The following is a 57,671-nucleotide window of genomic DNA, read 5'->3' as shown; positions in this document are numbered from 1 at the left end:
TTTTATATTATTTTTTATTTTTTATAGAAAATGGTTGGTCTAAAAGTGGGCAAACTGGTTCACAGATGAACCTAAATACAGAATTGATTAATTCGACGACTATTTTATTACCACCAACAACACAAGAACAGCAAGCAATAGCCAAAATCCTATCAGATATGGACAACGAAATAGAATCTTTAAAAGCAAAACTTTCAAAAACAAAAGCTATCAAAGATGGCATGATGAGTGAACTGCTCACTGGAAAAACTAGATTAGAGGTAAAAGATGAGTAATGTAGGTGACATAGAGAGAATCACACAAAACAGAGTCATAAAACTTTTTGATAAAAATACACAAGGCTTTAATCTAGGCTATACCTATCTCGGTAACTTTGAAAAAAGAGATGATAATACAAACATCATTGAACCAATTTTAAAAAAATGGTTACAAAACAAAGGTGTCAGTAACACACTTATTGCTAAAACATTTCGTGAGATAGACCAAGCAATCGCTATCGGTGGCGGCAGAAAGCTCTATGAAGCTAACAAAGCTTTTTATCATCTTCTTCGCTACGGTGTAAAAGTAAAAGAAGATGTTGGAAGTCTTACAGAGACTGTTTGGCTAATTGATTGGAACGATATAGATGAAAATGAGTTTTATATAGCTGAAGAAGTAAGTGTAAAGGGTGAGCATAAAAAACGCCCAGATATAGTGCTGTATATCAACGGTATAGCTATAGCAGTATTAGAGCTAAAGCGTTCTAGTGTGAGTGTATCTGAAGGTATCCAGCAAAATATCGCTAACCAAGAAAAGGAATTTATCAGAGACTTTTTTACCACTATACAACTAGTGCTAGCTGGTAACGATACTCAAGGATTACGCTATGGTACTACAGGTACTAGTGAAAAATACTACCTAGAGTGGAAAGAGGAAAATCTAAGCTTTAACCCAAAGACAGATTCAAAAGAGAAAAAGTTTTTATCAAATACTATTTGTAATGGTGGCACTAGCCGACTTGATTGTGACATTATACGCCTTTTAAACAAACAAAGAATTTTTGAGTTACTTCATGATTTTATACTTTTTGATAGTGGTATCAAAAAAGCTTGTAGACAAAACCAATATTTCGGTGTTAAAGCAGCACAAAAGCACATTGCTAGGCGTGAGGGTGGTATTATTTGGCATACCCAAGGAAGTGGTAAATCTCTAACTATGGTATGGCTAGCTAAGTGGATAAGAGAAAATATCACAAATTCACGAGTATTAGTCATCACAGATAGAACAGAGCTTGATGAGCAAATTGAGAAAGTTTTTAACGGTGTAGAAGAACAAATCTATAGAACAAAAAACGGTAAAGATCTTATAGCAGAGCTTAACAAAGATACAGAATGGCTACTTTGCTCACTAGTGCATAAGTTTGGTAGCCATGAGAAAAAAGCAAAAGTCGGAACTGATGAGTTTATCAGAGAACTACAGAACTCTTTACCAAGAGACTTTAAAGCTAAAGGTGAGTTGTTTGTATTTGTCGATGAGTGCCATAGAACCCAGTCAGGTGATTTGCATGAAGCTATGAAAAAGATATTACCAAATGCTATGTTTATAGGTTTTACAGGGACACCACTATTAAAATCAGACAAACAAAAGAGTATAGAGGTATTTGGATCATATATTCATACCTATAAATTTGATGAAGCCATAGAAGATGGTGTAGTACTAGATTTACAATATGAACCAAGAGATATAGAGCAAAATATCGGCAATCAAAAAAAGATAGATGAATGGTTTGAGCTTAAAACCAAAAATCTAACAGATATTGGCAAAACTCAACTCAAACAAAGATGGGGAACTCTCCAAAAAGTACTCTCTTCAAAGTCAAGGCTAGAGATGATTGCTCAAGATATTATGATTGATATGGATAAAAAAGAAAGACTTGTCAATGGCAGAGGTAATGCTATGCTTGTGTGTGCATCTGTATACGAAGCTTGTAAGACTTACGAGATATTTTCAAGAACCTATTTAAAAGATAAAGTCGCGATAGTTACTAGCTATATGCCTTCAATTGTAGATATAAAAAGTGCTTATACTGGCGAGGGGCAAAACGAAGAGCTTCTAAAATACGATGTGTATAAAAAGATGCTTTCAAACTATTTTGAAGAGGATGAGAAAGATGCTATCAAAAAAGTAGAAGAGTTTGAAACTCAAGTAAAGAAAAAATTTGTCAAAGAACCAGGGCAGATGAAACTTTTAATAGTAGTTGATAAGCTTTTAACAGGATTTGATGCTCCAAGTGCTACTTATCTTTATATTGATAAAAAACTAAGAGATCATGGGCTATTTCAAGCTATTTGTAGAGTAAATAGACTTGATGGTGAAGATAAAGAGTATGGTTATATTATCGATTACCAGGATCTTTTTAATAATATGGAAGGTGCAGTTGATGACTATACAAGTGGAGCTTTCGATGGCTTTGATAGCGAAGATGTGCAAGGGCTTTTGACAAATAGACTAGAAAAATCAAAGAAAAGACTCGATGATGCTCTTGAAACTTTAAAAGCACTCTGTGAGCCTGTAGAAGAGACAAAAACTCAAATTGATTATATCCATTACTTTTGTGCAAAAAATACAAGCGACAAAGATGCACTAAAAGAAAATGAACCAAAAAGGTTAGCACTTTACAAGGCTGTTGTAGCACTTATCAGAAGTTATGCAAATATAGCTCCTGAGTATGACCAAGCAGGGTATAGCGTAGCTGAAATCACAGCTATAAAAAAAGAGGTTGAACACTACGAGAAGCTAAGACAAGAGATAAAACTTGCTAGTGGAGATTATGTCGATATGAAGCTTTTTGACCCAGCTATGAGACAGCTTATAGATATGTATATCAAAGCAGAAGATAGTGAGCGTCTAACAGATTTTGATAATATGAGTTTGGTTGATTTGATTATAAATAATGACAGTGATAACTTTGTAGAGTCGATGCCTAAATCTATGCAAAATAATGAATCTATGAGTGAAGCAATAGAGAATAATCTTAGAAAACTTATAATCGATGAAAATCCAGTCAATCCAAAATACTATGACAAAATGTCTGAACTCCTTGATGAGATCATCCAGCTAAGAAAAGAGGAAATGATAGACTACAAAGATTATCTTAAAAAGATAAAAGACCTAGCCATAAAAGTAAAAGACCCAAGTGGTAAAAAAGAACCAAACTCAACTACACCCAAGAGTATCAATACAAGTGGTAAAAAAGCACTTTTTGATAATTTAGAGCAAAATGAAGAGCTAGTGACAAGAGTCGATACTGCTATAAGATACACCAAAAAAGATAACTGGATTGGTAATCTTATGAAAGAAAGAAAAGTTAAAAGGGCTGTGGAAGCTGAACTTAGTGGCGAAGTTTACAACATAGATGAGATTATGGATATCATAAAAAGACAATATGAATATAAGTAGTCAAAATATTATCACGGTAAGCGAACTATCTATTTTCATAGAAAGAAAGGATATAAAAAACCTCCATATAGGAGTGTATCCTCCAAATGGTAAGATAAGAGTTGCTGCTCCTTTGCATATAGATAACGAAGCTGTAAGACTTGCTGTTATATCAAAACTATCTTGGATAAAAAAGCAAAAAGAAGCTTTTGAAAATCAGCCAAGACAAACAAAAAGAGAAATGGTATCTGGTGAGAGCCATTATTTCTTAGGGAAGAGATATTTGTTGAGTGTTGTACATACAGCAGGAAAACATCAAATTATAAAAAATCATTTAAAACTAGAATTATATGTAAATCGAAATACAACGGTAGAAAATCGCCAAAAAGTACTTGATGAATTTTATCGCCAGCATTTGAAAGTTAAGATAAATAAGCTTATAGATAAGTGGCAAAATATCATAGGTGTAAATATTCGCTCTTGGAAAATACAAAGGATGAAAACAAAATGGGGTAGCTGTAATATCGAGGATAAACGATTATTGTTTAACCTTGAGCTTGCAAAAAAGCCTATAGAAACTATAGAGTCTGTAGTTGTTCACGAAATGGTTCATTTATTAGAAAGGCACCACAATGAAAACTTTAAAATCCTAATGGATAGGTTTATTCCAAAATGGAGAGAGTTAAGAAGAAGACTTAATGAGGATGTTTTAAGTAATATTGATACATTAGTGAGAATTTAACAAAAATTCTATAGCTTAAAACAAGCTCAAACAAATTTATCTATTGTACTTAATTATTTGCATTTATATTGATTTGCTAGTTTGAAAATATTTTTATAAATATTTAGATATAGTAATATTAAGCAATAATAGACGTTTGTATGTCAAAAATTTTACCAATAGCCTAATAGTAGTATATCAAATAATCTAGTAACTGAAATTATTTTAGGCTGACTACCTAAAACACTATTAACCTCTAAATAAAAAGTATCAATAACTACCTTAATTATTCCAAAAGCTTGTCTATTTATCTTTATATAACTAAAATGTTTTAAATACTATTTAGATATGTTTTTTATGAAAAAAATAAGTTTTGATTTAGTGATAATAGCCATAATTATAATCATGGCTATAGTTAATCCGATAGTTATTTGACAATAATGTTATAATATTTAGAAAAAATGTCATCATATAGCCAAGATTTCAGAGATATCGTAATAACTAAATATAAAGAAGGCCTAACAGACAAAGAGCTAAGTAATTTTTTTAATATAGATATCCGTACTACTAGATCTTGGATAAACTTATACGAGACAACTGGTGATTATAAATCTAAGCAAGGCTTGGGTTGCGGTAGAGTAGCAACCTTTACAGATAAGGAAGCGATAGAAAGCTACTTAAGAACATATCCAGATGCAATGGCTTTAGATATTAGAGAAGCATTAGCTCCTGAAATACCTAGAAGCACATTTTATGATTGTCTTACCAGACTTGGTTTTAGTTTTAAAAAAAGACACCTAAATATAAGCAAAGAAAAGAACAAGATAGGCAAAGTTTTATAGAGGTTGTTGAGACTATTGAACCTAACAAACTTGTATATTTAGATGAAATGGGTATGGATAATAAACAGTCTGTACTAAGAGGATGGTCTCTTGTTGGTAAACCTAGCTATGGTGAAGTTATTGCTTATCAAACTCAGAGAAAAAGTATAGTTGCTGGTTATAACTATTTAGAAAAGAAGATTATAGCACCGCTAGAGTATACTGGATATACAGATACTCAAATTCTTAATCAGTGGTTTGAAGAGCATTTATGTCCTGAGTTAATTCCAAAGACTACTGTTGTTATGGATAATGCTAGTTTTCATAAGTCTCCTAAATTGGCTAAAATAGCAGAGAAGTTTGATATACAGATACTATACCTTCCTGCTTATTCTCCTGATTTAAATCCTATAGAAAAAATTTGGGCCAATTTTAAAAGAATTTTAAGAAAAGTAAATAATTCTTTTGATAATTTATCTGATGCTATTACTCACGTCTTTAGCACAATATTATCAGATTAACTATATATCGATAGTTTTTGATATTTATTATAGCTATTTTACATTTTGTGTTATGGCTATGCTTTATGGTTTTGTTTTGGGAATGTACCAAACTTCAACAAATGCAGTTATGTTTTCGGTGATAGATTCAGCAAAGCTTGATAGTGTTAATACAATCAAAAATGCTGGAAATTTAATATCTTCATCATTTGCATTGACTTTATTTACGTTAACTTATGATTTTTACTATTTGTATGCTACGGACCATCATTGGAGAAAGATATTTGAACAAGCATATTTCGGTGTGGTAGTTACAACTGCAGTTATCCAAATTATTATGATTTTATGGATCTCATTTAAGATGCGTAGTATTAAAGAAGGTTTGTAGGTTTTTTATAAAATTTAATTGATAAAAATAGCGATTATCGTTGGTAGTTTTGTTTGTTATAATTTTAGTATAATAAATCTTTTGTTAGAAAATATGATTATAGATTCGCATTGCCACCTTAATTATTTAAAGCTTGAAGATATAAATCTAGAGCAAGTGATCAAAAATTCAAAAAATGCTGGTGTAGATAAAATTGTATCTATTGCTGTAGCTTGGGATGAGGTTGAGGAGATTCAAAAAATTGCTGAGCAATTTGAAGATGTATATTTTTCTGTGGGAGTACATCCAAGCGAGCTTGATACTTATCAACCAAGTGTGGATGAACTAATAACTAGATCTAAACATAGTAAATGTGTTGCTATTGGTGAAACTGGGTTAGATTATTATTATAATGCTAAAGAGAGTAAAAAAGCTCAGACAAATAAGTTTATAAATCACATGCAAGCAGCAGTTGAGGTGAATAAGCCAGTTATTATCCATACACGAGCAGCTAAGCAAGATACTTTAGATATTCTAAAATCAGAAAAAGTTGATAGCTGTGGTGGTATTTTGCATTGTTTTACAGAAGATTATGATATGGCTAAGCAAGCTATTGATATGGGCATGTATATATCTTTTTCTGGAATCCTAACATTTAAAAATGCTAAAGATATTCAACAAACAGCCAAAAAACTACCATTAGAGAGGATATTAATTGAAACTGATGCCCCATATTTAACACCTATGCCTTTGCGAGGTAAACCAAATTACCCTGAGTATGTGAAGTATACAGCAGAGTTTTTAGCCCAGTTGCGAGGAGAAAGTTTAGAGAAGGTTGCTAAGCAGACATATAAAAATACATGTGATGTTTTTAGATTATGAAATTAAGACAACAAATATCATTTCAGAAAATCTGAAAATGGTGATTTATTAGTCTGGGATGTAAAAAACTACTCTATAAGACCCAAAAGATAGTCCTTATGAAATTAATCTAAAGATCAGATTTAAATTTTCCTATTATTATCTGCTATAAAAGCTGTCTAATGGATGATGTGTATAGCGTGTGTAAAGTAAGTCTGTTGAGGATTAAAGAAATTTTAGCTTTTAAGTTTACAGATTATATAAAGCTAGGTTTTATTAATATTAGTTATCAGAATTTGACTTATAATTGAGATAAATACTTAAACCAGGCTATTAAAATATACATGAAAAGTTGATTTCAGACTCGAGAGTGTTAACTAATAGAAGTATTTTGTGCTAGTATTTTTATAGGCATATAATTTTTATTGATATGAGATATGTTCAAAAAAACAGATTATTTATACTTTAATGCACTCAGGAAAGTTTTATTAACTGTTGTACTATTGTTTTTTACCTTAGGATTATCTTATTCATATATTTCCGAAGATTCAAAGCAACTAGGAAATGAGATAAATCAAATAGATAGTTTCTTAACTTTTGTAGATAAAGAAAAATCAGATAATGAAAAGTTATTAGAATATGAGAGAAAAAAGTTACTTGAGTATAAAGATTATGTTGATGAACAAATGGCTGAGCATAAAAGTAAACTCAAACATATTGATACAGTACTAGAATTTATTGATAAGAAATATAAAACTGACAAATTTTCGACTTTTGTAAATAAGCGTGTCGAGGATAATAAGGCTTTTAATGTTAAGTTAAAAGAATATACGAGGTTAAGGTCAATTATATTAAATGATCTGGTGATACTGAAAGAGGCTGAGATCAATATTCGTGATACTCTAAATCATGTGTCTAATCAGAGAATCTATATAAGGAATGAATTTAGATTTGAGCAGAGCAATGTATTATGGCAAGTAAAAAGTTGGAAGCATTTATTTAATGATATTACTTTTAATGAAACACTTATTTTTAAAGAAATAGCTTATTTTTTTGGTACACTTTTATTTTATTTTTTGCTAAAAAAACCTTTTACAAATAGAAGTTTTATAGATACCAATAGATTAAAAAATAAAGCTATTGTAGGTAGAGCAGTTTATAAATTAAATGGTTTTTGTGAACTTATTTTTAGTACTATTTTGTATCCTATAATTGCTCTTTTTATAGTTTGTATTTTGTATGTTTATGGTGTTGTTGTTGAGAGTTATATCTATACGGTATCTGTATGTTTGCAAGTAATAGTTATATATTCATTTTTGATTTATATATTAGAGTATTTAGCTGAGGTGGTTTTATCAAAAGTTACAAAATTAATGTTTATATTTAATTATTGTTTGTTTGGTTTAACAATTCATTTATTTGGATCTAATCTATATGAAATTACTTCAACTATTAAAGCAGTTTTTATGCCGTTGTCAGATTCGATAGTGTTGGGTTTTATAACAATGCTATTAATGCTAGTTCCTGCTATATGTTTATTTATAAATCTTAAGAAATATCTGGGTTATGCAAAAACTGGTACTAAAAAAATTATCCAAGTTGCTAGATATTTTACAGTTTTTTCATTGATGATAAGTATATTTATGATGACCTTAGGAGGGTATCCTAATTTAGGTATGTCATCTTCATTTGATTTATATCAATCTTTCTTCTGGGGAGTGTATATTTATATAGGATATAAACTTGTATGTTTACTTATAGGAATAATTTTAAGTAAAAAAACTAAACTTATTCTGATTAGAAATTTTGCTGAAACTATTATAGGTGGAGTGAAAAGAAGTGGAATTAAATACTGGTTAAAGAGCTTAGCTATTATAATAGCTTATATTGTGTTTTTTATTTTTTTACTTTTATCATTTAATATTCAGTCCGAAAGGATTGAAGATATGTGGGATTCTTTCTTTTATGAAGGAGTGAATATATTTGGTATAAACCTAATTCCATTATCAGATTTTCTAGAATCATTATCAATTTTGGTAGTTATATATTTTGTAGCTAAATTTATTCTTTTATTTGTTAGTAAAAGAATATTTCCATATACAAAGTTAGATATGGGGACCAAAGAAGCTATATCTTCAATAATAAAATATATATTTATTATCATTGCTGTTGTTTTATTTATAAAATCATTAGGAATAAGTAATACTGCGATCACATTTATAGCATCAGGTTTATCAGTTGGACTTGGTTTTGCGATGCAAGATTTGGTCAAAAACTTTTTTGCAGGACTTGTAATGCTAATTGAGAGACCAGTTAAAATAGGTGATTGGGTTAATATCGAGAATCAAATAGGTGTGGTAAAGAGGATTAGCATTAGGGCAACTGAAGTATTAACCTTTGACAATAATTCATTGATAGTGCCCAATCATCTTATGATCACAAATATAGTCTCTAATGAGACCTTGGACCCAACTTCTAGGCTTGTTTTACCAATAAGAGTATCTTATGATGAGGATTTTGAGAAGGTATTATCTATATGTAAAAATGCAATAGAATCAGATTGTAGAATTTTTTCATCACCAGAACCTGAGTATCTCCTAAATGACTATGGTGAATCTTCATTTATATTATCAGTAAGGGCATATTGTCCAAGATTAGTAAAAATATATATTTTAAGTGATTTGAGGATAAAGATATTACAAGAATTAAAAGCAAATAATATTGATATACCATTTTCAAAAATGGATATATATGTTAACAATCTTGATGATAAAGGTCGATTAATTGAAGAAAAGTATTAAACTGTAAGATAGCACAAAACTTTACTGTTAGCCTTATTTATAAATGGTCACTATAATATAATATGGATACTACTGAGAATATTTATACTATAAGTCCAGAATCATCTCAAGATGAGATTTTCATGGATTTATTAAAGAGAGATAATATTCACATAGAAAAGATTATTTCTTACGGTCAGACGACACCTTTAGATAACCCTTATGTTCAAAATTATAATGAGTGGGTTTTGGTGCTAATTGGTACTGCTAAAATAAAGTTAGCGAATAAAGAGTATATGCTAAATCAAGGCGAGTATTTATTTCTTCCTAAGAATATCGAACACTGGGTCACTTATACATCTGATCCTACAGTATGGCTAGCAATATATTTTAAGGAATAATTATGTATAGTTAATCTGATAATATTGTGCTAAAGACGTGAGTAATAGCATCAGATAAATTATCAAAAGAATTATTTACTTTTCTTAAAATTCTTTTAAAATTGGCCCAAATTTTTTCTATAGGATTTAAATCAGGAGAATAAGCAGGAAGGTATAGTATCTGTATATCAAACTTCTCTGCTATTTTAGCCAATTTAGGAGACTTATGAAAACTAGCATTATCCATAACAACAGTAGTCTTTGGAATTAACTCAGGACATAAATGCTCTTCAAACCACTGATTAAAAATTTGAGTATCTGTATATCCAGTATACTCTAGCGGTGCTATAATCTTCTTTTCTAAATAGTTATAACCAGCAACTATACTTTTTCTCTGAGTTTGATAAGCAATAACTTCACCATAGCTAGGTTTACCAACAAGAGACCATCCTCTTAGTACAGACTGTTTATTATCCATACCCATTTCATCTAAATATACAAGTTTGTTAGGTTCAATAGTCTCAACAACCTCTATAAAACTTTGCCTATCTTGTTCTTTTCTTTGCTTATATTTAGGTGTCTTTTTTTAAAACTAAAACCAAGTCTGGTAAGACAATCATAAAATGTGCTTCTAGGTATTTCAGGAGCTAATGCTTCTCTAATATCTAAAGCCATTGCATCTGGATATGTTCTTAAGTAGCTTTCTATCGCTTCCTTATCTGTAAAGGTTGCTACTCTACCGCAACCCAAGCCTTGCTTAGATTTATAATCACCAGTTGTCTCGTATAAGTTTATCCAAGATCTAGTAGTACGGATATCTATATTAAAAAAATTACTTAGCTCTTTGTCTGTTAGGCCTTCTTTATATTTAGTTATTACGATATCTCTGAAATCTTGGCTATATGATGACATTTTTTCTAAATATTATAACATTATTGTCAAATAACTATCGGATTAACTATATTATTTTTTTGCCCAGCATTTTTTTGTTTTGTGTGGTTTTATTATTTTGATGGGTTTTTTAGCAAGCTTTATCGACGCTATAGCTGGCGGTGGCGGATTAATCAGTATACCAGCTCTTAGTATGACAGGTTTACCTATAGTTATCGTACTAGGTACAAATAAATTTCAAGCTAGTATTGGTACAGCTATGGCAGTTTTAAAATATTATAAGAATGGTCTAATAAATTTTAAAACTGTTGTACGTGGACTAGCTGCTGGGTTTGTGGGTGCTTCTGTTGGTACTCTATTAGCGATAACTATTCATAATGATTTTATGAGATATATAGTTCCAGTGTTGCTGGTAATAGTATTTATTTTTAGTCTTGTGAATAAAAACCTTGGTGTAAATGAGGGTAAAAAAAGATTATCAGAAGCAGTGTTTTTTATGATATTTGGTTTTTTACTTGGTGCATATGATGGTTTTTTTGGTCCTGGAACAGGTAATTTTTGGATCATTGCTATAGTCTATTTCCTTGGTTATACATTTTTGCAAGCATCAGGCTATGCCAAGGTACTCAATTTAAAAAGTAATCTTTTTTCATTGGTGATATTTGCCTTGTCGGGGCATGTGAATATTTTTTATGGATTAATGATGGCTATCGGGAGCTTTTTTGGTGGTATAGTAGGTTCAAAAATGGTTATTTTAAAGGGATCAAAACTAGTGAGGCCAATATTTATTATTGTAGTGGGAGTAACTATTTTTTCTTTTATACTCTCATTATTAATTTCATGATTTTTGTAGTTTAGTAAATAGGTATGCACCTTTGGTGATTTTCCCAAGTTTATCATCTTTGTTATATAAGGGGCATACTTCTAGAGATAAACAACCACAACCTATACAGCTAGAGAGATTGTCTCGAAGAGTGGTTAAGTAATTTATTTTTTCATTAAGTTCATCTTTCCAAATATTTGATAATTGCTGCCAGTCCTGAGCATTAGGTGTTCTATTGTTAGGTAAACTCAATAGAGCTTTTTTAATATCATTTAAACTAATACCAATTTTTTGAGCCGCTTTAATAATAGATATTCTACGTAAGACATCTTTACTGTATCTTCTTTGATTGGCTGTATTACGTTGGCTATGGATTAATCCTTTTTCTTCATAAAAATGGATAGTAGATATTTTAATACCACATCTATCAGCGACTTGTCCGACACTTAATATTTTATTATTCATATAATTTTTTCCTTTTTATTAAAAAAACTCTTGACCTCAAGTTAACTTGAGGTATTAAAATGATAACTGAATTGATTATGTATAACAATAAAGGAGAAGTTAATATGATTAGATTAGAACATCCAAACTTAGTAGTAAAAGAAATTAAACCAATGCTAAAGTTTTATCAGGCGGCATTCCCTCACTGGTATATCAGAGCGCAAGGGATATCTAATTGGTATGGTGTAGAGAGGAACTGGCTTCATTTTGGAGATGATTTTCAATATTTAACATTTAATGATAATGGTAAAGAGCAAAATCGTGAACTAAAAGATCATCAAGTTGGAATGTCTCATTTTGCTTATACAGTATGTAATCTTAAGGCATTAATAGCTAGATTAGCTAAGGTAGGGTTTAAATCAAAATCAGATACGGAGAGTAAGTATAGAAAAAATATTTATTTTATAGATCCTAGTGGTTATGAGGTTGAGTTTGTTGAATATTTCTCTGATTTACCTACAGAAAGAAATTGTGATGAATAGCCCTAATATTATCAGGATGTCAATATTATTATGTAATAAAAATGTTATAATCCTATCAAAATTTAATAATTTGGTTTATTTATATGACTAAAAAAGCACTAGAGCTAGTAAATGTAGACAAAATCTATAAAAGCGGTCTAAAGGCGGTTGATGATATTAGCTTTGTTGTAAATAAAGGTGACTTTTTTGCACTTTTAGGACCTAATGGAGCAGGTAAATCAACTACTTTAGGAATGATTTCTTCACTTGTAAATAAAACATCAGGTCAAATAAAAATATTTGGTTATGATATTGATAAAGATTTTAATCAAGCACGCAGATATCTTGGTGTAATGCCTCAAGAGATAAATCTAAATATTTTTGAAACTCCAATGAGTATTCTAATAACTCAAGCAGGTTTTTTTGGTATAACTAAAAAAGAAGTTGAATCATATGCTGAAGAGTTGCTTAAGAAAGTCGATTTATTTGATAAAAAAAATACTCAAGTAAGATTTTTATCTGGGGGGATGAAAAGAAGGTTGATGGTTATAAGAGCTTTAATCCATAAACCTAAACTTCTCATCCTTGATGAGCCAACAGCTGGAGTAGATGTTGAGCTTAGAAATTCAATGTGGGACATGATCTCACAATTCCATAAAGATGGTTTGACAGTTATTTTGACTACACACTATTTAGAAGAAGCTGAATCAATGTGTAATCGCATTGCATTGATTCACAAAGGTAAAGTACATGTAAATACTGACATGAAATCTTTTTTGAAGTCAGCTGATAAACAAACTTATGTTTTTGACTTAAAAGATGATTGTACAAATCAAGTAATTCTTGAGACTGGTAGGGCTACATTAGTAGATGCCCATACACTTGAAGTAGAGGTTGATAAAGGGGTTGTACTTAATGATATATTTGCAGAATTAAGTTCCAAATATAATCTGCAGGTATTAGATGTAAGATCAAAAGCTGCTAAATTAGAAAAGCTATTTATAGATATAGCTAAAAATAAATAGGTGATAGTATGAGTTTGCGTGATAATTGGATAATGTTTATAACGATTTTTAATCGTGAAAGTAAAAGAATTTTTAGGATTTGGCCACAGACACTTTTACCGTCTGTAATAACGATAGTTTTATATTTTTTAATATTTGGTAAAGTAGTTGGGTCGCGTATTGGCAATATTCATGAGGGAATTAGCTATATGCAATATATAACACCTGGTTTGATAATCATGGCTGTTATCCAAAATTCATATGGAAATGTTGTAAGCTCATTCTTTGGAATAAGATTTAGTAAAGCCATAGAAGAACTTTTAGTTTCACCTGTAAATAATCATATTATAGTTTTAGGTTATATTTCTGGTGGTATATTTAGAGGTTTTATCGTTGGAATATTTGTTAGTATTGCAGCATTTATATTAGGTGGTTTTACAACAGTTCATAGTGTATTTTTAGTTTTATCAGGATTTATATTTTGTGGAGCATTATTTTCACTTGGTGGGTTGATAAATGCAATATTTTCACAGAAGTTTGATGATACAACGATATTCCCAACCTTTGTACTTACACCACTTATATACCTTGGTGGGGTATTTTATAATATTGATAACTTATCTGGAGTTTGGCATTTTATCTCAGCATGTAATCCATTATTTTATATAGTTGATTTTGTTCGATATGGTTTTATCGGTATTTCGACTGTAGATCCTTATATTGCTTTTGGTGCAATAGTAATATTTACGTTTGTACTATATTATTTTGCTTGGTACTTATTAAGCAGAGGAATTCGTCTAAAACCTTAGAAGAAAGTTATTTATTAGATTTATGAATATTTCTTACAATATATAATGGACGTTGTTTAGTCTCAATAAAAATTCTACCAATATAGCTACCTAACATACCTATTCCAATCATTTGTAAGCCACTAAAAAATAGAATAAAAGTTACTAATGATGGGTAACCAGGGACATCGACTCCAAAGACTAGAGATTTTAGTATTATAACAGAACCATAAACAAAGCTAATTAAAGCAATAAAAACGCCTATATATGACCAAATTTCTAAGGGAGCGCGACTAAAGCTTGTTATTCCATCTATTGAGAATCTAAATAACTTCCAATAATTCCATTTTGTTTGCCCAGCTACTCTTTCTTCTCTAGCATGATAGACAACTTTTTCCTTGAAACCTATCCAGGTTAAGAGTCCTTTATTAAAGCGAACTTTTTCTTTAAGCTCTAAAAAAGCATTTATTGCAGCTCTATTTAGTAGTCTATAATCACCTGCATTAGGCGTTAATTTAGTCTCGCTAATACTGTTCATTACTTTATAAAAAAGGCCGGCAGAATGTTTCTTTGTAGAAGTATCTGTATCACGATTTTCTCTTACAGCTGTAACAACTTCATAACCGTTTAGCCAGTGATTAACCATCTCTAGAATAAGTTCAGGAGGATCTTGTAAATCAGCATCTATTGATATTGCAGCATCACCATTGCAATTATCAAATCCAGCAAAAAGAGCTGATTCTTTACCAAAATTACGTGATAAATCTACAATAGCAATTTCAGGAATCTCTTTTTGTTTTTCTAAAAGTAGATCTAGAGTATTATCACCACTACCATCATTAACAAAAACTAACTCATATTTAGTCGGAAGCTTACCTAAAATTGGCATTAGTCTATCAAATAGGTGATTTAATCCTTCTGCTTCATCTTTTACAGGAATTATTATACTTGTCAGTTTATTTTGATTGTTCATGTTAAAAGCATTCATATGATTTTAGTATTTATTCTAAAGGTATTAGTAGTTCTCAGCAACTTTATTTTTTAAAAATTTAATACAATTATTTTGTTTGAATATTACCAATAAATATAAATTTCTTTTGTTATACTATTTTTTAGTAATATAAAGTTGATTAGAAATTATAGGAATGTTTGTATATAAAAAAATAGCTATTGTAGGTAAGCATTATAATCAAGAAGTAGCTGAAGGCGTTACTCAAGTATATAAGCTAGTGTCAAAATATAATGCAGAAGTTTTTGTCGAAGTGGAATCTGCTGAAGATTTAGCTATTAAAAATATTAAAACTAAGTCGTTGCAAGAAATAGCACAAGATTGCGATATTGCGATAATAATAGGTGGAGATGGTAATTTTCTTAAAGCGGCTAGACTTTTGGCGCTTTATAGTGATATTCATATTATAGGGGTTAATAAAGGTAAGCTTGGATTTTTGACTACAATAAAACCTGATAAAAGAACTTTAAAAAAGTCTCTTTTTGAGATTCTTCAAGGCAAGAATAGATTGTCAAATATGTCGATGCTTAAGTGCAAAATTGATGATAAGACCCGCTACCCTCTAGAAACTTCTATAGCTCTTAATGAGATAGCAATTACATCATCGCGTGGTTTGATGTTTGGTCTAAAGGTTTTTATTGATGGGCGTTATGCGTTTGATCAACGTGGAGATGGCCTTATAGTATCAACTCCTACAGGCTCTACGGCTCATGCTATGTCTGCAGGAGGTCCAATCTTATGCCATAATCAAAATAGTATTGTGCTAGTAGCTATATGTTCTCATTCTTTAAACAGTCGCCCTTTAGTGATTTCTGATAATAGTGTCATTGATATTTATATTACAGAATATAATGATCCAGAACCAGTATTAAGTATTGATGGGCGCCATGATACTATCCTAAGACCACAACAAAAAATCAATATTCAAAAAGCGAAAAAAAATGTAAAAGTTCTCCATCTTGAAGACTATAATTATTATGATACTTTGAGAGAGAAGTTGGGCTGGAGTAAAGTTTTATTTTAAAAAAGTTCGACCAATATCACTAATATAAAAATAGTGATAAATACAGCAGATACAAATTCAATTTTTTTAATATTTCTAAAAAATAGTTGTCTTAGTTTATTATTGCCAAAAAAGATAGCAACAATACAGAACCAAAGTAAGGTTGTTAAGGCTATGCATAACCATACTGCGAATTTACCAAAGCTGGATAACTGTTCAACTAAGCTTAGCATTGAGCTAAAAAATACAAGAACTTTTGCATTAGCAAGGTTAGTAAAAGCACCATTTAAAAATAATTTTAAGTTTGATGGTCTAACGAAAGTATCTAAATTTTTGATATGTTGATTCGCATTTTGATTTAGAGGCTCTTTTACAAAGACGCTTTTATATAAATTAAAAGCCATATATGCTAAATATATAGCCCCAAACATAATTAAGGCTTTAAATAAAACCGGTTCTTTATATAAAAGAAATGATCCAAACCAGTATACAATAAAAGTGTTAAGTAGTATTCCTGAAGCAACACCAGTGGCAGTATAAATACCATGTTTTTGTCCAAATTTTATAGAATTACTTATGGTTATAAAAAAATCAGGGCCCGGTAATATTAGGCAACTAATTTGTAAAGCGAGGATTGTTAGAAAGATTAACACAGATATACTCTTATTTTTGTTTTAGTTGATATAAAATAGTATTAATAAAATTGAAATAAATCCATAAAAATGTGTGATAAACCTAAAGAAAATTTACGTCAAGTCAAAAGTTATGTACAAAGAGCAGGTAGAGTAACTAAAAAACAGCATCAAGCTCTTGAAAGTTATGCTCAGAAATATGTCATAAATTATGATAAAAATAGACAGGTAGATTTTGTTGAAGTGTTTGGTAATGATAATCCAGTAATTTTAGAGATAGGTTTTGGGATGGGAGGATCACTAGTTCAAATGGCATTAGAAAATCCTAAACAGAACTATCTAGGCATAGAAGTTCATAAAGCAGGAGTTGGAAATATCTTGTATGAAATAGAACAGCGTAAGATTTCTAATCTTCTTATAATGAGTCATGATGCTGTGGAAATACTTGAGAATATGCTAGTTGATGAGTCTTTGTCTGGAGTACAAGTATACTTTCCTGATCCATGGCATAAGAAAAAACATAATAAACGTAGGTTAGTTAATCAATCTAATATAAGTCTTTTTGCGAAGAAACTTAAAGTAGCTGGAACTTTGCATTTTGCTAGTGACTGGTTACCTTATGCAGAAGATGTATTAGGGCTTTTAGAAAAAAGTAATAATTATCAAAATTTATACTCTGGTTTTGCACCTCGGCCTAAATGGAGGCCTTTGACTAAATTTGAAAAAAGAGGACAAAACCTTGATCATAAAATATCAGATATTCTTTTTAAAAAATTGAGGAAATATAGTGAAAATAGCTAGATATAAAAAAGGATTTATAAAATCTACAGAATATAATAGTAAGCTACATCTTGGGAATATATATTGTCCAGACTGTGGCAAAGCTAAACTAAAATTAATTCGAAAAGCTAACCAAGAGTCTTATTTTGAATTTATAAAAGATGGTAACGAGCATGACGAGCTTTGCCCAAGGGTAGCAAAACCAATTAGTAATGATAAATTGAAAGAATTAATTATAAGCGATTCAAAAAAAGATATGAGTAAGCTTAACTTTTTGGTTAATAAAAATTTAGAAAAATGCATAAATATTTTAACTAGGTTTGAGAATGATGGACAACTTAGGCAAAGTGATGAGCTTGAATTAATGCCTCGAAAGAAGCAGCAATTAGTAGAAGGACGCATTAGAGAATATTCAAAGCAAGATATTTATACAATAAATGCTCTAGAGCTAACGGATTTAAATATAAATGAAGTGAATGGTAAGTATTGTATTGTGTACGGTGTGGCAGGTATTACTATATCAGATATAGATAATAGTAAAAAATTACTTTTTAAGGCAGACCAAGATTCAAGGTTTTCAATATTCATTGTACCAAATCAAGTTAAATATCTTGATTTTGATAAAAGTAAACGAGCAAAGTTTGCAGCATTTGGTAGGTTTAAAAAAGCTGGCAAGTTCTTAAATATGGAGATTCGTTCGACAAGAGACCTTGTTATAGGGGATTAAATTATGAGTGTAAATATTCGCCACGAGAGATTACAGGATCAAGAATCAGTATATAAGGTGATTTCAGAGTCATTTCCGACAGGTGATGAAGAAAAATTGGTTAGATTATTGCATACAGATCACCAAAGTTTAATATCACTAATTGCACAAGATAGTCAAAAGATCGTTGGTCAGATTATTTTATCTAAAATGACCACTGAAATTAATAGCAAGCTGAATATATATGGTCTAGCACCTATGTGTGTTACTCCAAAATATCAAAACAAAAAAATAGGAACAGAACTTGTTAACGCTATAATCGTAGAAGCCAAAAAGAATAATGTTGATGCTATTTTTGTTTTAGGTCATCCTAATTATTATCCTCGATTTGGTTTTAAACCAGCTAAAGAGTATGATATAAAGAGTGAGTATGATGTGCCAGCTGAAATGTTTATGGTTTTAGATTTAACAGAGAAATTAGGCTTATTAAAAGAGCAGACAGTTTATTATGCTGAAGAGTTTAGAAAAGTTTTTTAAAAGTTTAGACTCTTTATAATCTGTTTTATCAACTTGATGAAGTAAGTGTTAGTAAGAGGTGACTATGAAAGTAATATATCGTGCGAGTGTTTTTACTTTTAATAAAAGTGCTACTCTTCAGTCAATATCTGAGTATAAGGTTGATAGTCTATTTGTTAATTCCAATGATTTTTTATTTCTCAGAGATGGTGCTATTGTTGTTGAAAATGGCATTATACTTGATGTCGATGATTTCTATAAAATAGAAGCTAATATTACTCAAGATGATAGGTTAGTTGACTATTCAGGTAAAATAATAATGCCAGGTTTTATAGATACTCATATACATACGACTCAGACAAAAGCAGTTGGGGCCTATGGTGAAAAGCTCTTAGGTTGGCTAGATAATTATATTTTTCCAAGTGAGGCTAGTTTTAATAGCAGCACTTTAGCTTATAAAGAGCTTAACTTTTTATTTAAAGAGCTATTTAAGAATGGAACTACCACTATTTGTGGTTATGCTCCAAGTGCATATGATGGTGCTGATATAGTGTTTGAATTAGCAAATAAGTATAAGATGAGAGTTATACTTGGCAATACTATTATGACAAAAGGTAATAAAGATATAATTACAGATCCTGAGACAAATATGAAAATTTCAGAGAAACTTTATGATAAATGGGATAAGAAAGAGCGCTTAAATTATGCTTTAACTCCAAGATTTGCTTTAAGTTGTGATGATAAAACACTCAATTTATGTAAAGAATTTTTGCAGTCGCATGCTGATGTATATGTGCAGACTCATTTAAGTGAAAACCTAAAAGAGACTAAAGCTACCTTATTAGCATATCCTATGGCTAAAGATTATCTGAATGTATATGAGAAATATTCATTGGTAACTGACAAGACTATATTTGGCCACTGTATTTATTTATCCAATAATGAGTGGGATCGGATAAAAGCATATAAAGCTATAGTAGCTAATTGTCCAACCAGTAATAACTATCTTGGAAGTGGATCTTTTGATTATAAAAAAGCTATCTCAAAAGATATTAAGCTTACATTGGCTAGTGATTGGGCTGCAGGAAATACTTTAAGCCTTTTACGGATAATGGATGATGCTTATAAAACTGCTTTAATAAGATCATACAAGTTTGAAACTCTGACTCGACTTTTTTGTAGTACATTAGGAAGTGCTAAATCCCTAGGTTTAGAAGATAAAATAGGTAGTCTTGAGAAAAATAAAGAAGCTGATTTTATTGTTGTAAATCCAAGTAGAAGTTCTATATTAAAATATAAATTGGAATATACGCAAAATCTTCAAGATTATTTGTTTGCTATTATTTCACTAGGAGATGATCGTTTAATTGATGCCGTTTATATCTATGGAAACCAGGTTTATGAACAGGTTTAGATAATCTTTGTTAATGAGATTTAATTATTTTTGATTAACAATTATTTGCTTTGACTGTAATAAAATTATAGTACTTCGCAAAAGCCTGATTATTTGGGTTTTTTGTATCACATGAAATGCCCTCAAATGTTATTCCATAAGGCTCACTTTCGCCATTATAGTTAAAGGTTGGTATAGAAATATTTTTTATATTTTGACTATGATACTTACTTAATAGTAACTGTCTATTAGCATTGAATTTATCTAAAGAATAATATGCTGATGCAATCATAAACATTATAATTACTAACCCTATCCCAAATAGTAAATATAGTCTTTTAAAAGTGCTATATATTTTTTTTAGAATAATACTTTCATTATCATAGAACTGTTGGATAGCTGCAATAAAAAAAATTATATAATAAATCAACATAAGTCTAATAAGTAAGCCATAACTATAAACAACAGGTGTCATGACTAGTAGACTTATTAGTAGGCAAATGGTATACATAAAAATACTTTTTTTAGAATTTTTGAAGTTGGTTATCCCTAAAATAAAAAATAACAAAAGTAGCCATATAACAATATTGGTTTTGGGCCATACGCTATATTTGAAAGTATAATATAGATGGACTAATTGGTCTAGAATAGAATGGTTCTGGCCATTTGACATTTCAGCCATCCTAATATAGTTACCAGGAGCTGCAAATAAAATGGCCCCGCCGATAGAGCACCCAATGGTAAAAAGAATAATACCTTTATTTATAGTTCGATTATTTAGATAAGATTCTATAAAGTATGTGAAACTTAAGAGTAATAAAACAGCAACAAATTGTTCATTGTATAGCCCAATGAAAAGCCCTATTAAAAAACTAGTCTTTAATAGTTTTTTATTTTTAATTATAAGGTAATAATATAGCACTAGAGTTAGAACAAACCCCCAAAAATATTGTATAGCTACGGTTTTCCATATTAAATGAGTTATAAATCCAGTCCAAGTAAACATAATTGCAAAAAAGAAGCAATAAATTAAAAAATCTTTAGAGCATATTTTATATTTACCTCGAGTAACTATCTTAAAGCTAAAGATTGTAAATAGATAGAAAGCAAAAGAATTTATGATATTTATAACTACTAAGGATTCAAAAATATATTTTTTTGAGAAAAAAATGTAAATAAGGGCTTGTGCCGAAAGTCTACCTGTCCAGGTTAAATAATCATGTTTTAGATTGCTCCAAAATGTATGATTTATCAATGTATCTGCCATGATTCTCCAAAAATCATCCATAGTTATGGGTTCGCAGTAATTTAAAAATAAAAAGTAAAAAATAATAGTAGAACTTATAAATATTGAATAGATAGTTTTTTTGTCCATAGCAATGATTAATATTGTAGTGATATATCTGAAATATGATTATACAGATATAAATTCTGAATAGAAAATATTGTATAGTTAATCCGATAGTTATTTGACAATAATGTTATAATATTTAGAAAAAATGTCATCATATAGCCAAGATTTCAGAGATATCGTAATAACTAAATATAAAGAAGGCCTAACAGACAAAGAGCTAAGTAATTTTTTTAATATAGATATCCGTACTACTAGATCTTGGATAAACTTATACGAGACAACTGGTGATTATAAATCTAAGCAAGGCTTGGGTTGCGGTAGAGTAGCAACCTTTACAGATAAGGAAGCGATAGAAAGCTACTTAAGAACATATCCAGATGCAATGGCTTTAGATATTAGAGAAGCATTAGCTCCTGAAATACCTAGAAGCACATTTTATGATTGTCTTAACAGACTTGGTTTTAGTTTTAAAAAAAGACACCTAAATATAAGCAAAGAAAAGAACAAGATAGGCAAAGTTTTATAGAGGTTGTTGAGACTATTGAACCTAACAAACTTGTATATTTAGATGAAATGGGTATGGATAATAAACAGTCTGTACTAATAGGATGGTCTCTTGTTGGTAAACCTAGCTATGGTGAAGTTATTGCTTATCAAACTCAGAGAAAAAGTATAGTTGCTGGTTATAACTATTTAGAAAAGAAGATTATAGCACCGCTAGAGTATACTGGATATACAGATACTCAAATTTTTAATCAGTGGTTTGAAGAGCATTTATGTCCTGAGTTAATTCCAAAGACTACTGTTGTTATGGATAATGCTAGTTTTCATAAGTCTCCTAAATTGGCTAAAATAGCAGAGAAGTTTGATATACAGATACTATACCTTCCTGCTTATTCTCCTGATTTAAATCCTATAGAAAAAATTTGGGCCAATTTTAAAAGAATTTTAAGAAAAGTAAATAATTCTTTTGATAATTTATCTGATGCTATTACTCACGTCTTTAGCATAATATTATCAGATTAACTATAAGTCATATATATTATTGAAATCTAATTTAGATTTTGCTAATATATAACTTATCGGAGTCAAATAGGAGTATTGATATGGACTTGATGCAAATCAAAAATAATGCAACTAAAGCCTCAGCTTTACTTAAAGCAATATCTCATGAATCTAGATTGTTAATACTTTGTTTGCTGTTAAGAAAAGAAATGACTGTTGGTGAACTTGCTCAGTACTCTAATCTTAGTCAATCAGCATTTTCTCAGCATTTAGCAGTGTTGAAAAAAAATGGATTGATTAAGTTTAGAAAAGAGTCTTTAAATGTTTTTTACAGTATTAAAGACCCAGCAGTAAAAAAGATACTAGAAGCTTTATATAATATATATTGTGATGAGAATGAATAAAAAATTTAAGCACTATATTAGTAAAATCTAAATTAGAAAATATAAATACAAGGGAGCAAAGATGAAGAATATACAAAAAATTTCAGTGAAACAATTTCTTGATTTACAACAGAAGGAAAAAGTTAGATTGATTGATATTAGAACGCCTCATGAGCATAGGAGAGAGTTTATTGATTGTGCTGAAAATATTATAGTAGAAGATATTTATGATGCAGAGATTAAACCTGAAGAAGTAGTAGTATTTCATTGTCAATCTGGGAATAGGACAAATCAAGCGATAGATAAAGTTATAGGGTTAAATGTTAAAAAAATTTATTTATTAGATGGAGGCATTAATGCTTGGAAAAGGCATAAACAACCAACTAAAAAAAATATAAAAGAACCTTTACCAATAATGCGTCAAGTACAAATTATTGTAGGTTTTATAGTGTTGCTAGGAGCTATTCTTTCATATATAGTCTCGCAGTATTTTATTATCCTCAGTGGTTTTTTTGGAGCAGGCTTATTATTTGCTGGATTATCTGGTACTTGTGGTTTAGCAAAAGTGTTAGAATTTTTACCGTATAATAGAAAAAATTATAAATAATAAAAACATACTTGGAGATTGGTAATGATTTTTAGACAATTATTTGATAGGGAAAGCTATACGTATACCTATATATTAGGCTGTGAACAGACAAGAGAAGCTATAATAATTGATTCTGTAAGGTTTAATGCAGAGCAATATGTAAAACTCCTTAAAGAATTGGATCTAAATCTAATCTATGCTATAGATACTCATGTGCATGCCGATCATGTAACAGCTGCGGGTATTTTGAGTAATAAAATGGGTTGCTACATTGGTATAGGTGTTGAGAGTGAAGCAGATTGTGCAACAAAGAAGTTCTCTGATGGTGAAATTATTAAGTTTGGTAATTATGAAATTAAGGCTATATACACTCCTGGACATACATCAGATTCTTATTGTTTTATTATGGGCGATAGGGTTTTTACTGGCGATACTTTATTAATAAGAGGATCAGGAAGAACAGATTTTCAAAATGGTGACTCATATGCTGCATACGATAGTATTATGAATAAACTTATGAAACTGCCAAGCGCAACCTTAGTTTATCCAGGTCATGATTATAATGGTTTAACGTGTAGCACAATAGCAGAAGAGAGACAAAACAATCCTAGGTTGCAAGTTCAAACAGCTGAAGAATATGCTAAGCTAATGAGTGATTTAAGGCTTCCTCCACCAAATTATATGAATATTGCAGTTCCAGCTAATTTGAAGTGTGGTTTAGTAAAATAGCATGATTTTAATTATTTTTGGTTTTATTTGTGGAATTGCATTAGGACTTACTGGTGGAGGAGGTTCTGTATTAGCTGTTCCTTTGCTGACTTATGGAGTTGGATTAGATTTCCATGGTGCGGTTACTATATCTTTACTTGTCGTTGGGGCAACAGCAGGTTTTGGTCTAATTATGAATTATAAAAGCCTTGATATTGATTACATTGCAGCAGCTGTAATGGTATTTACGGGTGTTATTTTTGCACCAGTAGGCAGCTATATTTCCCAAATATTATCAGATGAAACTTTAATGTTAAGTTTTTCCGTGCTTATGATTATAATAGGTCTTTGGAGCTTAGTAAAAGCTAGAGTAATATCAGATTTAAATAACTCAATCTGTAATAGTATTAGGCTGAAATGTATTGTAGTTTTGCTTATAAGTGGTGCAGTTGTTGGCACTTTAACAGGTTTTTTTGGCGTTGGCGGAGGTTTTTTAATAGTTCCAGCATTAGTGTTTATAACGGCTATGCCAATAACAAGAGCAATTAACACATCTTTGTTAGTAATATTTGTAGTATCAATTTCAGGATTTTTCTCTCATTTTAATATGACTAGTATGAATTGGTATGTGGCGAGTATGTTTATAGTTGGCGGAGCAATAGGTATGTTATTGGCCAATAAGCTGAAGAAAAAACTTAATAAAAAAGTTTTACAAATTATATTTGCTATGATGCTTATTACCTTGGGTGTAGCAATCTATTTTCTTAGTTAAAGTTTAGTATAAATATTACAATATTTATTGGGTTAGAGCTAGTTAGTTGATCTATAGGTTCTATACAGATAGGGCCTCATTTTTAGCTTTTAGCTTAACACCTAACCCTGGGGCATCTATGAAATGCCACTTTCCTTTTTCTAAAAAACCACCTTGAGCTGGATTATCAATGATCAAGTTGCTACCATCTATATCAGCAAAATCTATAATAGGCAATAGTTGGGCAGCAGCAGAGATTCCAACAGTAGTTTCTCCAGCCATACAACCTAACATTACTAACATACTATGCTTTCGAGCTTTTTGTATCATTTCTAATGCTGGAGTAATACCACCACATTTCATTAATTTTATGTTAATTCCAGCGAATTGACCAGTACAATCATCAAGATCATCTTTAGTCATACAGCTTTCATCCGCAAGTATTGGTATATTAGAATTCTTCTGAATAAGAGAAGTTTCTTTGTTAAAACCTCTCCTTAAAGGTTGTTCTATTAAACAAACATTTAGTTTTTCTAATATTGGAATTAGTTTGGTTGTATAATTAACTGTCCATCCACAATTTGCATCAATAATGAATTTTGCTTGAGGTTCTTTAAGCCGAAGTTGTTCTAAAATCATTATGTTATCAGTTTCTTGGGATAATTTTATTTTATAAATTGGCCAACTAGGCTCTTCAATAATTTTTTCAAGCATTTTTTGAGGTGTATCTATTCCAATAGTAAATGATGATAGACAAGCTTGCGTAGTGTCAAATTTGAGTAGTTGGTGAATAGGCATAGACCTAGATTTTGCCCATAAATCCCATAATGCAATATCTATAGCACATAATAAAAACATGTCATGCTCAAGTCGTTTATATAAATATGACCAAACATCAGGTGGGTAAGGTATTGAACTAAATGTTTCAAGATAACATTGTATTTCTGCTAAAGCTAGAATATGAGATTCTACACTAAACCTCCAGTAATCACTTTCAATACTCTCACCAAAACCTTCTAAGCCATTTAAAGTTAGTTTTAAAATCATGGTTTTTTTCATATTTTTAGCAGCTGAATGACTAATTGAAAAAGTATTTTTAAAATGTAAAGTATGGACACTATAAGATATTTGCATTATGAACCCCTAAGTTTTAATCTTTAGTATAAAATACTATAGGATATTTTCTAGATTACTTTTTTATTCTTAATATTTAAACTATTTTTTAATTCTAATATTTTTTCTATCAGAATATCTTTACCATTAGGATCCGCAATTATATCTACTACAACTAATCCTGTCTCATTCATTACTTTTTGCTTTTCTTTGGATGCTTGCTCTGGAGTTAAGTTATAACCATTCATAGCTATTGCAATAACTTTACAAGGGTGATTGATGGAGGCCATTTTCTCATAAAGCTCTATGTATTGCTTTAGAGATGGTAGTGGTATATCTAAATGACGATAATGAGTTCTATCTGCTTGGTAGCATAGTATTAGCCCATCTGGAACTGACCCATGTAGTAAGCCTAAGGTAACAGATGAATACATTGGGTTTGTGATACTTCCTTGTCCTTCAATAATAACTATATCATGATTTTGGTTTTCTCTAATTAAATGTTCAGCAGCACCATTAATAAAATCTGCTTTTATAGAATCAATAGGTAATCCTTTACCAGAAAGTAACACGCCTGTTTGACCTGTTGCAATAAATTCAGCATCTATATTTTTTTGCTTTAGAGCTTGTGCTAATTCATAACTAACTAACATTTTTCCAACGTTACAGTCATGACCTACAGTATGAATACGTAAACAGTCATTTGAAATATTTTTACGTGTAGCTACTTGATTAAAGTTTGTATCTCTTATGTCATAGAGCTGAATATTGACTTTTGTAGAAGCATTAAGAAATTCTTCATCTTGATTTAGAAGCTCATGTAAGCCAGAAACAATATGCCAACCTCTAGCTATCGCAGTTAAAATATATTCTCTCCATGTCTTAGGAATAGCACCACCAGCTGGAGATATTCCTAATATCATTTGGTCTGCTTGTTCAACTTCAGAAATATCAGTGTAAAAAATTAATTTTTCATCACCTACTCCTAAGATATCTTTAACAAGTGTTCCTGTTTTATATCTTGAGTCAATTAGCCCAACGATTTGCTTAGGGTTATAGCGTATCAGGTTGATGGCAGTTTTAGCAGAATTCATTCCTTCAAAACCATCAACTAAGATTACATTTCTAGTATTTTTTGACCATGAGTGTTGTGTTTTCATAGCATATTATTTTTAATACTGTTTCTCTTAGTATAGATATAATTTTGCTATAAATTAAATATTTTAATATTCATTTTTAATAAAATGTTTATGATATTGATTTGAATTATGTTGGTTGTCAGAGGCTTAATTTAGTTGTCTAATTTTATTATAAAATCTTCTAGATAGTCATTTTCACCTAGTTCATATTCTGAGATAGCAAAATGCTTTGCTGATTTTTTTTGTTGGTGCATTTTTTCTATAGAACCATTATTGTTTAAATGGTGCCAGTCCGGAAGTTCTTTTCCTTCAAGTAAAAGTTTATAGCCACAAGTACTTGGTAGCCATTTATGGGCATGGTTCTTTAATTGTATATATGTGAGATTTATACACTCGGGAACAATTTGCTTTCTTTTTTCATACATACTACATTGACATTTGCCTGTGTCTAGAAGTTTACAACTAATTTTTGTATAGTATATTTTGTCAGTCTCTTCATCTTGTAGTTTGTTGAGACAACAAAGTCCACATCTATCGCAGATAGATTCCCATTGTTGAATGGTCATATCTTTTAGGTTAGTTTCCTGCCACCATTTAGTCATTAGAAAAAATTAGAATTTTATTTATAAAGAGAATGGTAAACTAAATTTATAAGGAAAAACAGCTATATTTTAAGAGCTTAGGAAACTTCTTGGATTGGTTGGCTTTGTACAGGAGATATTCCCGTATTAACAAAAATTTGTTGTTGATTTTTTGCAAAAGCATTTTCATATGCTTAAGGATTTAATATTGGTGAAGATGTGTTTATTGGTGATAAATTTTGGCTTGGAATAAACTTATGTACAACAAAATTTATTCGTATACTAGAATTTTTCCGTGATTATTCCAGTATCAAAGTTAGCTATATAGCCAAGGCTTTGCATGACTGTGATAGTTGAGTTAAAAGCTATATGTTTATCAATATTAAAAACTTTCGTTTGCATTAACTGAATGGTAAGGCCTGGTTTTGAATTTGTAATACAGTCAGATAAATTAATTATTACTATGAAAATAATAGGTATAAATATTTTTTAACATTTTCATTTCTTTTATTCGAAATTAGTTGATAATGACTTAAAATCAGAAATCATATAACCATTAAAGGTTATTATAATTGCCATAGTTTTTTGTGATTCCATAAAGCCACCACTTTGAGCAGATTCTCCTGTAAGAATAAGATTTAAAGAAACGTTTTCTGAGGTATGTGGTGTCTTTGGAAATTCTTATGAACCTGTATTGCAAACTGTCAAAAAAAGATAGAAAAGCTATAGTAAATACTTGTATAAACTTTTTCATTTTATTGCAAGTTTAAAATATTTAGTAAAAATATTCTATTATGTATAAGTAATAATCATGGTATCTAAAATTTAGATGCTATAAATTAATATCTATATATATGATTGTTAATAAGTTATAATTACTGCTTATCAAAATAGTCATAAAATAATAATTTTAAAAATTATGAAAACAACTTCTAGAGCTAGAAATAATGCAAGGCTTTATACTGTGCAAGCCTTATATCAAAAAAAGGTTGCAGCTAATACCTTTGCTGAGCTTAAAATACAATATTATGCTGATAATGCTGAAAGACATCAAACAGATTGGGCACTTTTTTATAGGTTGATAGATGCTGTTGAGTCAAACCAAGATTCTATAGATAAATATATATCAGAAAACTCAGTTGATGGAATTAAATCTATTAATTTTGTTGACTATGCTGTTCTCCAGACTGCTATAGCTGAGCTTATAGAATGTTTAGAAAATCCATATCAAGTGATAATTAAAGAGTATGTTGAAATAGGTTATAGTATGGGAACTGAAGAAGGTTATAAGTTTGTTAATGCAATGCTACAAAAGTTAGCAAAACCAATTAGAGGTGAAGAGTAAAATTATCTTGAGATGCTAAGAAGTTAAATTTTTCACGATATGTTTTTTGTTTATCTTTGCATAATATTGCAGTTAAAATAGCTTCTTTATATTCTTCATGGGCTATAACATTTCCATTATAATCTATCAATAAACTATCCCCAGCATAGTTGCAATTAGGATCATTACCTACTCGATTACAAGCTACAACGTATACTTGATTTTCGATAGCTCTAGCTTTTAGTAAAGTTTGCCAGTGTTGGCGTCGAGGTTCTGGCCAGCAAGCAACATTTATTAGGATGTCGTATTCACGATTATTACAGTTAAATACTGGGAACCTCAAATCAAAACAGATGGTTAATAAAATATTAAATCCTTTATATTCAATGATTTTACGTTTGTTGCCACCAATATATTTTTTATTTTCACCAGCATATATGAATAAGTGATTTTTATCATATGTGAAAACTTTTTTATCTGGGGTGACAAAATATAGTCTATTTGTTATTTTGTCACCTGTGAAAGTTGCAGCACTACCAGTAATAGCATAATTCTTATTTTTGACTTGATTATGCATCCATTCTACAATTTCTTCTTGGTGGCTAGCTTGGTTACTTGGACTCATTATAAATCCTGAATTAAACATTTCCGGTAATACAATAAGGTCAGTATCCGAATCTATTTGTAAAATTTTATTTTCAATATTTTTATAATTCTGTAATTTATTTTCCCAAATGATATCTAGTTGAATTATGCTGACTTTGAGTTTTGACATATAGTGCTCCTTAAAAAACTATATTTTTGTTATTTGAGAAATTTTAGCAATATTTTTGTGAATATCTAATAAAAAAATTCAATATGCATTTAATATTGTAGATTGACTAATTATCTTAATAGTAAGATGATTAGTTTATTATTATTTTAATTTTATATTTTTATGAAGACTGTGCAAGGTAGAGTATTCTTAATATTTTTGGTGTCAATGCTTGCTTTGATAGCTGGCAATGCTGTGTTTGAGGCATATAGCAATAGTAATTCAGCTGATTATGTTTTCATTGATATTAATAAGATTTCTGAGAAGAAGACAGAATTGTTAGTTAAATATGGTAAAAAAGGAAATTCAATTATATAGTTAATCTGATAATATTGTGCTAAAGACGTGAGTAATAGCATCAGATAAATTATCAAAAGAATTATTTACTTTTCTTAAAATTCTTTTAAAATTGGCCCAAATTTTTTCTATAGGATTTAAATCAGGAGAATAAGCAGGAAGGTATAGTATCTGTATATCAAACTTCTCTGCTATTTTAGCCAATTTAGGAGACTTATGAAAACTAGCATTATCCATAACAACAGTAGTCTTTGGAATTAACTCAGGACATAAATGCTCTTCAAACCACTGATTAAGAATTTGAGTATCTGTATATCCAGTATACTCTAGCGGTGCTATAATCTTCTTTTCTTTGCTTATATTTAGGTGTCTTTTTTTAAAACTAAAACCAAGTCTGTTAAGACAATCATAAAATGTGCTTCTAGGTATTTCAGGAGCTAATGCTTCTCTAATATCTAAAGCCATTGCATCTGGATATGTTCTTAAGTAGCTTTCTATCGCTTCCTTATCTGTAAAGGTTGCTACTCTACCGCAACCCAAGCCTTGCTTAGATTTATAATCACCAGTTGTCTCGTATAAGTTTATCCAAGATCTAGTAGTACGGATATCTATATTAAAAAAATTACTTAGCTCTTTGTCTGTTAGGCCTTCTTTATATTTAGTTATTACGATATCTCTGAAATCTTGGCTATATGATGACATTTTTTCTAAATATTATAACATTATTGTCAAATAACTATCGGATTAACTATATTTATAATTATTATTTTTTTATTTAAAAAAATAGCTAAACAACAGCCAAAGAGTAGTTCAAACGCTCTATGAATAGGGAAATAATACCATCTTTGAGAACTGATTATGTGAATATTAAGTTTGCCAGATAAAAAAATAAAGCGGAGATAATAAGGAAACTTAAAGAAATAAAAAATAATTTTTTCTTAGTTGAAAAGTCTAGTTTAAATAGAGCAACTAGTATTAAAGGCCAAATTAGATAAAACTGTTCTTCTACACCTAAAGACCATGTATGTAATAAAGGAATTATATGTGAGTTCTGACCAAAATAACCAAAATCAAGCTTTATAAAAAAAAATAAGTTAGATACTGATATTATCGTAGCAATTAATGATTCAGCATAGTTTTCTAGATTTTGAGGTAAAAGAATAACCCAGGCTAGTAAAGTCGAGAAAATTAAAACAACAATTAGGGCAGGGAGAATCCTTTTAATTCTTCTAAGATAAAAATTTCTTATAGAAAAACTATTGTTTTGTAGGTCTTTAATTATTATAGAGGTAATAAGAAATCCCGAGATAACAAAAAAAATATCTACACCTAGGAATCCAGATTTAACCCAGCGAATATCTAAGTGAAATAAGACTACAGATAATACAGCAAAAGCTCGGAGTCCATCAATATCTTTTCTGTACTTTATACTACTCATTATAGTGGAGATATTTTGTAGAAATTATAGAAAGTTATAATACAGTTTTGTGCTTTTAATGAAACTTTATTTCTTTGTCCAGATATTATACACTAAGGAATCAATTTATTATTTTATAAAGCTTTTTAATGAAGAAAAAATATTTTTATATTTTATTGATATCTGTTTTAATCATGGGGTTTGTGTTATTACTAAACTACCTTCAACCTCTAAGAGGTGATGATTTAGGTCGGGCGAATACTGATGTGTTAGCAAATGGCTTAATCTATATGTTTCATTCTATAGAAATCGATTATATGAGTTGGACAGGTAGAGTTTCAGCTCAAGCTTTGATTTATGTGTTAATGAGTAAAAAGTATATAACTTTGTCTTTATTTATAGTTAACAGTTTAAATACAATAGCTTTTTACATATTTATATTGTGTTCTTTCAAGATAGCAACTTCAGATCGAGGAAAAATTTTATCAAAAGATTTCTTATTATTTATATTCTTTTTTACATTTGTTTTTTATCAAACTGGATTTATTGCTAATGTATTATGGAAGACCGGAGCTATACAGTATTTTTGGGGTATAGCTTTATTAACATTCTTTTATTACAATACGGTAATAAAGAAAAAAAATAGCATAGCTCTAGGGTTATTGGTTGGCTTAATAATAGGGCTATATAATGAAATATATGTATGTATAAGTATACTCTTATGCTTAGCATATTTTCTTGAAAAGAAAATATATAAAGAAGATATTAATATAGCTATTTTAGCTTATTTTGTTTCTTGTTTGATTGGTGGAGCTATTTTAATATTGGCGCCGGGAAATTATGCTCGATTAGAGTATTTGTCATCTGGGGTTCATACCACTATTTTGGATAATATAACTAATTTAATTTATCAAATAATATTTACTCCAGAGTATACATTTATATTATTGGTAATGATAATTGGTTTTTTAGGTTTAATATTTACAAACTCGGAAGTTAAAAAAACAAAAGCTATTATTTACTCTATGGCACTTATAGTGTCGGTATTTGTTCTTGTTCCTGTGGCTAGAGCTTATAGTTTAAATCAAAGAGTGTTGCTCGTGTATTACGCAATATTTTTTATCTTATTTGTGCAGCAGATTTATCAGCATAAAAGTAGAATAATTAAAGATTTATATCTACAGTTTAAAAAAGTAAGTTGGATATTTGTAATATTATTGTTGATTCAACTTTATTTAATGTTATCTATGTATATGTCTTTATATGAATTTGAGCAGGATAGAGGGTATTTAATTGCTTATAATCACGCTATAGATGAAACTAACCCTAGTTTGCCATGTTTATCACGATATATTGGTCCAACAGTTTTTGTGGACGATATTACTTTAGATAAGAATGCATATAACAACAAAGTTTTTGCAGAGTTCTATGGTTTTGATAGCATTTATTGTAAGTAAAATATAGATATTTAGTGAAAAAATAAAAGTGATAGCGAGAAAGAATAATTTTGGGAAATATAATAATATGAAAAATTTTTTTTTGATTAAGATAGTGCTGTGGGTTGTTTATATAATATCTTTTTCTGTTCTTATATTAGGATATACTTATGTATTTGCTAAAATTCAGCATAGTGCTTTCTTTCTTGGTTTTTTGGCCAAAATTAATATGCAGCCTTTATTTGTAATATTATCCCTTATGTGGCTTATTTCATTGCCTATTTTATTTTATATATATTATATTTTATTTTTTAAAGTGATTTTTAAAAGAGTTTGTTAATCATATTCGTTTTTAAAGAAAATAATGAGTTTTAGATGAAAGTTTGTTTAGTGCTTATCTTACTAATTTTTTTAATTGGTCAATAGTAACTTCTAGTTTTTCTTGTGTACTACGATTTTTATATTCAACCAACCCTTGATCTAGAAGCCTATCTCCAATGATAATATGATGAGAGTAGCCTATAAGATCAGCATCTGCAAACATTACACCAGGTCTTGCACCACGATCATCTAAGATTACATCAATGCTTTCAGAAATTAACTGTTGATAAAGTTTATCTGCAGCTGTTTTGACATTCTGAGATTTATTGTAGTTAATAGGCAAGATAGCTACCTGATAGGGAGCAATAGTTTTTGGCCAAACTATACCATTGTCATCGTGAGATTGTTCTATTGCCGCAGCTAAAATACGAGATACTCCAAAACCATAGCAACCCATTAGCATTGGCTTAGCTCTGCCATCTTGACCAATCACATTTGCATTCATTGGTTTTGAGTAGACATCTTCAAGTTCAAATATATGTCCAACTTCAATACCATTTATGAGTTTCAAAGTTCCTTTGCCATCAGGAGAAGTGTCGTTAGTTACTACATTTCTAATATCGTGAACACTATAGTTAATAATATCTCTATCCCAGTTTACATTTGTTAAATGATAGTCATCTTGATTAGCACCACAAACTAAATCAGTGATTTCTACAGCACTATAATCAGCAATAATAGGGATTGGACAGTTATTTATGCCAAGTGAACCAGGATTGGCATTAAAAATTGAGAATATTTCTTCCTTAGTAGCTAGGGTATATGGAGCGGTTATTTGTTTTAATTTGTTAATTTTAGTTTCATTTAGTTCATGATCACCTCTAATTACTAGTGCAAAAAAATTACCCTCAAGATCTTTGATAATCATAGTTTTGATAGTTTTTTTGATATCTAGCTCTAATCCTTTACAAAGTTTTTCAATGGTTTTGATATCTGGAGTGTAAATTTTTTCTATAGAATTTACAGAAGTTTCTTTTTTTGAAAGTTCAGGTTTTGCATAGGTTGCTAATTCAATATTTGCAGCATAGTCACTATTATCACTATAGCATATTATGTCTTCACCAGCATTTGCTAATACTTGGAATTCATGGCTATTGTCACCACCGATAGAACCTGTGTCAGCTTTAACTGGGCGGTATTTTAAACCTATTCTATCTAGTATGCTACAGTATGTTTCAAACATTTTATGATAAGTGCTATGCAGGCAGTCAATATTCTCATGAAAAGAGTATGCATCTTTCATTATAAATTCACGTGCGCGCATGACACCAAATCGAGGTCTTATTTCATCTCTAAACTTAGTTTGTATTTGGTATAAATTTAGAGGTAACTGTTTATAGCTTTTGATGCTATCTCTAGCCATATCAACAATAGGCTCTTCATGAGTGGGCCCATAGCAGAAATCTCTACCATGTCTATCTTTTAGTTTTAGAAGTTCTGGACCAAACTTATCCCAACGGTGTGTTTCTTGTAAGAGCTCAGATGGAAGTATACTTGGTAAGAGTAATTCACTAGCTCCAGCTTTGTTCATTTCTTCACGTACAATGCTTTGAATTTTTTGTAAAGCTTTTAGCCCCATTGGCATCCATGTATATATTCCCGAAGCTAATTTTTTGATAAGGCCGGCTTTTAACATATATTGATGGCTGATAAGTACAGCTTCTTTTGGGAGTTCTTTTGTAGTTGCAATAAGAGTTTGTGATGCTTTCATAAGAGTATAAGTTTATAAATAAAAATTATGAGCTAAATTATAACAAAAAAATAATTATAAAATATAAAAATTGAATCCAGATGGAAGGAAGTTAAGGAGATATGAAAAACTAAGTAAGTACCATCTGGAGTCAATTTCTATAGGATAAACAAAATCTTTAGGTTTATAAAAGCATAAAGTTTTTGTTTTAAGATTTAGAATTATATGCTGAATAATTTATATGTCAACATTTTTATAATGGTAGATAGCTATATTATGATTATTGGCTAGTATTTTATATAAGTATGAAAATTATAAACTTTTAAAAAAAATGTTATGGCTTTATGTTTGTTATTAAAATAAGTGTGTTTTAAGACTATTTAGAGTTTATTAAATTCAGAGATTAGAAAGGAGGAGAAAATAAATCACTAAATAGTCATAAGCAAAACTATATGGCTTTGCTAACTTGTTTGAATTGATTGGCTCCCCGAGACGGACTTGAACCGCCGACCAATTGATTAACAGTCAACTGCTCTACCAACTGAGCTATCGGGGAAGAACAAGGGGTATTATAGGTTGGTTTTATTGACCTGTCAACAGGTTTTGCATTTTTTTTCAATTTTTTATAAAGTTTATATACTACGGTGTTTGTGATACTATATTTCAAATCTAAATAGCGCTAATTAATGATAATACAAATATGGAAAATCAAGTAATTCAAAGACAACAAGATTTGGTTGAAGAGTTAGCTTTTTTTGATGATTGGGAAGATAAATACGATTATGTTATTTCATTAGGGAAACAACTTCCAAAATTTCCAGAAGATAAAAAAAATGATAAAAACATTGTTAAAGGATGTCAATCTCAGGTTTGGTTTGATAGTTTTTTGGATGGTGGTAAACTTATGTTTTTAGCAACAAGCGACGCATTGATTGTTTCAGGCCTTATAGGATTGTTGTTGAAAGTTTATAATAATTCTAGCCCTAGGGACATTCTTGCTTCAAACACTGATTTTATTAAAGAAATAGGGTTTGGTAATAATCTTAGTTCAACTCGAGTTTCAGGCCTTACAGCAATGCTTGATTATATTTATTCAACTGCAAAGTTAAGTCAGTAAATGAGAATACTAGTTTGTAGACCTCAAAAAGATTCAGCTAGTTTGGCAACAAAATTAAAGCAAAAAGGCTATTATGTAGCTAGTATACCGACTATTAATATTTTGTATAAAAAAATTTCAATAACTTTTGAAGATTATACTTCTTTAGTGTTTACCAGTAAATATGCTGTAAAAAGTTTATTTAAACAGTATTCTCCTAATCTATTTAAAAATAAAAAGATCTATTGTGTGGGTGAAACTACAGCTAACTATTTAATGAATTATGGTTTTTGTGTTTCTTATCCATCAGTACATGGTTCTAAAGAGCTATTAAAAATTATTACTCAAGAAAATATAGCCAAAGATAAGTTTGCTATTATCTCTGGGGTTGCGGGCAATGACCTGTTATTTCAGGAGCTCTCAAAAATCACAGTTTGTGATAAAGTTGAGTCATATGTGCGTGATTTTGAAGACGTTGATACTATTTATCAAAGTTATCAGTATTTTTTTACTGATAAGCAACCTAATATTATTGTGACGAGTAGTATCGATGTCTTTAGATCATTAAATAGGATTTTTGAAAAAACTACTAAGCCTAGTAATGCAATTGTTACCATAACAAGCGCAAAAATGCTAGAATTTGTAAATGAACATGGTTTTAATAATGTTTTAAAACTAGAGAAATTAGATAATAATTATATTTATAAGAAAATATTAGAATTTACAGAGGCAAAAAATGTCGGAAGAAAAAAAAATTCCCCAGAATGATCTTAGTACTAAAAATAAATCTACTCAACAAACTAAATCGGCAAAAATTAAGTCAGGTGTTATTACAAAACTTAGCCTATTAGCATCTTTAGTTGCTGTAGGGTTAGCTGGGTATACTATTATAGATTCTGAAAGTAATGTTAGAAATAATCAAAGCTTTAGTATACTAGAGAAGCAAGTTGAAAAGCTTAAGTTGAATCAAGATAAGCAAGAAAATATGCTTGTAGATATGAGCTCAAAAAACAGCTCTCAAATCAATAATATTAAGGCTCTTCAGTCTCAAGTAAATATGCTAAATAGTCAAGTGGCAGTACCCACAAAAGACTTATATATACAGATGAGCGTGGCTAATATTCAATCTGCTATTGACTATTTAGTGTTAGCTAAAGATATAGTGATTTTTAATGGAGATATACAAAGGGCAAATGATTTAGTGGATACTGCTTTTGATAAGGCTAGTGCGAGTAATGTCGCAACTATAAGTGCTAGTGATCGACAAGACATAAAAACTGCTTTTAAAAAATATATTTCTAAGAATACTATAGCTAAAGATTTTATCAATATACAGCAACAAGTTGGTGAACTTGAATATATAACTCCACAGAGTCTATATTCTGAAAAGCTTAGTAAATCAAAGAATAAATATACAGAATTTTTAAGTTTAATTGTAGATATTCAAAATATTCCAAAAGATCAGACTCTTGTTCCGACAAAATTAGCAAAGCAATTTGTATCTGATGGATTATATAGATCTTTGATTATGTTACAAAGTGCTATGTATACAAATGATAAAGATTCTATTAGTAAAGCTAAAGCAAATATTTTAGTAATTGTGAAAAAATATTTTGTTCAAAATCAAAATGCTAAAACTTTGGAAACAACTATACAAAATATTAAAGCTCAGCAGTTTGATGAAATAAATAATAACCTTAATAAGCTTATTCAGCAGCTATCTAAGCAGCAGAATGAATTATTAGGTAGTAAACTAAGTTTGGCTAAAAATAATTTCAGCAAAATAGGGGGTGAAAAATGATAAAAATTTTTAAGCTCATAATAGCTGTACTTTTAGCTACTATTGTCGGTGTTTGGGCTTCGAGCTATCATGGTTATATTATGTTGGTTTTAGCTGATAAAACCATCAAAATGAATTTCGTAGCATTTATATTTATAATAATTGCCTTGTTTTTTCTATTAGTATTTTGTATTAAATTTATTAAGCTAGTTTTATATTTTCCATATAGGGCTTTTAGTTGGTTAATTAGGATATTCACTGTTGATAAGCAAGAGAGGTTTACTGATCTTATAGCTGATATATCTTTAGATAATAATCGATTTATAAAAAAACTTAGTATTTCAAATATACTCAAACTAACGCCTAATTATTTAAAGGATTATCTGATTTTTAGAAAGTTAAGTGTCATTGTGGCAGATAAGGATATTAAAGAGCTTGATAAAACTTTAAAACAAATTGATAACAAAAGTATTTCATATAGTTTTTTTGAGGCTTATAAACTATTTCTTGTTCAAAAATTTACAGAAGCTCAAACAAAAATAGCTATTTTATTGGAAAAAAATAATATTAGGTTTATGCCTAACATAGTGAATTTAGCTGCTAAGATTGCTCTTGCTGATGATGATGATGATTTTGCTCTTAAGATTTTAGAGAAATATGATGTTTATTTAAATGAGAATTTAGAAGAAAGGTTAATAATTTTCTCTCTAAGAAAAGCTGGCGATAGTGTTAAGTTAAATGATATTTATAATAAATCAGATGCGACAGAGCGATTAACTAGAGTGTATTTAGAACAATTAGTAGAGTTGGGTGAATTAGCTATGGCTACCAAGATAGCTAAAAAACAGTTAGTTGATGATAATATTTCAGTAGAAATGTTGGAGCTGTACGTTAATGCTTTTAGTATGCCTATTAGTAAGTTATATGACAAAGTTTTAAATAGAGGAAATCATGATTACGATAGTATTTTGGCACTTTTGAATTTGGCAATGCTTAAGTCAGATAATAATAGCTTTAAAATGATTTATGATTATATTGAAAGAAATATCAAGGAGTTTTTATCTTCCACTGAATTGAAAAAATATTCACATATTTTATGTAAGTTTTTTATAAAAAACGGTGATGTAGCAGGTTTGGATTTATCAGAAGCAAGATTGGTCTATAGAGATAATTAATTAGAGGTTTATATGCAGATTAAAAGATGGTTTTTGAATAATAGTTTAAGAAATTATCAATATTTATTATATGATAATGATAAGGCTATAGTAATTGATCCATTAAAGGCTAATATTTTTGATGATTTTATCAGAGAGAATGATTTGGAACTTGAGGCTATACTTATTACGCACAAACATGGTGATCATATTGCAGGGGTTAAGAAATTACGTGAGCTATATCCAAATGTAAAAATATATGCTTATACTGATAATGAATTATTTAAACCGGATATTTATGTGAAAGATGGTAGCTATATAGATCTAGGGTTTACTAATTTTAGAGTAATGTATACCCCCGGGCATATAGCAGATCATATTAGTTTTTTATTTGAAAATGAGAGAGCATTATTTTGTGGAGATACTTTGTTTAATGCTGGCGTGGGTGGTGTGCATGCTGAAACGGCAGATGTTAAACAATTATACGATTCATTAAAAAAAATTAGTAAACTGGATGGTGACATTAGACCATATCCAGCACATGACTACTGGCAGGGAAATCTTGATTTTGCTTTAAGTATTCTTCCTGAAGATAATTATTTTAATTATTATAGAAATAGAGTTGCAGAGTTGCCTGCTGAAGAGAAGCCTATTGTAGACTTACTCGAAGAGAGTAAATTTAATATTTTTATTAGGTCTATCGATGACGAAGCCCTTTCTGAAAAGCTACCTGAGCATTCGTTAGGTAGAGAAATGTTTATAAAGCTACGTGAGTTAAAAAACAAGTTTTAGTTTACGCACCTTCTTGTTTATCGTTAGATTGTGGCTGATTTTTTGAATTTACATCATCTTTTTTTGGTTCAATTTTGGTTCGACTAACTTCTCTAGGAAAACCGCCATTTAGACCTATTTTTTGCAGTTTTATTATATCTGGAGCCATTGCTCTTTTACTATCATATGGACCTATATACATTCTAATCCAGTCACCAACGCGTTTGAATTCTGGTTTGAGTCCGACTTTTTCTAATTTTTGATTGTAGTAAGTAGTTTCATTCATATTTCTAAATGAAGCTACCTGATATATATATGTGTATTTATATTGAGCTCTCTGAGCTTGTGGTTCTACATTTACCACTACACTTTCTTGTTTGAGATTATCATAAAATGTAAAAACCATTTTATTATTAGGTGTTTTACTTGAAAACTCAGGTTTTTGATCACTATCTTTGTGCGTGGTATCAGCATTTTTTGCTTGCAATTCTATGTTTGATTTTTCCGTTTCAGTTTTTACTTTTTTAAGATGTTTGTTTATAAGTTTAGATGTTATAGCAATACCCAATAAGCATATGATTGCCATAATTAACAACTTCTTTTTTTTGCTAGGGTTGCCTTTTTTTGACTCCTGCTGAATATTTGCTTTTGTCTTTTTTGGAGCATTAAATTTGGAGAGATCTTTCATAATTATTGTTTTATAATAGCTTTTTTAAACTAACTAAGAGTTTAATCTATTAATTTTATACTAAAAAAGATTATAATTAATAGTTGTATAAATATATAGGGTTTTGTTATGAGTTATAAGAAAAATGACAAATTTATTGTTAAAGGTTTTCATGAGAGTTGTCCAGTAGCTTTTAAAGATAAAATAATTGCTATGGGTGTTATCGAAGGTCAGCAAATGACAGTTACAAATAAGTCAATTTTAGGTGGCCCTGTAGCATTTGAGACTAATTGTGGTGCTTTTTCTTTACGTAAGAAGGATTTAGAATACCTAAGATTAGAAAAAATAAATTAAAAAAGGGTGGTAAAATGCGTTTGCAAAAAATATTTCTACTGACTTCAATCTGTACTGCTACTTTAGTAACTACAAATTTATATGCCGCAGAAACTATTCCAATACATAGTCTAAGTAATCAAGAGTCATATGGTGTTAAAAGTATTATTATAAGTAATCTTGATTCATTATTTCCTTTCCAAACACAAATAACGATTGGAAAAGTTAATAGAGATAGTCAAGGTAATATAGTTGCTTCAGATATTTTGATAATAAGTGAAGGATTGCAAAACCCTAATATATCAATAAATAAACTAACTTTGGTTGGCTTGAATATTAATAGTCAAGTCAATAAAGATTTTGTCATAAAAGTGGCTGGTTTAAGTATTGCCAATTTAGCTCCATCAATTGCTAATAGTAATATTATTAGTTCAAAAACTAGTGCGAAGAAATTATCTAGTAATAATGATTTGTTTAGTATTATTCTGAACACTCTAGGTCAAGGGATTTATAACTTTCAGTTTAAGTATAATCATAGTGATAATGTTGTGACTTTCAAATTAGACTCAACAGTAGAGAAAAAGGAATTCTTTAAAGAAAATATTGAATTTAAAGATGTTGATTTTGCTGGTATTAATGTGGATATGGATTTCTTGGCTAGCTTACAAGAATGCTTGATGAATTCGGAAATAAAGCAATTAGATTTTGACGCTAATTTTTCAGAAATTATAAAAAAGGTTATCGCAGAGTATCTTGGTAAAGAATATAAGAAAACACTATATCTAGATGTTAATGGTAACTTGGGTAAAGTACCAGGACAGCTAGATATAAATGTTAATGGTAAGCTTGGTTCAGAAAGTTATCTTAAATACAGTAGTATCACTGAAGGGGTTGATTTTGAGGGTACAAAGATAAAAGAAATATCTAATGGTTCTAATAAAGTTTTAAAAAGTGCCTATATTAAATCAAGTTCAATAGATTCAAAATTAATGCTAAATTTTAATATAAATTCTTTTCCTGAAGGTTCGCCAATTAGGCAGGTTTTCTCTATTCTTAATAAGAAAAACATTAATATAGCAGTTGCTTCGGATCATAGTTATAAAGGTTCAGATTATACTACTGATTTAGATATTGAAATGGATAATTTAGCAAGTCTAACTTCAAGTACTAAAGCAAAGGTTGATGGTAAGTTAGATTTATTACCTTATATGGGGGTTGGAGCAGAAGATCAGCAAAATTTATATAATTGCACTAATCAGCTATGTCTGACAGATATTAATATTGGTTTTGTAAACCATGGCTTACTTGAGAAAATTGCTAGATATATAAATAAAGACCCAAATACTACTTCACAACAAATACTTGGATCATATGGAGCTTTATTACAACTTTTTGCAGTACAACAGCAAGATAAGTTTTTACAACAGTTATTATCGTCGTTTGCAATGTTTCTCCAAAATCCTAAAAATATAAGCATTAATATAAGAGCGTATAAGCCTGTTAATGAGGTGTCCCTATTAAATATGATATTTAATGATGTTAAGATTCTTAAAAGGCATAGTCCGATTAAAAACAATGGGAATGTTGATTTAAGTAAAGAAGTTAATATTAAACTAATAAATGATATTCAAAATATTTTTAAAATTAGTTTTGTGGTAAATAAATAGTAAAAAAAATCTAAATTTCTTAAAAAATGTAATTCTTGTAAATTAAAGCGCATATCCCTATTGACAACCTTATAAAATAGGGTAATATATGTCTCTATAAAGCGGGAATAGCTCAGCGGTAGAGCACAACCTTGCCAAGGTTGGGGTCGCGAGTTCGAACCTCGTTTCCCGCTCCATACTCTTGCATTAGTGGCTGAGTAGCAAAATGGTTATGCAGAGGCCTGCAAAGCCTTAGACGCCGGTTCGATTCCGGCCTCAGCCTCCATACTGCCCGGGTGGTGAAATTGGTAGACACAAGGGACTTAAAATCCCTCGAGACTTAACTCTCGTGCCGGTTCGAGTCCGGCCCCGGGCACCATTATTAAATCTCAAATAAGCATCATATATTCCAGAACTGCCTACAAATTATTTAAATATAAGGCTTCAAGAATTTACTACTAGTCTAGTGTTGTCTCATGTTATATTTACAGCTCATAGGGGTTAAGAAACAAAGTTGCTTTTAATAGTATTTTAGACATTAATATTTCAAACTATCTATAGTATCTATAGTATCTATAGTATCTATAGTATCTATAGTTTTTTTCATAAATTTAAGATTGTTATTTGTTACTGTAAAATTTCTTGTTTTATAATTAATTATTAATTAGTATTTATAATTTAGATTCTATTTATATGTGGTAAGTAAAATATTTATTTTAGATGTTTTATTAAAATTAAAAAGGTTAGCAAATGAATAATAAAATAAAACTTTTAGGAAGTGCATTGAGTATCTGCTTAATTAGTTCAAATGCCTGGGCTGTAGATAAAGGACAATGGCAGTTAAACGGTTCATATAGCAAAAGTGATACTGTTACTAATTTAGGTGCTAGTTATGAGTGTTTAGTAGCTGGTTGGTGCTCAGGTGGTAATAAGTTATATGAGCCAGGAGTTAAAGGGAATAAATGGGCTTGGCAAACTGCTTGGAAAGAGGCAGGACCTAGTCCAAGTCCTACCCCTCAAGAAAAAGTTACCGTTACTATATCTGTTGCTAATGATATTCCTGAAGGTACTATGATAAATTTTAAAGGTAGTAATGGTTATACTGTCTCAGGTAAGAATAACTCTCAAATAACTCTTGAATACGATAAGGATGGCTCTACAACGTATAAGGTTTCTATAGATCCTAAAGTTGGCAATATAACTCCTGAAAGTATTACCGTAGATCAAAATACGTCTTCAATACCTTTAAAATATACTAAACCTACGCCTCCTCCAACCCCAGGAAAGTGTGATCCAGAACCATCAACTATTGAAGATTTTGTTCCAAATGGTCCAGGACATTGGGGTGGCTATAGTAAGGGAGCTTTTGTAAAATATGAAGGTAATATTTATGAGTTATTAGATTCATATTGGACAGCAGATGCTCCAGGAATACCAAATACATGGGTTAAATGCGGAAGTATAATATCAGCAACTGTTAATGTAACTACAGCTGGTTTACCTTCAGATGTAAAATCTTATCCATTAAAAATAGATCAACAACAACATATAATTAATGTATTCTCTCCCAAAGCTCTATCGTTAGCAAAAGGGCAGCATAGTTTTAGTGTTGATCCAGTTATATCTTCTAGCGATGTACAAAATTACTATATTGGAACTCCAAATCCAAAAAATATTGATGTAATAAAAACAAGCACTATTAATTTAAATGTGACTTTTACTAAGAAGCCAGTTCAGCAATCTGATATTTCTTTTAATGTTTCATTTTCTGCTGGAGCTAAACCATCTTCTATATTAAATGCGACTCTATTTAACGATAGTGGATCATATAGCCAGCAAGTAATTATTAATTCTGGTAGTAATACTATACAAGTACCTTCAATAGGTGAATTTACACTTAAATCAGATTCATACGATGTTGATGGTATAAAATATGTAGCTCCATCGTTAACAATTAAAAATGGTAAAATTATAGGTGACGATCAATTACAATATGCTAAAGATGATTTAGTCTTAGCAGCATATATGCCGGTAAGCTGGAATGATTCCCCAACAATATCAGTAGCTGCTCAGAAGGGTTATAATATTATATTACCATCATTTGTTGAGATTAAAGGTAATAGTGATATTAAATTTACTAGTGATGTATTCCTTCCTTATACTACATGGAATAATAAAGCATCAGACCCAACTTATATTGAAAAAATTAAGAATGATGTAGCTTTAGCTAAGAGTAAGCATCATTTGAAATATGTATTAGCATCTGTTGGAGGACAGAACAATACTTATGATCCTGGTGCAAATGCTGATTATGATGCTTTAGCACAAAAAACTGTAGCATTCTTAGATAAGTATGGTTTTGATGGTATTGATTTTGACTTAGAAGGCGTCCCAGCTGATGTTACTCAAGACTCATTGGAAACTTTTATTAAAGCTTTGAAAAAGCAAAAGTCAGATATTATTATATCAGGTGCACCACAAGTAGTTAACGTCGGTGGTAAGCTAGATTACGTAAATACTGGTAGTCAGCAAGTATATAAAAAAGCTATTGATGAAGGACTATTTAATTATTTATTTGTTCAAGAGTATAACACTGGTGGAAATTATGTAGATTCACAAGGTAATATATGCTCGCAAGGATCTGACTGTTATGATGAAACTAGTGCAGGATTTATCAAAAATAGCTATTATGCACTAGAAAAAGTAACTCCTAAAGTAACTAAGATAGTTGCTGGAGAGCCTGCAACTGGCCCAGCTGCAGGAAGTGCAACAGTGTTTAATGGACCCGATGCAAAAACTCCGTATAAATCTATGTGCGTAAATTACCAAGCATTAAGCGGTCAGTCACAATATGGTGGAGCTATGACTTGGGAAATATCATATGATAAAGGTAATGATTATAAATTTGTTAATATGGTTACAAGCGCTTTTAATAATGCATGCGATCAGATGATATAACTCTTATAAATCAACTATAATTTCTATATTTTAAAGGCGTTGTTTCTTATAACACCTATGAGCTGTAAATTAGTAGCCTGAATAACTTTTGATATTTAGATTACTTAGAGGTAAAACAAATTAAAATTATAATGCCCCATAAATATATGCTAAATCAAAAAGCTGGCATGTACTTAAACAGAAGCATAAAGTAATTAATTGGAGTGAATATAATTAATCCCTAAATAGATAGATATTTGGTTAAATGATGATGCTATAAATAACTGGTATGAAGATGATCAACAGAGTATAGGTAAAGGAAGAGTCCAGCAATATACAGATTTTGCTGTGACATTAACTTATAGTTAATCCGATAGTTATTTGACAATAATGTTATAATATTTAGAAAAAATGTCATCATATAGCCAAGATTTCAGAGATATCGTAATAACTAAATATAAAGAAGGCCTAACAGACAAAGAGCTAAGTAATTTTTTTAATATAGATATCCGTACTACTAGATCTTGGATAAACTTATACGAGACAACTGGTGATTATAAATCTAAGCAAGGCTTGGGTTGCGGTAGAGTAGCAACCTTTACAGATAAGGAAGCGATAGAAAGCTACTTAAGAACATATCCAGATGCAATGGCTTTAGATATTAGAGAAGCATTAGCTCCTGAAATACCTAGAAGCACATTTTATGATTGTCTTACCAGACTTGGTTTTAGTTTTAAAAAAAGACACCTAAATATAAGCAAAGAAAAGAACAAGATAGGCAAAGTTTTATAGAGGTTGTTGAGACTATTGAACCTAACAAACTTGTATATTTAGATGAAATGGGTATGGATAATAAACAGTCTGTACTAAGAGGATGGTCTCTTGTTGGTAAACCTAGCTATGGTGAAGTTATTGCTTATCAAACTCAGAGAAAAAGTATAGTTGCTGGTTATAACTATTTAGAAAAGAAGATTATAGCACCGCTAGAGTATACTGGATATACAGATACTCAAATTTTTAATCAGTGGTTTGAAGAGCATTTATGTCCTGAGTTAATTCCAAAGACTACTGTTGTTATGGATAATGCTAGTTTTCATAAGTCTCCTAAATTGGCTAAAATAGCAGAGAAGTTTGATATACAGATACTATACCTTCCTGCTTATTCTCCTGATTTAAATCCTATAGAAAAAATTTGGGCCAATTTTAAAAGAATTTTAAGAAAAGTAAATAATTCTTTTGATAATTTATCTGATGCTATTACTCACGTCTTTAGCACAATATTATCAGATTAACTATACATTGTCAAACTGGATGTTTAATTTGATTATAGGTGATTATACGCTAAGTGTAATTACTATAGTATGGATGTCAGGAACTATTTTTATATTTGCTATATTTTGTGTTATATCTTTGTTAGTGGTTAAGCTATATGTGCCTGAAACAAAAGGAGTTCAATTAGAAACAATAGAGATTAATGCCCGTCAAAAAACCTCTTTAAGAGATCTAGGAACTTGGAGGTATCTTATAAGAGAAGGATTAATATTTAACTGAAAAAACTGATAATAGATTATTAAACTATTAGTTGGAGTAATATTTAATGCCTCTTTTTATTTTTTCTTTACCATTTTCTACTCTCCATTTATTGGTGTCTCTAAGGCTATAGGCACAACCACAATACTCTTGTTGGTAAAATTCTTCATTTTTAGATATTTCTAACATTCTGTAAGAACCACCTTTTTTTCTCCAGTTAAAGTCCCAATATTTAACTCCCTTGAAGAGTGAGGCAGCTTTTTTACCAGATGTATTTATTTGTTCCATATTTTTCCATTTAGAAATTCCTAATGTACTAGATATAAGAGAAAATCCATGTTTATCAGCATATTCAGCTGTCTTTACAAACCTCATATCAAAGCACATAGTGCATCGAATTCCTCTTTCAGGTTCATCCTCCATACCTTTAGCAAGATTAAACCAATTATCTTTATCATAGTCAGCATCAATAAAAGCCATGCCTAGTTTATCAGCATATCTTTTATTTTCTTCTTTTCTAATCATATACTCTTCAGTAGGGTGGATGTTTGGATTATAAAAGAAAATTGTAACCTCTAAATCAGAAGCAGCTAATGCATCCATTACCTCACCAGCACATGGTGCGCAACAGGAGTGTAACAATACTTTTCCACTGCCATCAGGTGTATCTAACTTGGGTCTTTCATAGTTATCTAACAAGTAGTTATCATTCATCATAGTTTTATTCCTTGTAATTTTATATATATTTATGAAAATAAATTTTATGCTACAATTCTATCTAAATTATAGTTTATTTTCTATATGGCTTTTATCAAGCGCTACTTGATTATTGTTTTTTCTTGATGAAAATTGTACTAGAGCTATAGGTATTTAAAAGAATATTTATGTTTTAGATGATTGAAAATGTAATTATATTATTTTTTTATAATTAAAACTTTTTTGCCTAAATATACTGATATTATTATAAGAAACATGCCAATAAACTGCTGTATAGAGAATGTTTCTCTAAATAATATATAACCATAAAATAGAGCAAAAATAGGACCTACTAGTAATACAAGCGAGCTCATAGTTAATGAAATATTTTTTATTTTACTAATATAAAGTATATTGCCTAGAAGATGCCCAAACAATGCTATAGATACTAGGATAATAAAGCCTTGAAGGGTTGTTGGAAGTATTTGCTCTTTAAAAATTATTGCAAGCGTAAAAAGGATTATAGAACCACTTAGCGATGCTATAAACATTATTCTAAATGTTGAGCAGGAATTTCTTAACTGTTTAGATAGGATTATAAATAAGGAATAAAATACTGCTGAGATAATAGCTAGCCAGTTTCCTAAAAGATGTTTGACGCTGATACCAGTTTGACTCATTAATAATAGCAATCCACAAAAAGCAATTAAGAGAATGATATAATACTTTAATGGTACTTTTTCCTTAAAGAATATAATAGCTATAAAAGTTGTGATAAAAGGACAGAGGTTTGTTAGAAGAGTTGCTTCTGCAATTGAAGTGTAAATAAGAGATATGCTAAAAAATGTTAAATCTAGTGCTAAGAAACAACCGATAAGAGCAGCAATATTTAATGCTTTTTTTGATAGTTTTTTCTCATCTTTATCTTTAGAGAAACCGAGAAACGAATAAAGAAAAACACAAGGTAATAATAGTCTATAGCCAAAGCTTGCTATTGGGCCTACTTCAGAGTACCTAATTAATACAGATGCAATGACTAGATTTGAAAGAGAAAAAATTATTATAAAAAACTCTCTATTCATAATAAACCCCAATAGTAGTGAATATTGAAAGATAATAGCATAAAGTTAACTAAGATAAACCTTAGGAACAAGAAAATCTTTGAATTTTTAAAGGTTATATTTTAAAAAAACAGAGTGTACAAAAATTATTTAATAATAATATCTATATAGTAAGAAAACTAGCTATATTCTGGGATTAAAGAGGAGAAATATGACCAATTACGCCATCATAATTCCTTAAAGTCATATTCTCCATTCATTGCTGCTAAATTATGAACAAAAAACCTCCAGTTTTTATCTGTATATATTCCTGTAATATTTAATTGAGATATATCGCTATTATAGTTTAATTCAGATTGAACAAGAATATATCTCCGGATATTTATATTTAATGATTTTACTACTTGTATGGCTTCTCTTTCTAAAGCTAAATTTTTTCTTTTATTTCAGCAAAAGGGTCTAGTTCATATTTCCAAGATCTATGTTTCCAATATTTTTGGTAATGGCTAAGCTCTAAGTCTTCGGGTCTTAAATGAATCATGCCATAGCTACCATCATTGTATTCTACAATAAACAATGTACATCCGCTTAAATCATTAATATATGCAAAAAATTTTTTGCGTAAGTTTTTCTGCTCCAGTATGCCTTATGTGATTGAGTGCAAGGGTATATGTATTTAGAGTTTCATATGGAGATATTTTTAAGTCATGTATTATTTTTCTAATATTCATTTAATACTTACTATTTATTTTTGAGTCCAAGGTTTTATAAGTGGGCTCATTTACGAATGAATGCTTTATATAGTTAATCTGATAATATTGTGCTAAAGACGTGAGTAATAGCATCAGATAAATTATCAAAAGAATTATTTACTTTTCTTAAAATTCTTTTAAAATTGGCCCAAATTTTTTCTATAGGATTTAAATCAGGAGAATAAGCAGGAAGGTATAGTATCTGTATATCAAACTTCTCTGCTATTTTAGCCAATTTAGGAGACTTATGAAAACTAGCATTATCCATAACAACAGTAGTCTTTGGAATTAACTCAGGACATAAATGCTCTTCAAACCACTGATTAAGAATTTGAGTATCTGTATATCCAGTATACTCTAGCGGTGCTATAATCTTCTTTTCTAAATAGTTATAACCAGCAACTATACTTTTTCTCTGAGTTTGATAAGCAATAACTTCACCATAGCTAGGTTTACCAACAAGAGACCATCCTCTTAGTACAGACTGTTTATTATCCATACCCATTTCATCTAAATATACAAGTTTGTTAGGTTCAATAGTCTCAACAACCTCTATAAAACTTTGCCTATCTTGTTCTTTTCTTTGCTTATATTTAGGTGTCTTTTTTTAAAACTAAAACCAAGTCTGGTAAGACAATCATAAAATGTGCTTCTAGGTATTTCAGGAGCTAATGCTTCTCTAATATCTAAAGCCATTGCATCTGGATATGTTCTTAAGTAGCTTTCTATCGCTTCCTTATCTGTAAAGGTTGCTACTCTACCGCAACCCAAGCCTTGCTTAGATTTATAATCACCAGTTGTCTCGTATAAGTTTGTCCAAGATCTAGTAGTACGGATATCTATATTAAAAAAATTACTTAGCTCTTTGTCTGTTAGGCCTTCTTTATATTTAGTTATTACGATATCTCTGAAATCTTGGCTATATGATGACATTTTTTCTAAATATTATAACATTATTGTCAAATAACTATCGGATTAACTATATAACCAGTTGATGCTCTTTCTAGCTCTCAACAGAGGTCGATTAGTTAGAGTAAAACTAATATATAAATATCTGACTATATTAGTTATACTGATCTAGTTGCAGTTTTACGAAGTATGTTTTAGTATGAATAATAAGATAATATCTTTTCTAAAGATATCTTATGGAAATATTTTAGAATGGTATGATTTTTCATTATATATATATTTTGCTACATTTATAGCTTTGAATTTTTTCCCTTCAAAAAATCATCAGTTATCTTTGGTATTAACTTTTTCAGTATTTTTTATAGGTACATTTATCAGACCTCTTGGTGCTCTGATTTTAGGCTATCTTGCAGATATTTTTTCTTATGCTTATGTAGTTAATATTTGTACAATTTCAATGGGTATATCAACAGTATTGATAGGTTTTATTCCTACTTATTCTAGTATTGGTATATTAGCTCCTATTTTATTAATCCTTTTGCGAATTATACAAGGTTTATCTGTTGGCGGACAGTTTCCAACACTTATAACTTTAGGGGTTAGTGATTCAAAAACTAGACCTGGCTTATCTGTTGGAATTATTTTTTCAATTTCATCAGTTGGATTTCTTTTAGCATCATTAGTAGGTACGTTTTCACAGCTAATTTTTGAAAATCATAATCAGTTAATTTGGCGAGTACCTTTTATTTTAAGTGGTGTACTTTTTGTAATTTATTTATATCTAAATAGAAATGAAAATTATTCTCACCAGCCACCAAAACAAAAACCTCAATCTAGATTATTAAAAGCAATAATTAGACAGTATAAGCAGATAATTATTGTATCTCTTATAACCTGTATGTGTGCTTCTCTTTACTATATGGTTTTTACATATCTTGTGAACTACCAAGTTGAGTATCAAAATGTTAGTGAGATAAAGGCTTTATTCTTAAATAGTATTATATTATTCTTTGCATGTATCTTATACCCTACATTTGGGTACATTGCTGATAAATACGGTCATATAAAAGTTTTATACATATCTTTAATAGCTTTAGTTATATTATTTTATCCATTAATAATTCTGATAAAAATTAATAGTTTTTTTATAAGTTTTTTAGCTATTTTCTTTTTTTCTGTGATAATGGCTGCTATTCAAGGATCAGTTTCACCATTTTTTTCATTAGTTTTTGATAAAGAGTGGAGAGCAACGGGGTGTGCTATTAGTTATAGTATTGGTAATGGTATTAGTGGAGCAGCACCTTTATTTGCAAGTATGTTTGTCGCCAGGCACGGTATTACAGGTTTGGCATTTTATACTTTGATATTGGTGATACTTGGAGTAATAGGTACTTTGGGAATATATCAAACTATGAAAAATAACTCTTTTAATTAACTATTTCTATAATAATATTATGAATAGATATATTATTTTATATAATGTTAATAATAGCTCATAATTATATAAAATAAGTTTTATGAATAAAACTCAACAGCAAATTTTAAGTTTTTTAAATGATCAAAACTATGTTAGTGGACAAGATATAGGTGAAGCATTAGGAATATCAAGAGCTGCGGTATCAAAAAATATAAAAAATCTGAAAGATAATTATCAAATAACTATATTCTCCAATCCTAAAGTGGGTTATTTACTTGATGAGAAGTTAGATTTTATAGATGTTACAAAGTTAGAAAAAGTTTTTGAAAATATAAATTATTTTTATTCGGTAGATTCAACCTCTAAATATGCTATAAAAAACTATAAAAATTATTATAATAATGCAATTTTTATATCAGAAAGCCAAACTGATGGTTTTGGAAGGTTTCATAGAAAATGGATTTCACCATTTGGCAAAAATATCTACTGTACTTTGATTGAAACAATTGAATTAGACATATCTAAATTAAATGGATTATCTTTAGTCATAGCTATAAGTATTACAAAAGTTTTAAATAGATTAGGTTTAATTGCTAAACTAAAATGGCCAAATGATATTTTTATTAAAGATAAAAAAATAGCAGGGGTATTAGTTAATATTTCAGCAGAAATTAATGATAAAGCTAAGCTATTTATAGGATTTGGTTTGAATGTAAATATGCAAAATAATGATAGTATCACAAAAAAATGGACTTCAATTAAATTAGAATCTCAAAGACATGCAAATAGAACCAATTTACTTATAGAATTAATAAAGCAAATAAGAGAAGATTTAGCTATATTTGTTAGCCAAGGATTTTCTTTCTTTAAAAAAGATTATGAAGAATTTAATTATCTTATAGATAAGGAGTTTTCATTAGCCTTAGCAGATAAAGAATTTAATAATTGTAAATATAAAGGTTTATCTGAAATAGGAGAGATAATTATTGAAAATCATCAAGGTACTTATTATTTTTCTTCTGGAGATATAGTTAATCCGATAGTTATTTGACAATAATGTTATAATATTTAGAAAAAATGTCATCATATAGCCAAGATTTCAGAGATATCGTAATAACTAAATATAAAGAAGGCCTAACAGACAAAGAGCTAAGTAATTTTTTTAATATAGATATCCGTACTACTAGATCTTGGATAAACTTATACGAGACAACTGGTGATTATAAATCTAAGCAAGGCTTGGGTTGCGGTAGAGTAGCAACCTTTACAGATAAGGAAGCGATAGAAAGCTACTTAAGAACATATCCAGATGCAATGGCTTTAGATATTAGAGAAGCATTAGCTCCTGAAATACCTAGAAGCACATTTTATGATTGTCTTACCAGACTTGGTTTTAGTTTTAAAAAAAGACACCTAAATATAAGCAAAGAAAAGAACAAGATAGGCAAAGTTTTATAGAGGTTGTTGAGACTATTGAACCTAACAAACTTGTATATTTAGATGAAATGGGTATGGATAATAAACAGTCTGTACTAAGAGGATGGTCTCTTGTTGGTAAACCTAGCTATGGTGAAGTTATTGCTTATCAAACTCAGAGAAAAAGTATAGTTGCTGGTTATAACTATTTAGAAAAGAAGATTATAGCACCGCTAGAGTATACTGGATATACAGATACTATACCTTCCTGCTTATTCTCCTGATTTAAATCCTATAGAAAAAATTTGGGCCAATTTTAAAAGAATTTTAAGAAAAGTAAATAATTCTTTTGATAATTTATCTGATGCTATTACTCACGTCTTTAGCACAATATTATCAGATTAACTATATTATAAATATTTGTTAATAACATTAATATTTAATATTAAAAAAATACATGCTAGAGTATATTCGAATCTTACTAAAAACAAAGGAAATTTAGTATGCATATTGGGGAACGTCGTAAATGGTATATTGGCTTAGCTATTTTTATAATAATGGTTCTATTTTCACTTGCTTTGTTTAAAGCATCAATCTGGATTAGTGTAGCGTTTATCACAGCTTTATTTATATTAGCTATTTATGATGTTAGGCAAAAAAAACACTCAATTTTAAGAAATTTTCCTATAGTTGGGCATATGCGTTTTATTTTAGAGTTTTTGCGTCCAGAGATTCAACAGTATTTTATAGCTGATGATGAGAGTGAAAAACCCTTTTGTAGGGAACAGCGTTCTACTATTTATCGTCGTGCAAAAGGTGTAAATGATACAGTTGCTTTTGGTACGGAGAAGGATATTAATCAGGTAGGCTATGAGTGGGTAACTCACTCGTTAATTCCTAAGCATATTGATGAAGTTGAGAGCCGTATTGTATTTGGAGGACCCGACTGTAAAAAGCCATACATAGCATCACATTTAAATATCTCAGCAATGAGTTTTGGAGCATTATCAGCTAATGCTGTTATGGCTTTAAATAAAGGGGCAAAATTAGGAGGTTTTTATCAAAATACAGGTGAGGGTGGTTTAACTGAGCATCATTTACAAGGTGGTGATATTGTATTTCAGATTGGGACAGGATATTTTGGGTGTCGTACAGAAGATGGTAATTTCTCAAGAGATAAATTTATTAAAAAAGCTAATTTAGAAAGCGTAAAAATGATAGAGATTAAACTATCTCAAGGCGCTAAACCAGCACATGGTGGGGTTTTACCAGCTGCTAAAATTACACCAGAAATTGCAAAAATTAGAGATGTGCCTATGGGACAGGATGTTTTATCACCTCCAGCACATAGTGCTTTTTCAACACCTGAAGAATTTTGTTATTTTATAAAAGAGTTGAGAGATCTATCAGCGGGTAAGCCAATTGGTTTTAAATTATGTATCGGTAGTCATGTTGAGTTTCTTTCAATTTGCAAAGCTATGCTAAAAACTGGAATAAAAGCTGATTTTATAACTGTAGATGGAGCAGATGGTGGCACAGGAGCAGCACCATTGGAGTTCTCAAACTATATAGGCATGCCTTTGGAGGATAGTTTGATTTTTGTTAATAATGCTTTAGTTGGGTGTGGCCTAAGAAAAGATATTCGCATAATTGCTAGTAGTAAAGTTGCTACTGGATTTGATATGGTTAGATTGTTTGCTATGGGAGCTGATACTTGTAATTCTGCAAGAGCTATGATGCTTGCTGTTGGCTGTATCCAATCTCGCCAATGTAATAATAATACTTGTCCTGTAGGAGTTGCTACGCAAAATGATAGATTAGCTAAGGCATTGGTAGTTGAAGAGAAAATGCATCGGGTATATAAGTTCCATAAGGCAACTATAAAATCTTGTACAGAAATAATTGGGGCTATGGGTTTAACCTCTGCTAAGAGTGTTAGTCCTGATAATCTAAAGAAGCGTATATCAGTTAATGAAATAAAGTCATATCTTGATCTATATGATTTTATTCCAGAGAATTCTTTGATAAGAGGTGATATTCCTAAAAGTTTTGAAAGGTCTTGGCAAAAAGCACAAGCAGAGTCATTTTGAATTTAAATAATAATTTTAGTATTTGATACTTATAGTTAACTCTTATAGATCTACTTTGTTAAAATATTGAGTATAACTGTTTTAGTTAATTAAGTATGGCATTATATACCTATCCTTCAAATAAATTAGAGTACTTAGTTGAAGTATTGTCTAAGCTTTTAGATGTTGAACAAAAAGATATATTTAAACCAACCCAACTTATAGTTGGAAGTCGCGGTATGCAGCATTGGTTAAGTATGCAGCTAGCTGAAAGCCGTAGTATAGCTATGAATCTAAAGTATGATATGGTAAATAGTTATATCCTTGATATATGCTATGAAATAACAGCCAAGCAAGAGTATAAAAAAGCATATACGAGAGATACGCTTACATGGAGGATTTTTAAAATATTATCAAATAGTGATTTAGAAAATTCTAAACTTAAAGAATATTATATAGATAGTGATATAAAAAAATATCAATTATCAGCTAAAATCGCTGAAGTTTTTTCGAAATATATATCATATCGAAGTGATTGGTTAGAAATATGGGAGAGTGGAGAATATATAAACATAAAGGCTGAAGAAGATGAAGATTGGCAGAGGTATATATGGCAAAAGTTAGTTTTAGAAATCCCTTATACTCCACACTCTATACAAAAACAAGCAATAACCAAATTTAGTATTCAAACTTTACAAAAAATAAATGTGCCTAGTAATATATATCTATTTGGGATAAACACTGTTTCACCAAGAAATTTGAATTTTCTATTTGAATTAGCTAAGTATATTGACCTAAATATCTTATATATTAACCCTTGTAGTGAATATTGGGGTGATTTGAAAAATAAAAATATATCTGCTTGGCTTGGTAATGATGATTATGAAGCCCAACCACTTTTAGCAAATCTAGGTCAACAAGGTAAGGAATTTATCAATACTTTAATCGATACTCCAGCTAAGCAAGAATTTGAAGTTTTTGAAAATGCTAAAAAGCTGGAAAATATAAAGCAATCTCAACTTGTAAGCTTGCAAAGGAATTTATTAGAACTTGATTGTTATAATCATAGTAAACAAAAAGATAATACGATTAGTATTAATTCTTGTCATAGCCCGCTTAGAGAGGTTCAGATACTTCATGATAAGCTATTAGATATTATAAAAATTGATGAGAGTATTAAAGCTCGTGATATCCTTGTAATGTGTCCAAATATTGAAGATTACTCTCCATATATTGATAGTGTTTTTTCAAGGTATAGTAATGATAAGAAATTAGCTTGTTCTATAGCTGATAGAACTCTTTTAGATTCTGAGCCTTTGGCTGCAAGTTTTATGGATTTATTACAGCTGCCAGAAAGTAATTTTGAAGTAAATAAAATATTAGATTATTTAACCGTCCCAGCAATTCAACAAAAATTTAATATATCTAATAACCAGTTAGAAACTATACACTATTGGCTTAAGCAGACATGTATTCATCATAGTAATGATGGAGGTGTTTTTTCTTGGGCGTGGGGTTTAAGAAGATTAATCTTGGGATTTAGTTATAGTGATAGTGAATATATTGTAAATAATAGTCTTTTAACTGTACCAATTATCGAAGGTAGTGAAATAATTGAGTTAGGTGGGCTATATGAACTTTTAGAACGGTTAGCTGAATATTCAAATCAACTTTTAGAGACTAGAAGTTTTGCAAAATGGCAGGATTATCTTTTAAAAATGTTTGATGATGTTTTTAATGTAGCTAAAGATGATGAATATATTGCAAAAAAGATAAAGGATATTATCGTAACAACAACTAATCAGGCGAAAGGTATTATCGGTGATGAAAAAGTTGATTTATATACGATTAGATATTGTTTAAATTTGCAATTATCTGAGCCAATTATAAATAACCATTTCCTAAATGGTAAAGTAACATTTTGCTCAATGACACCTATGAGGAACATACCATTTAAAGTAGTTGCTATGCTTGGATTAAACAATGGTAAGTTTCCACGCCAAGAAACCGCAATTAGTTTTGATTTAATCGCTAGGCTTGGTAGAAGATCTGGAGATAGGACAAAGAGAAATGATGATAGGTATTTATTTTTAGAAAC

The 57,671-nt window shown here is 29.9% G+C and carries 57 protein-coding genes, 4 tRNA genes and 3 pseudogenes (2 of these 64 running past the window's edge); 43 read left to right on the top strand and 21 right to left on the bottom strand.

Features of this window, described 5'->3' with window-relative positions; genetic code table 11:
• From ACR0PV_RS07765 to ACR0PV_RS07730, 8 genes are all read left to right on the top strand, one after another.
• On the top strand, nt 1–275 hold the 3' portion of the coding sequence (locus ACR0PV_RS07765) for a restriction endonuclease subunit S (RefSeq protein ID WP_488172540.1). The gene continues 946 nt to the left of window position 1, outside the view; only the last 275 of its 1,221 coding nucleotides appear in the window; its start codon lies off the left edge, out of view; its stop codon occupies nt 273–275.
• Complete coding sequence (locus ACR0PV_RS07760; protein ID WP_488172539.1) at nt 268–3,438, top strand: type I restriction endonuclease subunit R; 3,171 nt, start codon at nt 268–270, stop codon at nt 3,436–3,438. Before ACR0PV_RS07765 ends, ACR0PV_RS07760 begins: the two co-directional genes overlap by 8 nt.
• The gene (locus ACR0PV_RS07755) at nt 3,425–4,159 is read left to right on the top strand and encodes a M48 family metallopeptidase (RefSeq protein WP_488172538.1); all 735 of its coding nucleotides are present in this window, start codon (nt 3,425–3,427) and stop codon (nt 4,157–4,159) included. Before ACR0PV_RS07760 ends, ACR0PV_RS07755 begins: the two co-directional genes overlap by 14 nt.
• Before the next feature lie 440 nt (nt 4,160–4,599).
• Nucleotides 4,600–5,480 (top strand): IS630 family transposase gene (locus ACR0PV_RS07750; protein WP_488172178.1). Its coding sequence is split into 2 segments (ribosomal slippage): nt 4,600–4,924 and nt 4,924–5,480, totalling 882 coding nucleotides; the frame shifts between segments, so codons are not numbered across the junction.
• Complete coding sequence (locus tag ACR0PV_RS07745; protein WP_488172537.1) at nt 5,440–5,847, top strand: hypothetical protein; 408 nt, start codon at nt 5,440–5,442, stop codon at nt 5,845–5,847. Before ACR0PV_RS07750 ends, ACR0PV_RS07745 begins: the two co-directional genes overlap by 41 nt.
• 93 nt (nt 5,848–5,940) lie before the next feature.
• Nucleotides 5,941–6,708, top strand: coding sequence for a TatD family hydrolase (locus tag ACR0PV_RS07740; protein WP_488173985.1), 768 nt, complete (start codon nt 5,941–5,943; stop codon nt 6,706–6,708).
• Nucleotides 6,709–7,124: 416 nt separating this feature from the next.
• A complete protein-coding gene (locus ACR0PV_RS07735) occupies nt 7,125–9,488 on the top strand; it encodes a mechanosensitive ion channel family protein (protein ID WP_488172536.1) in 2,364 nt (787 codons plus the stop codon).
• Nucleotides 9,489–9,550: 62 nt separating this feature from the next.
• Nucleotides 9,551–9,868 (top strand): cupin domain-containing protein, encoded by a 318-nt coding sequence (locus tag ACR0PV_RS07730; protein ID WP_488172535.1) that lies wholly within the window; start codon nt 9,551–9,553, stop codon nt 9,866–9,868.
• A 10-nt stretch (nt 9,869–9,878) separates the two neighbouring features.
• Here ACR0PV_RS07730 and ACR0PV_RS07725 read toward each other — a convergent pair.
• Nucleotides 9,879–10,759, bottom strand: a protein-coding gene (locus tag ACR0PV_RS07725) for an IS630 family transposase (RefSeq protein WP_488172194.1) whose coding sequence is annotated in 2 segments (ribosomal slippage) — nt 9,879–10,435 and nt 10,435–10,759 — 882 coding nt in all. Because the reading frame shifts where the segments join, the coding sequence is not laid out codon by codon here.
• A 100-nt stretch (nt 10,760–10,859) separates the two neighbouring features.
• Here ACR0PV_RS07725 and ACR0PV_RS07720 point away from each other — a divergent pair.
• Nucleotides 10,860–11,582, top strand: a complete 723-nt coding sequence (locus tag ACR0PV_RS07720; RefSeq protein WP_488172534.1) for a TSUP family transporter — start codon at nt 10,860–10,862, stop codon at nt 11,580–11,582.
• Here the strand turns inward: ACR0PV_RS07720 and soxR are convergent.
• Nucleotides 11,577–12,026, bottom strand: coding sequence for a redox-sensitive transcriptional activator SoxR (gene soxR / locus ACR0PV_RS07715; protein WP_488172533.1), 450 nt, complete (start codon nt 12,024–12,026; stop codon nt 11,577–11,579). The genes ACR0PV_RS07720 and soxR overlap by 6 nt on opposite strands.
• 104 nt (nt 12,027–12,130) lie before the next feature.
• Between soxR and ACR0PV_RS07710 the strand changes: the two genes are divergently transcribed.
• The 3 genes from ACR0PV_RS07710 (at nt 12,131) to ACR0PV_RS07700 (ending at nt 14,339) form a co-directional block, all read left to right on the top strand.
• Nucleotides 12,131–12,547 carry a VOC family protein gene (locus ACR0PV_RS07710; protein WP_488172532.1) on the top strand — a complete coding sequence of 139 codons (417 nt, stop codon included), beginning with the start codon at nt 12,131–12,133 and terminating at the stop codon, nt 12,545–12,547.
• Between the two features lie 83 nt (nt 12,548–12,630).
• A complete protein-coding gene (locus ACR0PV_RS07705) occupies nt 12,631–13,551 on the top strand; it encodes an ABC transporter ATP-binding protein (RefSeq protein WP_488172531.1) in 921 nt (306 codons plus the stop codon).
• 8 nt (nt 13,552–13,559) lie between these two features.
• Nucleotides 13,560–14,339 carry an ABC transporter permease gene (locus ACR0PV_RS07700; protein WP_488172530.1) on the top strand — a complete coding sequence of 260 codons (780 nt, stop codon included), beginning with the start codon at nt 13,560–13,562 and terminating at the stop codon, nt 14,337–14,339.
• A gap of 7 nt (nt 14,340–14,346) precedes the next feature.
• On the opposite strand, the gene ACR0PV_RS07695 is transcribed toward ACR0PV_RS07700, so the two are convergent.
• Nucleotides 14,347–15,291: a glycosyltransferase family 2 protein gene (locus ACR0PV_RS07695; protein ID WP_488173984.1), complete on the bottom strand. Its 945-nt coding sequence runs from the start codon at nt 15,289–15,291 to the stop codon at nt 14,347–14,349.
• Nucleotides 15,292–15,463: 172 nt separating this feature from the next.
• On the opposite strand from ACR0PV_RS07695, the gene ACR0PV_RS07690 reads away from it, so the two are divergent.
• Nucleotides 15,464–16,351 (top strand): NAD(+)/NADH kinase, encoded by an 888-nt coding sequence (locus tag ACR0PV_RS07690; protein ID WP_488172529.1) that lies wholly within the window; start codon nt 15,464–15,466, stop codon nt 16,349–16,351.
• Here ACR0PV_RS07690 and ACR0PV_RS07685 read toward each other — a convergent pair.
• Nucleotides 16,348–16,983 (bottom strand): LysE family translocator, encoded by a 636-nt coding sequence (locus ACR0PV_RS07685; RefSeq protein ID WP_488172528.1) that lies wholly within the window; start codon nt 16,981–16,983, stop codon nt 16,348–16,350. The two genes, ACR0PV_RS07690 and ACR0PV_RS07685, sit on opposite strands and share 4 nt — an antisense overlap.
• Before the next feature lie 69 nt (nt 16,984–17,052).
• On the opposite strand from ACR0PV_RS07685, the gene trmB reads away from it, so the two are divergent.
• The 4 genes from trmB to guaD all read left to right on the top strand — a co-directional run bounded on the left by trmB (nt 17,053) and on the right by guaD (nt 20,378).
• Nucleotides 17,053–17,763: a tRNA (guanosine(46)-N7)-methyltransferase TrmB gene (trmB, locus tag ACR0PV_RS07680; protein ID WP_488172527.1), complete on the top strand. Its 711-nt coding sequence runs from the start codon at nt 17,053–17,055 to the stop codon at nt 17,761–17,763.
• A complete protein-coding gene (locus tag ACR0PV_RS07675) occupies nt 17,750–18,469 on the top strand; it encodes a hypothetical protein (RefSeq protein ID WP_488172526.1) in 720 nt (239 codons plus the stop codon). The genes trmB and ACR0PV_RS07675 overlap by 14 nt, the downstream gene beginning before the upstream one ends.
• Nucleotides 18,470–18,472: 3 nt before the next feature.
• A complete protein-coding gene (locus tag ACR0PV_RS07670) occupies nt 18,473–18,985 on the top strand; it encodes a GNAT family N-acetyltransferase (protein WP_488172525.1) in 513 nt (170 codons plus the stop codon).
• 64 nt (nt 18,986–19,049) lie between these two features.
• Nucleotides 19,050–20,378: a guanine deaminase gene (gene guaD, locus ACR0PV_RS07665; RefSeq protein WP_488172524.1), complete on the top strand. Its 1,329-nt coding sequence runs from the start codon at nt 19,050–19,052 to the stop codon at nt 20,376–20,378.
• 34 nt (nt 20,379–20,412) lie between these two features.
• Here guaD and ACR0PV_RS07660 read toward each other — a convergent pair whose 3' ends face one another.
• Entirely contained in the window at nt 20,413–21,732 is a 1,320-nt protein-coding gene (locus tag ACR0PV_RS07660; RefSeq protein WP_488172523.1) for a DUF6056 family protein, read from the bottom strand.
• Nucleotides 21,733–21,740: 8 nt separating this feature from the next.
• Nucleotides 21,741–21,866, bottom strand: coding sequence for a hypothetical protein (locus ACR0PV_RS07655; protein WP_488172522.1), 126 nt, complete (start codon nt 21,864–21,866; stop codon nt 21,741–21,743).
• Here ACR0PV_RS07655 and ACR0PV_RS07650 point away from each other — a divergent pair.
• The 5 genes from ACR0PV_RS07650 (at nt 21,857) to ACR0PV_RS07630 (ending at nt 25,168) form a co-directional block, all read left to right on the top strand.
• A protein-coding gene (locus tag ACR0PV_RS07650) for an IS630 family transposase (protein WP_488172521.1) occupies nt 21,857–22,737 on the top strand; the annotation gives its coding sequence in 2 pieces (ribosomal slippage) (nt 21,857–22,181 and nt 22,181–22,737; 882 coding nt in all). The two genes, ACR0PV_RS07655 and ACR0PV_RS07650, sit on opposite strands and share 10 nt — an antisense overlap.
• 80 nt (nt 22,738–22,817) lie before the next feature.
• Entirely contained in the window at nt 22,818–23,120 is a 303-nt protein-coding gene (locus tag ACR0PV_RS07645) for an ArsR/SmtB family transcription factor (protein ID WP_488172520.1), read from the top strand.
• A 61-nt stretch (nt 23,121–23,181) separates the two neighbouring features.
• Entirely contained in the window at nt 23,182–23,706 is a 525-nt protein-coding gene (locus ACR0PV_RS07640) for a rhodanese-like domain-containing protein (protein ID WP_488172519.1), read from the top strand.
• A gap of 24 nt (nt 23,707–23,730) precedes the next feature.
• Nucleotides 23,731–24,417, top strand: a complete 687-nt coding sequence (locus ACR0PV_RS07635) for an MBL fold metallo-hydrolase (RefSeq protein WP_488172518.1) — start codon at nt 23,731–23,733, stop codon at nt 24,415–24,417.
• A 1-nt stretch (nt 24,418) separates the two neighbouring features.
• A complete protein-coding gene (locus ACR0PV_RS07630) occupies nt 24,419–25,168 on the top strand; it encodes a sulfite exporter TauE/SafE family protein (protein WP_488172517.1) in 750 nt (249 codons plus the stop codon).
• Nucleotides 25,169–25,228: 60 nt separating this feature from the next.
• Here the strand turns inward: ACR0PV_RS07630 and ACR0PV_RS07625 are convergent, their stop codons facing one another.
• The 4 genes and pseudogenes from ACR0PV_RS07625 to ACR0PV_RS07610 form a co-directional block, all read right to left on the bottom strand.
• Nucleotides 25,229–26,281 carry an enolase C-terminal domain-like protein gene (locus tag ACR0PV_RS07625; protein WP_488172516.1) on the bottom strand — a complete coding sequence of 351 codons (1,053 nt, stop codon included), beginning with the start codon at nt 26,279–26,281 and terminating at the stop codon, nt 25,229–25,231.
• 50 nt (nt 26,282–26,331) lie between these two features.
• Nucleotides 26,332–27,420, bottom strand: a complete 1,089-nt coding sequence (locus tag ACR0PV_RS07620) for an N-acetyltransferase DgcN family protein (protein ID WP_488172515.1) — start codon at nt 27,418–27,420, stop codon at nt 26,332–26,334.
• Nucleotides 27,421–27,551: 131 nt separating this feature from the next.
• Nucleotides 27,552–28,001, bottom strand: a complete 450-nt coding sequence (locus ACR0PV_RS07615) for a YcgN family cysteine cluster protein (protein WP_488172514.1) — start codon at nt 27,999–28,001, stop codon at nt 27,552–27,554.
• 77 nt (nt 28,002–28,078) lie between these two features.
• Nucleotides 28,079–28,382, bottom strand: a pseudogene (locus tag ACR0PV_RS07610) (hypothetical protein).
• A gap of 517 nt (nt 28,383–28,899) precedes the next feature.
• Between ACR0PV_RS07610 and nusB the strand changes: the two are divergent.
• Complete coding sequence (gene nusB, locus ACR0PV_RS07605) at nt 28,900–29,325, top strand: transcription antitermination factor NusB (RefSeq protein WP_488172513.1); 426 nt, start codon at nt 28,900–28,902, stop codon at nt 29,323–29,325.
• Here the strand turns inward: nusB and ACR0PV_RS07600 are convergent.
• A complete protein-coding gene (locus ACR0PV_RS07600; RefSeq protein ID WP_488172512.1) occupies nt 29,309–30,079 on the bottom strand; it encodes an amidohydrolase in 771 nt (256 codons plus the stop codon). The two genes, nusB and ACR0PV_RS07600, sit on opposite strands and share 17 nt — an antisense overlap.
• Nucleotides 30,080–30,241: 162 nt before the next feature.
• Between ACR0PV_RS07600 and ACR0PV_RS07595 the strand changes: the two genes are divergently transcribed.
• On the top strand, nt 30,242–30,436 hold the full coding sequence (locus tag ACR0PV_RS07595) for a hypothetical protein (protein ID WP_488172511.1): 195 nt from the start codon (nt 30,242–30,244) through the stop codon (nt 30,434–30,436).
• Here ACR0PV_RS07595 and ACR0PV_RS07590 read toward each other — a convergent pair.
• Nucleotides 30,437–31,117: pseudogene (locus tag ACR0PV_RS07590) on the bottom strand (transposase). It lies immediately after the preceding gene.
• Between the two features lie 154 nt (nt 31,118–31,271).
• Entirely contained in the window at nt 31,272–31,853 is a 582-nt protein-coding gene (locus ACR0PV_RS07585) for an acyltransferase family protein (RefSeq protein ID WP_488172510.1), read from the bottom strand.
• Between the two features lie 128 nt (nt 31,854–31,981).
• On the opposite strand from ACR0PV_RS07585, the gene ACR0PV_RS07580 reads away from it, so the two are divergent.
• The gene (locus ACR0PV_RS07580) at nt 31,982–33,289 is read left to right on the top strand and encodes a DUF6056 family protein (RefSeq protein WP_488172509.1); all 1,308 of its coding nucleotides are present in this window, start codon (nt 31,982–31,984) and stop codon (nt 33,287–33,289) included.
• 373 nt (nt 33,290–33,662) lie between these two features.
• Here the strand turns inward: ACR0PV_RS07580 and ACR0PV_RS07575 are convergent, their stop codons facing one another.
• A complete protein-coding gene (locus ACR0PV_RS07575; protein ID WP_488172508.1) occupies nt 33,663–35,360 on the bottom strand; it encodes a proline--tRNA ligase in 1,698 nt (565 codons plus the stop codon).
• 459 nt (nt 35,361–35,819) lie between these two features.
• Nucleotides 35,820–35,895: transfer RNA gene (locus ACR0PV_RS07570), tRNA-Asn, on the bottom strand.
• A gap of 144 nt (nt 35,896–36,039) precedes the next feature.
• On the opposite strand from ACR0PV_RS07570, the gene ACR0PV_RS07565 reads away from it, so the two are divergent.
• The 5 genes from ACR0PV_RS07565 to ACR0PV_RS07545 are packed head-to-tail and all read left to right on the top strand — an operon-like array spanning nt 36,040 to nt 40,161.
• Nucleotides 36,040–36,456, top strand: coding sequence for a SufE family protein (locus ACR0PV_RS07565; protein ID WP_488172507.1), 417 nt, complete (start codon nt 36,040–36,042; stop codon nt 36,454–36,456).
• A complete protein-coding gene (locus ACR0PV_RS07560) occupies nt 36,457–37,203 on the top strand; it encodes a uroporphyrinogen-III synthase (RefSeq protein WP_488172506.1) in 747 nt (248 codons plus the stop codon).
• Nucleotides 37,172–38,236 (top strand): hypothetical protein, encoded by a 1,065-nt coding sequence (locus ACR0PV_RS07555; RefSeq protein WP_488172505.1) that lies wholly within the window; start codon nt 37,172–37,174, stop codon nt 38,234–38,236. The genes ACR0PV_RS07560 and ACR0PV_RS07555 overlap by 32 nt, the downstream gene beginning before the upstream one ends.
• The gene (locus ACR0PV_RS07550; protein ID WP_488172504.1) at nt 38,233–39,390 is read left to right on the top strand and encodes a heme biosynthesis protein HemY; all 1,158 of its coding nucleotides are present in this window, start codon (nt 38,233–38,235) and stop codon (nt 39,388–39,390) included. The genes ACR0PV_RS07555 and ACR0PV_RS07550 overlap by 4 nt, the downstream gene beginning before the upstream one ends.
• Nucleotides 39,391–39,402: 12 nt before the next feature.
• Nucleotides 39,403–40,161 carry a hydroxyacylglutathione hydrolase gene (locus ACR0PV_RS07545; protein ID WP_488172503.1) on the top strand — a complete coding sequence of 253 codons (759 nt, stop codon included), beginning with the start codon at nt 39,403–39,405 and terminating at the stop codon, nt 40,159–40,161.
• Nucleotide 40,162: 1 nt separating this feature from the next.
• Here the strand turns inward: ACR0PV_RS07545 and ACR0PV_RS07540 are convergent, their stop codons facing one another.
• Nucleotides 40,163–40,828, bottom strand: a complete 666-nt coding sequence (locus ACR0PV_RS07540) for an SPOR domain-containing protein (RefSeq protein ID WP_488172502.1) — start codon at nt 40,826–40,828, stop codon at nt 40,163–40,165.
• Between the two features lie 108 nt (nt 40,829–40,936).
• Between ACR0PV_RS07540 and ACR0PV_RS07535 the strand changes: the two genes are divergently transcribed.
• From ACR0PV_RS07535 to ACR0PV_RS07510, 6 genes are all read left to right on the top strand, one after another.
• Complete coding sequence (locus ACR0PV_RS07535; protein WP_488172501.1) at nt 40,937–41,161, top strand: FeoA family protein; 225 nt, start codon at nt 40,937–40,939, stop codon at nt 41,159–41,161.
• A gap of 14 nt (nt 41,162–41,175) precedes the next feature.
• A complete protein-coding gene (locus tag ACR0PV_RS07530) occupies nt 41,176–42,807 on the top strand; it encodes a hypothetical protein (protein ID WP_488172500.1) in 1,632 nt (543 codons plus the stop codon).
• A 101-nt stretch (nt 42,808–42,908) separates the two neighbouring features.
• Nucleotides 42,909–42,983 (top strand) — tRNA-Gly (locus tag ACR0PV_RS07525).
• Nucleotides 42,984–42,998: 15 nt separating this feature from the next.
• Nucleotides 42,999–43,072, top strand: a tRNA-Cys gene (locus tag ACR0PV_RS07520).
• A gap of 4 nt (nt 43,073–43,076) precedes the next feature.
• A tRNA-Leu gene (locus ACR0PV_RS07515) sits at nt 43,077–43,165 on the top strand.
• A gap of 371 nt (nt 43,166–43,536) precedes the next feature.
• Nucleotides 43,537–45,744: a glycosyl hydrolase family 18 protein gene (locus tag ACR0PV_RS07510; RefSeq protein ID WP_488172499.1), complete on the top strand. Its 2,208-nt coding sequence runs from the start codon at nt 43,537–43,539 to the stop codon at nt 45,742–45,744.
• 253 nt (nt 45,745–45,997) lie between these two features.
• Here ACR0PV_RS07510 and ACR0PV_RS07505 read toward each other — a convergent pair whose 3' ends face one another.
• Nucleotides 45,998–46,144, bottom strand: a complete 147-nt coding sequence (locus ACR0PV_RS07505) for a hypothetical protein (RefSeq protein WP_488172498.1) — start codon at nt 46,142–46,144, stop codon at nt 45,998–46,000.
• Here ACR0PV_RS07505 and ACR0PV_RS07500 point away from each other — a divergent pair.
• Nucleotides 46,135–47,015, top strand: a protein-coding gene (locus ACR0PV_RS07500; RefSeq protein WP_488172194.1) for an IS630 family transposase whose coding sequence is annotated in 2 segments (ribosomal slippage) — nt 46,135–46,459 and nt 46,459–47,015 — 882 coding nt in all. Because the reading frame shifts where the segments join, the coding sequence is not laid out codon by codon here. The two genes, ACR0PV_RS07505 and ACR0PV_RS07500, sit on opposite strands and share 10 nt — an antisense overlap.
• On the top strand, nt 46,975–47,274 hold the full coding sequence (locus tag ACR0PV_RS07495; protein WP_488172497.1) for an MFS transporter: 300 nt from the start codon (nt 46,975–46,977) through the stop codon (nt 47,272–47,274). Before ACR0PV_RS07500 ends, ACR0PV_RS07495 begins: the two co-directional genes overlap by 41 nt.
• 27 nt (nt 47,275–47,301) lie before the next feature.
• Here the strand turns inward: ACR0PV_RS07495 and ACR0PV_RS07490 are convergent, their stop codons facing one another.
• From ACR0PV_RS07490 to ACR0PV_RS07475, 4 genes are all read right to left on the bottom strand, one after another.
• Entirely contained in the window at nt 47,302–47,970 is a 669-nt protein-coding gene (locus ACR0PV_RS07490; protein WP_488172496.1) for an epoxyqueuosine reductase QueH, read from the bottom strand.
• A gap of 197 nt (nt 47,971–48,167) precedes the next feature.
• Nucleotides 48,168–49,031 carry a DMT family transporter gene (locus ACR0PV_RS07485; protein WP_488172495.1) on the bottom strand — a complete coding sequence of 288 codons (864 nt, stop codon included), beginning with the start codon at nt 49,029–49,031 and terminating at the stop codon, nt 48,168–48,170.
• A gap of 406 nt (nt 49,032–49,437) precedes the next feature.
• Nucleotides 49,438–49,587, bottom strand: a complete 150-nt coding sequence (locus tag ACR0PV_RS07480) for a hypothetical protein (RefSeq protein ID WP_488172494.1) — start codon at nt 49,585–49,587, stop codon at nt 49,438–49,440.
• 227 nt (nt 49,588–49,814) lie between these two features.
• A protein-coding gene (locus ACR0PV_RS07475; RefSeq protein ID WP_488172493.1) for an IS630 family transposase occupies nt 49,815–50,695 on the bottom strand; the annotation gives its coding sequence in 2 pieces (ribosomal slippage) (nt 49,815–50,371 and nt 50,371–50,695; 882 coding nt in all).
• 175 nt (nt 50,696–50,870) lie between these two features.
• Between ACR0PV_RS07475 and ACR0PV_RS07470 the strand changes: the two genes are divergently transcribed.
• The 5 genes and pseudogenes from ACR0PV_RS07470 to recC form a co-directional block, all read left to right on the top strand.
• Nucleotides 50,871–52,106 carry an MFS transporter gene (locus ACR0PV_RS07470; RefSeq protein WP_488172492.1) on the top strand — a complete coding sequence of 412 codons (1,236 nt, stop codon included), beginning with the start codon at nt 50,871–50,873 and terminating at the stop codon, nt 52,104–52,106.
• Between the two features lie 82 nt (nt 52,107–52,188).
• Nucleotides 52,189–53,139, top strand: coding sequence for a biotin--[acetyl-CoA-carboxylase] ligase (locus ACR0PV_RS07465; RefSeq protein WP_488172491.1), 951 nt, complete (start codon nt 52,189–52,191; stop codon nt 53,137–53,139).
• 26 nt (nt 53,140–53,165) lie between these two features.
• Nucleotides 53,166–53,909 (top strand): annotated as a pseudogene (locus ACR0PV_RS07460) (transposase).
• Nucleotides 53,910–54,007: 98 nt separating this feature from the next.
• Nucleotides 54,008–55,594 carry an FMN-binding glutamate synthase family protein gene (locus ACR0PV_RS07455; protein WP_488172490.1) on the top strand — a complete coding sequence of 529 codons (1,587 nt, stop codon included), beginning with the start codon at nt 54,008–54,010 and terminating at the stop codon, nt 55,592–55,594.
• 95 nt (nt 55,595–55,689) lie between these two features.
• On the top strand, nt 55,690–57,671 hold the 5' portion of the coding sequence (recC, locus tag ACR0PV_RS07450; protein WP_488172489.1) for an exodeoxyribonuclease V subunit gamma. 1,132 nt of this gene lie beyond the right edge of the window; 1,982 of the gene's 3,114 nt are visible here — the first part of the coding sequence; its start codon is at nt 55,690–55,692; its stop codon lies off the right edge, out of view.

The organism is Francisella sp. AG1 (assembly GCF_057683165.1).
The sequence above is the reverse complement of the archived record's forward strand: the minus strand, read 5'-3'. Positions and strand labels throughout refer to the sequence as shown.

What these genes read in the sequence shown, in the direction of transcription:
- ACR0PV_RS07760 (WP_488172539.1), top strand. Translation starts at nt 268, where the DNA reads ATGAGTAATGTAGGTGACATAGAGAGAATCACACAAAACAGAGTCATA.
- ACR0PV_RS07755 (WP_488172538.1), top strand. Translation starts at nt 3,425, where the DNA reads ATGAATATAAGTAGTCAAAATATTATCACGGTAAGCGAACTATCTATT.
- ACR0PV_RS07745 (WP_488172537.1), top strand. Translation starts at nt 5,440, where the DNA reads ATGCTATTACTCACGTCTTTAGCACAATATTATCAGATTAACTATATA.
- ACR0PV_RS07740 (WP_488173985.1), top strand. Translation starts at nt 5,941, where the DNA reads ATGATTATAGATTCGCATTGCCACCTTAATTATTTAAAGCTTGAAGAT.
- ACR0PV_RS07735 (WP_488172536.1), top strand. Translation starts at nt 7,125, where the DNA reads ATGTTCAAAAAAACAGATTATTTATACTTTAATGCACTCAGGAAAGTT.
- ACR0PV_RS07730 (WP_488172535.1), top strand. Translation starts at nt 9,551, where the DNA reads ATGGATACTACTGAGAATATTTATACTATAAGTCCAGAATCATCTCAA.
- ACR0PV_RS07720 (WP_488172534.1), top strand. Translation starts at nt 10,860, where the DNA reads ATGGGTTTTTTAGCAAGCTTTATCGACGCTATAGCTGGCGGTGGCGGA.
- soxR (WP_488172533.1), bottom strand. Translation starts at nt 12,026, where the DNA reads ATGAATAATAAAATATTAAGTGTCGGACAAGTCGCTGATAGATGTGGT.
- ACR0PV_RS07710 (WP_488172532.1), top strand. Translation starts at nt 12,131, where the DNA reads ATGATTAGATTAGAACATCCAAACTTAGTAGTAAAAGAAATTAAACCA.
- ACR0PV_RS07705 (WP_488172531.1), top strand. Translation starts at nt 12,631, where the DNA reads ATGACTAAAAAAGCACTAGAGCTAGTAAATGTAGACAAAATCTATAAA.
- ACR0PV_RS07700 (WP_488172530.1), top strand. Translation starts at nt 13,560, where the DNA reads ATGAGTTTGCGTGATAATTGGATAATGTTTATAACGATTTTTAATCGT.
- ACR0PV_RS07695 (WP_488173984.1), bottom strand. Translation starts at nt 15,291, where the DNA reads ATGAACAATCAAAATAAACTGACAAGTATAATAATTCCTGTAAAAGAT.
- ACR0PV_RS07690 (WP_488172529.1), top strand. Translation starts at nt 15,464, where the DNA reads ATGTTTGTATATAAAAAAATAGCTATTGTAGGTAAGCATTATAATCAA.
- trmB (WP_488172527.1), top strand. Translation starts at nt 17,053, where the DNA reads ATGTGTGATAAACCTAAAGAAAATTTACGTCAAGTCAAAAGTTATGTA.
- ACR0PV_RS07670 (WP_488172525.1), top strand. Translation starts at nt 18,473, where the DNA reads ATGAGTGTAAATATTCGCCACGAGAGATTACAGGATCAAGAATCAGTA.
- guaD (WP_488172524.1), top strand. Translation starts at nt 19,050, where the DNA reads ATGAAAGTAATATATCGTGCGAGTGTTTTTACTTTTAATAAAAGTGCT.
- ACR0PV_RS07660 (WP_488172523.1), bottom strand. Translation starts at nt 21,732, where the DNA reads ATGGACAAAAAAACTATCTATTCAATATTTATAAGTTCTACTATTATT.
- ACR0PV_RS07655 (WP_488172522.1), bottom strand. Translation starts at nt 21,866, where the DNA reads ATGATGACATTTTTTCTAAATATTATAACATTATTGTCAAATAACTAT.
- ACR0PV_RS07645 (WP_488172520.1), top strand. Translation starts at nt 22,818, where the DNA reads ATGGACTTGATGCAAATCAAAAATAATGCAACTAAAGCCTCAGCTTTA.
- ACR0PV_RS07640 (WP_488172519.1), top strand. Translation starts at nt 23,182, where the DNA reads ATGAAGAATATACAAAAAATTTCAGTGAAACAATTTCTTGATTTACAA.
- ACR0PV_RS07635 (WP_488172518.1), top strand. Translation starts at nt 23,731, where the DNA reads ATGATTTTTAGACAATTATTTGATAGGGAAAGCTATACGTATACCTAT.
- ACR0PV_RS07630 (WP_488172517.1), top strand. Translation starts at nt 24,419, where the DNA reads ATGATTTTAATTATTTTTGGTTTTATTTGTGGAATTGCATTAGGACTT.
- ACR0PV_RS07625 (WP_488172516.1), bottom strand. Translation starts at nt 26,281, where the DNA reads ATGCAAATATCTTATAGTGTCCATACTTTACATTTTAAAAATACTTTT.
- ACR0PV_RS07620 (WP_488172515.1), bottom strand. Translation starts at nt 27,420, where the DNA reads ATGAAAACACAACACTCATGGTCAAAAAATACTAGAAATGTAATCTTA.
- ACR0PV_RS07615 (WP_488172514.1), bottom strand. Translation starts at nt 28,001, where the DNA reads ATGACTAAATGGTGGCAGGAAACTAACCTAAAAGATATGACCATTCAA.
- nusB (WP_488172513.1), top strand. Translation starts at nt 28,900, where the DNA reads ATGAAAACAACTTCTAGAGCTAGAAATAATGCAAGGCTTTATACTGTG.
- ACR0PV_RS07600 (WP_488172512.1), bottom strand. Translation starts at nt 30,079, where the DNA reads ATGTCAAAACTCAAAGTCAGCATAATTCAACTAGATATCATTTGGGAA.
- ACR0PV_RS07595 (WP_488172511.1), top strand. Translation starts at nt 30,242, where the DNA reads ATGAAGACTGTGCAAGGTAGAGTATTCTTAATATTTTTGGTGTCAATG.
- ACR0PV_RS07585 (WP_488172510.1), bottom strand. Translation starts at nt 31,853, where the DNA reads ATGAGTAGTATAAAGTACAGAAAAGATATTGATGGACTCCGAGCTTTT.
- ACR0PV_RS07580 (WP_488172509.1), top strand. Translation starts at nt 31,982, where the DNA reads ATGAAGAAAAAATATTTTTATATTTTATTGATATCTGTTTTAATCATG.
- ACR0PV_RS07575 (WP_488172508.1), bottom strand. Translation starts at nt 35,360, where the DNA reads ATGAAAGCATCACAAACTCTTATTGCAACTACAAAAGAACTCCCAAAA.
- ACR0PV_RS07565 (WP_488172507.1), top strand. Translation starts at nt 36,040, where the DNA reads ATGGAAAATCAAGTAATTCAAAGACAACAAGATTTGGTTGAAGAGTTA.
- ACR0PV_RS07560 (WP_488172506.1), top strand. Translation starts at nt 36,457, where the DNA reads ATGAGAATACTAGTTTGTAGACCTCAAAAAGATTCAGCTAGTTTGGCA.
- ACR0PV_RS07555 (WP_488172505.1), top strand. Translation starts at nt 37,172, where the DNA reads ATGTCGGAAGAAAAAAAAATTCCCCAGAATGATCTTAGTACTAAAAAT.
- ACR0PV_RS07550 (WP_488172504.1), top strand. Translation starts at nt 38,233, where the DNA reads ATGATAAAAATTTTTAAGCTCATAATAGCTGTACTTTTAGCTACTATT.
- ACR0PV_RS07545 (WP_488172503.1), top strand. Translation starts at nt 39,403, where the DNA reads ATGCAGATTAAAAGATGGTTTTTGAATAATAGTTTAAGAAATTATCAA.
- ACR0PV_RS07540 (WP_488172502.1), bottom strand. Translation starts at nt 40,828, where the DNA reads ATGAAAGATCTCTCCAAATTTAATGCTCCAAAAAAGACAAAAGCAAAT.
- ACR0PV_RS07535 (WP_488172501.1), top strand. Translation starts at nt 40,937, where the DNA reads ATGAGTTATAAGAAAAATGACAAATTTATTGTTAAAGGTTTTCATGAG.
- ACR0PV_RS07530 (WP_488172500.1), top strand. Translation starts at nt 41,176, where the DNA reads ATGCGTTTGCAAAAAATATTTCTACTGACTTCAATCTGTACTGCTACT.
- ACR0PV_RS07510 (WP_488172499.1), top strand. Translation starts at nt 43,537, where the DNA reads ATGAATAATAAAATAAAACTTTTAGGAAGTGCATTGAGTATCTGCTTA.
- ACR0PV_RS07505 (WP_488172498.1), bottom strand. Translation starts at nt 46,144, where the DNA reads ATGATGACATTTTTTCTAAATATTATAACATTATTGTCAAATAACTAT.
- ACR0PV_RS07495 (WP_488172497.1), top strand. Translation starts at nt 46,975, where the DNA reads ATGCTATTACTCACGTCTTTAGCACAATATTATCAGATTAACTATACA.
- ACR0PV_RS07490 (WP_488172496.1), bottom strand. Translation starts at nt 47,970, where the DNA reads ATGATGAATGATAACTACTTGTTAGATAACTATGAAAGACCCAAGTTA.
- ACR0PV_RS07485 (WP_488172495.1), bottom strand. Translation starts at nt 49,031, where the DNA reads ATGAATAGAGAGTTTTTTATAATAATTTTTTCTCTTTCAAATCTAGTC.
- ACR0PV_RS07470 (WP_488172492.1), top strand. Translation starts at nt 50,871, where the DNA reads ATGAATAATAAGATAATATCTTTTCTAAAGATATCTTATGGAAATATT.
- ACR0PV_RS07465 (WP_488172491.1), top strand. Translation starts at nt 52,189, where the DNA reads ATGAATAAAACTCAACAGCAAATTTTAAGTTTTTTAAATGATCAAAAC.
- ACR0PV_RS07455 (WP_488172490.1), top strand. Translation starts at nt 54,008, where the DNA reads ATGCATATTGGGGAACGTCGTAAATGGTATATTGGCTTAGCTATTTTT.